Annotated in this window: 63 protein-coding genes, 5 tRNA genes and 1 pseudogene (2 of these 69 running past the window's edge); 25 read left to right on the forward strand and 44 right to left on the reverse strand. The window is 40.7% G+C overall.

What is annotated here, in order from left to right; translation table 11 throughout:
* From E0H89_RS16605 to E0H89_RS00285, 5 genes are all read left to right on the forward strand, one after another.
* Positions 1 to 69, forward strand: the 3' portion of a protein-coding gene (locus E0H89_RS16605) for a helix-turn-helix domain-containing protein (RefSeq protein WP_284702732.1). 57 nt of this gene lie to the left of the window's left edge; the window shows 69 of its 126 coding nt (coding positions 58-126); the start codon falls outside the window, past its left edge; the stop codon is at positions 67 to 69.
* Between the two features lie 161 nt (positions 70 to 230).
* Positions 231 to 392, forward strand: a complete 162-nt coding sequence (locus E0H89_RS16385) for a hypothetical protein (RefSeq protein WP_165493988.1) — start codon at positions 231 to 233, stop codon at positions 390 to 392.
* Positions 389 to 697: a hypothetical protein gene (locus E0H89_RS00275; protein WP_131213520.1), complete on the forward strand. Its 309-nt coding sequence runs from the start codon at positions 389 to 391 to the stop codon at positions 695 to 697. The genes E0H89_RS16385 and E0H89_RS00275 overlap by 4 nt, the downstream gene beginning before the upstream one ends.
* 35 nt (positions 698 to 732) lie before the next feature.
* The gene (locus E0H89_RS00280) at positions 733 to 936 is read left to right on the forward strand and encodes a hypothetical protein (RefSeq protein WP_131213522.1); all 204 of its coding nucleotides are present in this window, start codon (positions 733 to 735) and stop codon (positions 934 to 936) included.
* A 63-nt stretch (positions 937 to 999) separates the two neighbouring features.
* A complete protein-coding gene (locus tag E0H89_RS00285; protein ID WP_131213524.1) occupies positions 1,000 to 1,323 on the forward strand; it encodes a hypothetical protein in 324 nt (107 codons plus the stop codon).
* 336 nt (positions 1,324 to 1,659) lie between these two features.
* Here the strand turns inward: E0H89_RS00285 and E0H89_RS00295 are convergent.
* A tRNA-Arg gene (locus tag E0H89_RS00295) sits at positions 1,660 to 1,735 on the reverse strand.
* Between the two features lie 177 nt (positions 1,736 to 1,912).
* Here E0H89_RS00295 and E0H89_RS00300 point away from each other — a divergent pair.
* The 8 genes from E0H89_RS00300 (at position 1,913) to E0H89_RS00335 (ending at position 10,622) form a co-directional block, all read left to right on the forward strand.
* Positions 1,913 to 2,848 (forward strand): ABC transporter ATP-binding protein, encoded by a 936-nt coding sequence (locus tag E0H89_RS00300; protein WP_131213526.1) that lies wholly within the window; start codon positions 1,913 to 1,915, stop codon positions 2,846 to 2,848.
* The gene (locus tag E0H89_RS00305; RefSeq protein WP_131213528.1) at positions 2,845 to 3,618 is read left to right on the forward strand and encodes an ABC transporter permease; all 774 of its coding nucleotides are present in this window, start codon (positions 2,845 to 2,847) and stop codon (positions 3,616 to 3,618) included. The genes E0H89_RS00300 and E0H89_RS00305 overlap by 4 nt, the downstream gene beginning before the upstream one ends.
* On the forward strand, positions 3,618 to 4,433 hold the full coding sequence (gene queF, locus E0H89_RS00310; RefSeq protein ID WP_131213530.1) for an NADPH-dependent 7-cyano-7-deazaguanine reductase QueF: 816 nt from the start codon (positions 3,618 to 3,620) through the stop codon (positions 4,431 to 4,433). The genes E0H89_RS00305 and queF overlap by 1 nt, the downstream gene beginning before the upstream one ends.
* Positions 4,434 to 4,459: 26 nt before the next feature.
* Positions 4,460 to 5,110, forward strand: a complete 651-nt coding sequence (locus E0H89_RS00315) for a hypothetical protein (RefSeq protein ID WP_131213532.1) — start codon at positions 4,460 to 4,462, stop codon at positions 5,108 to 5,110.
* Between the two features lie 1,053 nt (positions 5,111 to 6,163).
* The gene (gene mltB, locus E0H89_RS00320) at positions 6,164 to 7,165 is read left to right on the forward strand and encodes a lytic murein transglycosylase B (protein ID WP_131213534.1); all 1,002 of its coding nucleotides are present in this window, start codon (positions 6,164 to 6,166) and stop codon (positions 7,163 to 7,165) included.
* Between the two features lie 286 nt (positions 7,166 to 7,451).
* Complete coding sequence (locus E0H89_RS00325) at positions 7,452 to 8,060, forward strand: septal ring lytic transglycosylase RlpA family protein (RefSeq protein ID WP_131213536.1); 609 nt, start codon at positions 7,452 to 7,454, stop codon at positions 8,058 to 8,060.
* A gap of 137 nt (positions 8,061 to 8,197) precedes the next feature.
* Positions 8,198 to 10,009: an amidohydrolase gene (locus tag E0H89_RS00330; protein ID WP_131213539.1), complete on the forward strand. Its 1,812-nt coding sequence runs from the start codon at positions 8,198 to 8,200 to the stop codon at positions 10,007 to 10,009.
* Positions 10,010 to 10,166: 157 nt separating this feature from the next.
* The gene (locus E0H89_RS00335; RefSeq protein WP_131213542.1) at positions 10,167 to 10,622 is read left to right on the forward strand and encodes an Mpo1 family 2-hydroxy fatty acid dioxygenase; all 456 of its coding nucleotides are present in this window, start codon (positions 10,167 to 10,169) and stop codon (positions 10,620 to 10,622) included.
* A gap of 33 nt (positions 10,623 to 10,655) precedes the next feature.
* Here the strand turns inward: E0H89_RS00335 and E0H89_RS00340 are convergent, their stop codons facing one another.
* From E0H89_RS00340 to rpsB, 3 genes are all read right to left on the reverse strand, one after another.
* Positions 10,656 to 11,189, reverse strand: coding sequence for a DUF3465 domain-containing protein (locus E0H89_RS00340; protein ID WP_131213545.1), 534 nt, complete (start codon positions 11,187 to 11,189; stop codon positions 10,656 to 10,658).
* 102 nt (positions 11,190 to 11,291) lie between these two features.
* On the reverse strand, positions 11,292 to 12,167 hold the full coding sequence (tsf, locus tag E0H89_RS00345) for a translation elongation factor Ts (protein WP_131213548.1): 876 nt from the start codon (positions 12,165 to 12,167) through the stop codon (positions 11,292 to 11,294).
* Positions 12,168 to 12,307: 140 nt separating this feature from the next.
* On the reverse strand, positions 12,308 to 13,057 hold the full coding sequence (gene rpsB, locus E0H89_RS00350) for a 30S ribosomal protein S2 (protein WP_131213551.1): 750 nt from the start codon (positions 13,055 to 13,057) through the stop codon (positions 12,308 to 12,310).
* A gap of 206 nt (positions 13,058 to 13,263) precedes the next feature.
* Between rpsB and map the strand changes: the two genes are divergently transcribed.
* Together map and E0H89_RS00360 are read left to right on the forward strand one after the other, a co-directional pair.
* Positions 13,264 to 14,088, forward strand: a complete 825-nt coding sequence (map, locus tag E0H89_RS00355) for a type I methionyl aminopeptidase (RefSeq protein ID WP_131213553.1) — start codon at positions 13,264 to 13,266, stop codon at positions 14,086 to 14,088.
* A 323-nt stretch (positions 14,089 to 14,411) separates the two neighbouring features.
* A complete protein-coding gene (locus tag E0H89_RS00360) occupies positions 14,412 to 15,638 on the forward strand; it encodes a pyridoxal phosphate-dependent aminotransferase (protein WP_131213555.1) in 1,227 nt (408 codons plus the stop codon).
* A gap of 187 nt (positions 15,639 to 15,825) precedes the next feature.
* Here the strand turns inward: E0H89_RS00360 and E0H89_RS00365 are convergent, their stop codons facing one another.
* Positions 15,826 to 16,665, reverse strand: coding sequence for a DMT family transporter (locus E0H89_RS00365; protein ID WP_131213557.1), 840 nt, complete (start codon positions 16,663 to 16,665; stop codon positions 15,826 to 15,828).
* A gap of 127 nt (positions 16,666 to 16,792) precedes the next feature.
* Positions 16,793 to 17,216, reverse strand: a pseudogene (locus E0H89_RS00370) (GFA family protein).
* A gap of 311 nt (positions 17,217 to 17,527) precedes the next feature.
* On the opposite strand from E0H89_RS00370, the gene E0H89_RS00375 reads away from it, so the two are divergent.
* Positions 17,528 to 17,959 (forward strand): PaaI family thioesterase, encoded by a 432-nt coding sequence (locus E0H89_RS00375; protein ID WP_131213560.1) that lies wholly within the window; start codon positions 17,528 to 17,530, stop codon positions 17,957 to 17,959.
* 74 nt (positions 17,960 to 18,033) lie between these two features.
* On the opposite strand, the gene E0H89_RS00380 is transcribed toward E0H89_RS00375, so the two are convergent.
* On the reverse strand, positions 18,034 to 18,492 hold the full coding sequence (locus tag E0H89_RS00380) for a hypothetical protein (RefSeq protein ID WP_131213563.1): 459 nt from the start codon (positions 18,490 to 18,492) through the stop codon (positions 18,034 to 18,036).
* A gap of 238 nt (positions 18,493 to 18,730) precedes the next feature.
* Between E0H89_RS00380 and E0H89_RS00385 the strand changes: the two genes are divergently transcribed.
* Positions 18,731 to 18,806: transfer RNA gene (locus E0H89_RS00385), tRNA-Asn, on the forward strand.
* 595 nt (positions 18,807 to 19,401) lie between these two features.
* Here the strand turns inward: E0H89_RS00385 and E0H89_RS00390 are convergent.
* Positions 19,402 to 20,583: a trypsin-like peptidase domain-containing protein gene (locus E0H89_RS00390; RefSeq protein WP_131213565.1), complete on the reverse strand. Its 1,182-nt coding sequence runs from the start codon at positions 20,581 to 20,583 to the stop codon at positions 19,402 to 19,404.
* A 171-nt stretch (positions 20,584 to 20,754) separates the two neighbouring features.
* Here E0H89_RS00390 and E0H89_RS00395 point away from each other — a divergent pair, with 171 nt between their 5' ends.
* The 7 genes from E0H89_RS00395 to E0H89_RS00425 all read left to right on the forward strand — a co-directional run bounded on the left by E0H89_RS00395 (position 20,755) and on the right by E0H89_RS00425 (position 23,789).
* Positions 20,755 to 21,513 carry a Nif3-like dinuclear metal center hexameric protein gene (locus E0H89_RS00395; protein ID WP_131213567.1) on the forward strand — a complete coding sequence of 253 codons (759 nt, stop codon included), beginning with the start codon at positions 20,755 to 20,757 and terminating at the stop codon, positions 21,511 to 21,513.
* Positions 21,514 to 21,666: 153 nt separating this feature from the next.
* Entirely contained in the window at positions 21,667 to 22,293 is a 627-nt protein-coding gene (sodB, locus tag E0H89_RS00400) for a superoxide dismutase SodB (protein ID WP_131213569.1), read from the forward strand.
* 158 nt (positions 22,294 to 22,451) lie between these two features.
* Positions 22,452 to 22,527, forward strand: a tRNA-Asn gene (locus E0H89_RS00405).
* Between the two features lie 5 nt (positions 22,528 to 22,532).
* Positions 22,533 to 22,608 (forward strand) — tRNA-Asn (locus E0H89_RS00410).
* Positions 22,609 to 22,803: 195 nt separating this feature from the next.
* On the forward strand, positions 22,804 to 23,109 hold the full coding sequence (locus E0H89_RS00415; protein WP_131213571.1) for a hypothetical protein: 306 nt from the start codon (positions 22,804 to 22,806) through the stop codon (positions 23,107 to 23,109).
* Positions 23,110 to 23,212: 103 nt separating this feature from the next.
* Positions 23,213 to 23,288, forward strand: a tRNA-Asn gene (locus E0H89_RS00420).
* 54 nt (positions 23,289 to 23,342) lie between these two features.
* Positions 23,343 to 23,789 (forward strand): DUF2726 domain-containing protein, encoded by a 447-nt coding sequence (locus E0H89_RS00425; RefSeq protein WP_131213573.1) that lies wholly within the window; start codon positions 23,343 to 23,345, stop codon positions 23,787 to 23,789.
* A gap of 54 nt (positions 23,790 to 23,843) precedes the next feature.
* Here E0H89_RS00425 and E0H89_RS00430 read toward each other — a convergent pair whose 3' ends face one another.
* The 5 genes from E0H89_RS00430 to glnA form a co-directional block, all read right to left on the reverse strand.
* Positions 23,844 to 24,086 carry a hypothetical protein gene (locus E0H89_RS00430; protein WP_131213575.1) on the reverse strand — a complete coding sequence of 81 codons (243 nt, stop codon included), beginning with the start codon at positions 24,084 to 24,086 and terminating at the stop codon, positions 23,844 to 23,846.
* 150 nt (positions 24,087 to 24,236) lie between these two features.
* Entirely contained in the window at positions 24,237 to 25,115 is an 879-nt protein-coding gene (gene ubiA / locus E0H89_RS00435; protein WP_131213577.1) for a 4-hydroxybenzoate octaprenyltransferase, read from the reverse strand.
* A gap of 32 nt (positions 25,116 to 25,147) precedes the next feature.
* Positions 25,148 to 25,648, reverse strand: a complete 501-nt coding sequence (locus E0H89_RS00440; protein ID WP_131213579.1) for a chorismate--pyruvate lyase family protein — start codon at positions 25,646 to 25,648, stop codon at positions 25,148 to 25,150.
* Positions 25,649 to 25,758: 110 nt separating this feature from the next.
* Positions 25,759 to 26,034 (reverse strand): hypothetical protein, encoded by a 276-nt coding sequence (locus E0H89_RS00445; RefSeq protein WP_131214002.1) that lies wholly within the window; start codon positions 26,032 to 26,034, stop codon positions 25,759 to 25,761.
* Positions 26,035 to 26,125: 91 nt separating this feature from the next.
* Complete coding sequence (glnA, locus tag E0H89_RS00450; RefSeq protein WP_171459106.1) at positions 26,126 to 27,541, reverse strand: type I glutamate--ammonia ligase; 1,416 nt, start codon at positions 27,539 to 27,541, stop codon at positions 26,126 to 26,128.
* 1,165 nt (positions 27,542 to 28,706) lie between these two features.
* Between glnA and E0H89_RS00455 the strand changes: the two genes are divergently transcribed.
* Positions 28,707 to 29,924, forward strand: a complete 1,218-nt coding sequence (locus E0H89_RS00455) for a tyrosine-type recombinase/integrase (RefSeq protein ID WP_131213583.1) — start codon at positions 28,707 to 28,709, stop codon at positions 29,922 to 29,924.
* A 24-nt stretch (positions 29,925 to 29,948) separates the two neighbouring features.
* Here the strand turns inward: E0H89_RS00455 and E0H89_RS00460 are convergent, their stop codons facing one another.
* From E0H89_RS00460 to E0H89_RS00610, 31 genes are all read right to left on the reverse strand, one after another.
* Positions 29,949 to 30,740 carry an N-acetylmuramoyl-L-alanine amidase gene (locus E0H89_RS00460; protein WP_131213585.1) on the reverse strand — a complete coding sequence of 264 codons (792 nt, stop codon included), beginning with the start codon at positions 30,738 to 30,740 and terminating at the stop codon, positions 29,949 to 29,951.
* Complete coding sequence (locus tag E0H89_RS00465; RefSeq protein WP_131213587.1) at positions 30,737 to 31,018, reverse strand: phage holin family protein; 282 nt, start codon at positions 31,016 to 31,018, stop codon at positions 30,737 to 30,739. Before E0H89_RS00465 ends, E0H89_RS00460 begins: the two co-directional genes overlap by 4 nt.
* 75 nt (positions 31,019 to 31,093) lie before the next feature.
* Positions 31,094 to 33,469 (reverse strand): SGNH/GDSL hydrolase family protein, encoded by a 2,376-nt coding sequence (locus E0H89_RS00470; protein WP_131213589.1) that lies wholly within the window; start codon positions 33,467 to 33,469, stop codon positions 31,094 to 31,096.
* Between the two features lie 10 nt (positions 33,470 to 33,479).
* Complete coding sequence (gene terL, locus E0H89_RS00475) at positions 33,480 to 35,129, reverse strand: phage terminase large subunit (RefSeq protein ID WP_131213591.1); 1,650 nt, start codon at positions 35,127 to 35,129, stop codon at positions 33,480 to 33,482.
* A 3-nt stretch (positions 35,130 to 35,132) separates the two neighbouring features.
* Positions 35,133 to 35,468: a hypothetical protein gene (locus E0H89_RS00480; protein ID WP_131213593.1), complete on the reverse strand. Its 336-nt coding sequence runs from the start codon at positions 35,466 to 35,468 to the stop codon at positions 35,133 to 35,135.
* 59 nt (positions 35,469 to 35,527) lie between these two features.
* A complete protein-coding gene (locus tag E0H89_RS00485; protein WP_131213595.1) occupies positions 35,528 to 35,785 on the reverse strand; it encodes a hypothetical protein in 258 nt (85 codons plus the stop codon).
* On the reverse strand, positions 35,782 to 38,310 hold the full coding sequence (locus tag E0H89_RS00490) for a hypothetical protein (protein WP_131213597.1): 2,529 nt from the start codon (positions 38,308 to 38,310) through the stop codon (positions 35,782 to 35,784). The genes E0H89_RS00485 and E0H89_RS00490 overlap by 4 nt, the downstream gene beginning before the upstream one ends.
* A 3-nt stretch (positions 38,311 to 38,313) precedes the next feature.
* Complete coding sequence (locus E0H89_RS00495; protein ID WP_131213598.1) at positions 38,314 to 41,199, reverse strand: lytic transglycosylase domain-containing protein; 2,886 nt, start codon at positions 41,197 to 41,199, stop codon at positions 38,314 to 38,316.
* Complete coding sequence (locus tag E0H89_RS00500; RefSeq protein WP_131213600.1) at positions 41,199 to 43,256, reverse strand: methyl-coenzyme M reductase; 2,058 nt, start codon at positions 43,254 to 43,256, stop codon at positions 41,199 to 41,201. The genes E0H89_RS00495 and E0H89_RS00500 overlap by 1 nt, the downstream gene beginning before the upstream one ends.
* Positions 43,256 to 43,681 carry a hypothetical protein gene (locus E0H89_RS00505; protein ID WP_131213602.1) on the reverse strand — a complete coding sequence of 142 codons (426 nt, stop codon included), beginning with the start codon at positions 43,679 to 43,681 and terminating at the stop codon, positions 43,256 to 43,258. Before E0H89_RS00505 ends, E0H89_RS00500 begins: the two co-directional genes overlap by 1 nt.
* Complete coding sequence (locus E0H89_RS00510; RefSeq protein WP_131213604.1) at positions 43,681 to 44,166, reverse strand: hypothetical protein; 486 nt, start codon at positions 44,164 to 44,166, stop codon at positions 43,681 to 43,683. The genes E0H89_RS00505 and E0H89_RS00510 overlap by 1 nt, the downstream gene beginning before the upstream one ends.
* The gene (locus E0H89_RS00515; RefSeq protein WP_131213606.1) at positions 44,163 to 44,618 is read right to left on the reverse strand and encodes a GNAT family N-acetyltransferase; all 456 of its coding nucleotides are present in this window, start codon (positions 44,616 to 44,618) and stop codon (positions 44,163 to 44,165) included. Before E0H89_RS00515 ends, E0H89_RS00510 begins: the two co-directional genes overlap by 4 nt.
* Positions 44,619 to 44,620: 2 nt before the next feature.
* On the reverse strand, positions 44,621 to 46,690 hold the full coding sequence (locus E0H89_RS00520; RefSeq protein ID WP_131213608.1) for a phage tail protein: 2,070 nt from the start codon (positions 46,688 to 46,690) through the stop codon (positions 44,621 to 44,623).
* Positions 46,690 to 47,253: a phage connector family protein gene (locus tag E0H89_RS00525; protein ID WP_131213610.1), complete on the reverse strand. Its 564-nt coding sequence runs from the start codon at positions 47,251 to 47,253 to the stop codon at positions 46,690 to 46,692. The genes E0H89_RS00520 and E0H89_RS00525 overlap by 1 nt, the downstream gene beginning before the upstream one ends.
* 65 nt (positions 47,254 to 47,318) lie before the next feature.
* Positions 47,319 to 47,789 carry a crAss001_48 related protein gene (locus E0H89_RS00530; RefSeq protein ID WP_131213612.1) on the reverse strand — a complete coding sequence of 157 codons (471 nt, stop codon included), beginning with the start codon at positions 47,787 to 47,789 and terminating at the stop codon, positions 47,319 to 47,321.
* 179 nt (positions 47,790 to 47,968) lie between these two features.
* Positions 47,969 to 48,868: a phage capsid protein gene (locus tag E0H89_RS00535; RefSeq protein WP_131213614.1), complete on the reverse strand. Its 900-nt coding sequence runs from the start codon at positions 48,866 to 48,868 to the stop codon at positions 47,969 to 47,971.
* An 11-nt stretch (positions 48,869 to 48,879) separates the two neighbouring features.
* Positions 48,880 to 49,554 (reverse strand): hypothetical protein, encoded by a 675-nt coding sequence (locus tag E0H89_RS00540; protein WP_131213616.1) that lies wholly within the window; start codon positions 49,552 to 49,554, stop codon positions 48,880 to 48,882.
* Positions 49,547 to 50,074: a Bbp19 family protein gene (locus E0H89_RS00545; protein WP_131213618.1), complete on the reverse strand. Its 528-nt coding sequence runs from the start codon at positions 50,072 to 50,074 to the stop codon at positions 49,547 to 49,549. Before E0H89_RS00545 ends, E0H89_RS00540 begins: the two co-directional genes overlap by 8 nt.
* Entirely contained in the window at positions 50,071 to 51,702 is a 1,632-nt protein-coding gene (locus E0H89_RS00550) for a portal protein (protein ID WP_131213620.1), read from the reverse strand. The genes E0H89_RS00545 and E0H89_RS00550 overlap by 4 nt, the downstream gene beginning before the upstream one ends.
* Before the next feature lies 1 nt (position 51,703).
* Positions 51,704 to 51,886, reverse strand: coding sequence for a hypothetical protein (locus tag E0H89_RS00555; protein ID WP_131213622.1), 183 nt, complete (start codon positions 51,884 to 51,886; stop codon positions 51,704 to 51,706).
* Positions 51,886 to 52,260, reverse strand: a complete 375-nt coding sequence (locus E0H89_RS00560; RefSeq protein ID WP_131213624.1) for a hypothetical protein — start codon at positions 52,258 to 52,260, stop codon at positions 51,886 to 51,888. Before E0H89_RS00560 ends, E0H89_RS00555 begins: the two co-directional genes overlap by 1 nt.
* A gap of 260 nt (positions 52,261 to 52,520) precedes the next feature.
* A complete protein-coding gene (locus tag E0H89_RS00565; protein WP_131213626.1) occupies positions 52,521 to 52,946 on the reverse strand; it encodes a hypothetical protein in 426 nt (141 codons plus the stop codon).
* A gap of 3 nt (positions 52,947 to 52,949) precedes the next feature.
* On the reverse strand, positions 52,950 to 53,459 hold the full coding sequence (locus E0H89_RS00570; protein ID WP_131214004.1) for a RusA family crossover junction endodeoxyribonuclease: 510 nt from the start codon (positions 53,457 to 53,459) through the stop codon (positions 52,950 to 52,952).
* A gap of 74 nt (positions 53,460 to 53,533) precedes the next feature.
* Positions 53,534 to 53,959 carry a hypothetical protein gene (locus E0H89_RS16610; RefSeq protein ID WP_250697800.1) on the reverse strand — a complete coding sequence of 142 codons (426 nt, stop codon included), beginning with the start codon at positions 53,957 to 53,959 and terminating at the stop codon, positions 53,534 to 53,536.
* Positions 53,960 to 54,196: 237 nt separating this feature from the next.
* Entirely contained in the window at positions 54,197 to 54,676 is a 480-nt protein-coding gene (locus E0H89_RS00580) for a hypothetical protein (protein ID WP_131213628.1), read from the reverse strand.
* On the reverse strand, positions 54,673 to 55,110 hold the full coding sequence (locus E0H89_RS00585) for a hypothetical protein (RefSeq protein ID WP_131213630.1): 438 nt from the start codon (positions 55,108 to 55,110) through the stop codon (positions 54,673 to 54,675). Before E0H89_RS00585 ends, E0H89_RS00580 begins: the two co-directional genes overlap by 4 nt.
* Entirely contained in the window at positions 55,097 to 55,381 is a 285-nt protein-coding gene (locus E0H89_RS00590; protein WP_131213632.1) for a hypothetical protein, read from the reverse strand. Before E0H89_RS00590 ends, E0H89_RS00585 begins: the two co-directional genes overlap by 14 nt.
* Entirely contained in the window at positions 55,378 to 55,602 is a 225-nt protein-coding gene (locus tag E0H89_RS00595) for a hypothetical protein (RefSeq protein ID WP_131213634.1), read from the reverse strand. The genes E0H89_RS00590 and E0H89_RS00595 overlap by 4 nt, the downstream gene beginning before the upstream one ends.
* Positions 55,599 to 55,799 (reverse strand): hypothetical protein, encoded by a 201-nt coding sequence (locus E0H89_RS00600; RefSeq protein ID WP_131213636.1) that lies wholly within the window; start codon positions 55,797 to 55,799, stop codon positions 55,599 to 55,601. Before E0H89_RS00600 ends, E0H89_RS00595 begins: the two co-directional genes overlap by 4 nt.
* Complete coding sequence (locus E0H89_RS00605; protein ID WP_131213639.1) at positions 55,796 to 56,440, reverse strand: hypothetical protein; 645 nt, start codon at positions 56,438 to 56,440, stop codon at positions 55,796 to 55,798. The genes E0H89_RS00600 and E0H89_RS00605 overlap by 4 nt, the downstream gene beginning before the upstream one ends.
* A protein-coding gene (locus E0H89_RS00610; protein WP_131213641.1) for a hypothetical protein crosses the window boundary here: on the reverse strand, positions 56,433 to 56,922 show its 3' portion. The gene runs 386 nt beyond the window's last position; only the last 490 of its 876 coding nucleotides appear in the window; its start codon lies off the right edge, out of view; its stop codon occupies positions 56,433 to 56,435. Before E0H89_RS00610 ends, E0H89_RS00605 begins: the two co-directional genes overlap by 8 nt.

The following is a 56,922-nucleotide window of genomic DNA, read 5'->3' on the forward strand; positions in this document are numbered from 1 at the left end:
GTGGGTCTTAACCGGGGAAACTTCCGAGAAACGATTATTCAACACAAACTTCATAAAGAAGTTAATTAAACCGGTGGTTGGTAATGGATCTACAAATTAAATACCTGTTAACCGAGCCAGAAGGCACCAAACATATTCACTTCCAACTTGTTGGGCCATTTGAAACTTGAATTTTAAACGGCGGTTACCAGGCTAAATTTATTAAACATTCAGCATGCGTTCGTTACAGCATGGCAAATAAAGAAACGCTTGAAATTGATGGCACTGGAAAGATAAATGCTGCAGCACAGAAACGCTATGCGATTTTTCTTCAGCGGTATTTGAAAGTGGGTAAATTGTTAATTACTTCTTTACGGGCTCAAACGCCAAAAACTTTAAGGGTGGCAGCGTGATGGATATTCAAAGAGAAATGTTTGAAGCATTGGACCATATCAAGCGACTACTGGACTATTCTAAATTTAATGAAAAAATGAATAGCTATGAATTAGTCAGGGATGAAAATTACGCTATTCGAGATACGTGTGAACTAAATACAGCATCCAAAGCCCAAGCGGTTCCAGAAGGATTTATGGCACTTGCGGTCGATGATGTAGAAAGATTTCTTAGATGTCTCGATGACCACGCCATCTATATCACACACAAAGCTAGTGATGCTTTAGAAAATATTAGAAAAGCCATGATCGAAGCACAGGAGTAAAAGGGATGATATTGATGAAAAACAGGAGCCAACCAATGACTGAAAAACTAGAACAAGCACAAGACCTCATTGAATCGTTAGCAGCTCGAAAAATTGGTGGTACTGGCTATTTGATGAATAGTGAAGAAGCTGAATTGGCGTATGAAGTTTTTAACGATTATGTGGAAAGGAATGAGTTGAAAGGCGTTGATGTGAAGTTGCCTTTTGATGTGAGTTTTGGGAGCAGAGTTATGATTTAAAAAACTAAACAATTAATACCAGCTGAAATAGTTCGTGATGATTATGGCTTCTGGGTTCATCCTGTGCTTAGCCAGTATTTAGATGACTTGTTAGACGATCATGAAGGAATGACGGAATCCGAACATCAAAAAATGATGCGCGATTTAGGTGTAACCTTTTACCAGGTAGAAATGGAATGGGATTGCTCTGAAGAAATACAGGAAAAATATTGGGGTATCGGTGACATTGAAGCCACCAGGGATTGGAATCCAAGTAAGCCAAAATTAACAGGTGATTGGTTTTTAGTTTCAATTAATGACACAGAGGATGGTCCAGTATCTTGGTGGACTAAACCTAAAAATGATTTACCTGAATCTGTGAAACAAAGTTTGCGGGAGGTTAGTTGATGACAGCATGGCGAACATGGGCAACTTTATTGTTGCCCCTGCCACCTTCAGACATTTAGTTGACAGATGATCAGGCGGCAGAATTTTTAAGTGATGAGAAGGGATACATCAAAGCATCTATTATTTGCTTAAAGGGATTTCCAAAACCAAAGCACATTACCGAGACTGTAAAAGGTCGAAGATGGAACTTGAAAAAAGTATCTGACTGGTTAAATGAAAGCCCATAAGATTTGAAAAAAGCAGTAGGCAGACCCCGCAAAATATAGCGGGTTTTTTCTTGATTAAAATATGGATTACGCCAAAGTTATTATAAGCTATTGATTTTATAGGTATTATTGGTGCGCTCAGCGGGACTCGAACCCACGCCACAGGCTTCGGAGACCTGTACTCTATCCAGTTGAGCTATGAGCGCGCGTGCACATCATAACAAAAAAAACCATAAGGTAAAGCAACTATATATAAGTCTTTATTTTAGTGCTCAGACTTTAAACAATGTTCCATAATTGCAACAGAGAATTCCTCCTTATTTACTTGGTTTATTAGCAAAGATCACTCACAATACTCACACTATTCACCATGTGAGAAATTCATGACTGATGCATTGACCTTGCGAGACGTATCTAAAACTTACCGAAATGGTTTTCAAGCATTGAAAGGTATCAATTTAACTGTACCTGAAGGTGAGTTTTATGCACTCCTCGGACCCAATGGCGCAGGTAAATCGACCACCATCAGCATCATTAGTTCACTTACCAAAAAAACCTCCGGTACTGTTGAAATTTTTGGCCATAATCTAGACACGCATCCATCTGAAGCTAAACAATGCTTAGGCGTTGTACCGCAAGAATTCAACTTTGGTCAGTTTGAAAAAACCTTTGACATTTTAGTGACTCAAGCCGGTTATTACGGCATTCCAAAAAAAATTGCGGAACAACGGGCTGAGCAATACTTAGAAAAGCTTGGTCTTTGGGATAAACGTGCCATTCAAGGACGTATGCTTTCTGGCGGGATGAAACGCCGTCTAATGATTGCCCGTGCCATGATGCATCAACCTAAATTGCTTATTCTGGATGAACCGACTGCGGGTGTAGACATTGAATTACGCCGTTCAATGTGGGACTTCCTTACCGAAATGAATGAAAATGGCACCTCTATTATTCTGACTACGCATTATTTAGAAGAAGCAGAAATGTTGTGTCGTCGAATCGCCATTATTGATCGTGGTGTAATTAAAGAAGATACCAGCATGAAATCTTTCTTGAATCAGCTGAGTGAAGAATCCTTCATATTCGACTTAGTTGAACCGATTCAACCCATTCATATTGAAATTATTGGTGTGCGTTTCAATTTAATCGATCCTGTCACTTTAGAAGTCACCATGGACAAGGCACATACCGTGAATGAATTATTCCAGCTTATGGAAGCTCAAGGCATTCAAGTCCGCAGTATGCGTAATAAATCGAATCGCTTAGAAGAACTGTTTGTGAAAATGGTCGAAAAAAATCTTGATGGAGCAGCGCAATGAACATTAATCAACTCAGTGTTGCGCTGTATACCCTCGTGCATAAAGAAGTGCGTCGCTTTATGCGTATCTGGCCACAGACCCTGTTACCCCCTGCCATTACCATGAGTTTGTACTTCGTGATTTTTGGTAATCTGGTCGGATCTCGTATTGGCCAAATGGGCGGCTTTAGCTATATGCAGTTTATTGTGCCCGGCCTGATTATGATGGCAGTAATCACCAATAGCTATGCCAATGTATCTTCCAGTTTCTTTAGTGCAAAATTTCAAAAAAGTATTGAAGAGCTGATCATGAGTCCTGTGCCACTGCATATGATTCTTTGGGGCTATGTGATTGGTGGTGTGTGTCGTGGCATCTTGGTCGGCATTCTTGTGACTGCCATGAGCATGTTCTTTACTGACTTATATATTACCAACTGGTTTGTGACGATATATACCGTTTTGATTACCTCGTTGTTGTTTTCACTCGGTGGACTGATTAATGCGGTTTATGCGAAATCTTTTGATGATATTTCGATTATCCCCACTTTCGTATTGACTCCACTCACCTATTTAGGTGGTGTATTCTATGCCATTAGTGCTTTAAGCCCATTTTGGCAAAATCTCTCTTTAATTAACCCGATCGTATATATGGTCAATGCTTTCCGTTTCGGCATTTTAGGTCATAGTGATGTCAATGTTTCAGTTTCATTAAGCATCATCACCTTATGTTGTGTGGCACTTTACGGGGTAGCTTACTATTTACTTTCTCGTGGTTCAGGAATGCGTGAATAATGAGTGTAGAACATTCTCTTTTAGGTAAAGACACCAATTATCCAACAGAATATCAACCCGATATTCTGTTTCCAATTGCACGCGCTCAAGCCCGTGAAAAATATGCCCATGTTGAAGGTATTCAACAAGGCCAAGACTGGTGGCATGTTTTTGAAATTTCTTGGTTAAATACAGCTGGCATTCCTCAGGTAGCGATTGGCCGTATTACCTTGCCGGCCTCTTCACCAAACCTGATTGAATCGAAATCATTAAAGCTCTACTTTAACAGTCTGAACTTTACCAAATTCGATTCAAAAGATAGTTTCATTACGACCGTTGAAAAAGATTTATCTGCGGCGGCAGGCGCGACGATCACCCTGACTTTATTCCAGCCCGATGATCTAGAGATTACCCAACCGGATGGGATCTGTATTGATGATTTAAGCCCAGAACGTTTAGAGAACCATCCAGATGCAAGTTTATTAAAATTAGATGCAGAAAATAGCGAACAAGTTGAAGTGCAACTGTATTCACATTTACTGCGCAGTAACTGTCCAGTCACAGGACAGCCGGACTGGGGCACGGTTTTTATTCGATATCAGGGTAAAAAACCTTGTTATCGCAGTATTTTAGCTTATATTATTTCTTACCGTCAGCATAATGGCTTTCATGAACAGTGTGTGGAACAAATGTTTGCCGATGTCTGGCAAAACCTGGGGCCAGGAAAACTGATGGTATATGCAACTTATACACGTCGTGGTGGATTAGACATCAATCCTTGCCGTGTATCCGATGCGACATGGATGCCTCGCCCCATTCGTTTGGCGCGACAATAAAATGAAGAACATTGAGGTTTTTTAACATGCCATTTTTTGGGTTTATTCCTTCTGCAGAATTATTAAGCAGTATTCAAACCGCTCAAGGAAAGAAAAATTCCAGCGAACCGCTTTATCCTTTACGCGACAAAACAGCATTGTTGATTAATGAAGAAATTATTGATGCTATTTTGACCGAGCTTGTGCGTCGTTTTCCGGCCAGTGATAAGCGCGACACTGCTGAAAAACTAGCAGGTTATATCAAATCAACTGTTGCTGTTTTATTGAAACAGTTGATGAGTAAATCTTCAAATGATGTGGTCAAGCAATCGATTGAGTTTTCTGAAAAAAGCTTATTTAAAGATGCGGAAGGCAATTTCCGCGTAGGCGAACATTTAGATGCCAGTTTGGTGACCAATCTTAAGCAAAGTTATGCCGAAATTAAAGCGGGAAATGACATTAACAAGGCCGCGCTCACTGAATCGTATAAACAGTTTGCTGAAGCCACTGTGCGTCATTTTATGAGTGACTTTAACAAGACACTCGATTTAGGCATGATCAAGCGTAAAGCGGCTGATCTTGGCGCTGCAGCAGTGACTAAAGCAGTCCATATTGCAGTGGATAAAATCATTCCAAATCTCAATAAAGCCGAGCTTCGGGCACTTGCGGAATACCACGACACCTTATTTCATGCTTAAGCATTTTTAAACTATAGAAAACCTGGCGATTGCTGGGTTTTTTTATGCAAAATCTTGATATAAATTATCCAAATACAGATAGATGTGATCATTGTGTTCAGATTGATCTAGCGCAAAAATATTTCATTCTGCTGCTCATAATATAGTTTCCTAGCTCATTGGGACCTTTTAAGCATCAACCTGTTGTTGTCTAAGTGTTCATTTTTATAGTTGCAGCTTATTCTTCTCTTTATTGCTAAAAGTCTTTCCGAAGTTTATCTCGCCTTTTTCGCCCTTCTTTTTATCTTCTCATTTTTTAGTTTAATTCGCCTTTCCTCATTACTGAATTAAGTATATACCTCGGACATCCGCTTCATATTTGATACAAGTAGCGTTGAACTGAAAAAGTTAGAAAATTTGCATATAGCTGACTAATGGGCACTCAGATTTAAGATCCTTAAATTGAGTTTTTTTCAGCAATATTTTTATGCTGTTTTAATCAAATTAATTCAGTACCTTATTGGTGGGAATTACACTAATTTTTGTCTTATTTTTCTTCTTGGCCAAGGAACAATATCGAGTGAATCAAAATAAAAATATGCCATGACTTTATTTTCGCCATAAAGCTGATGTCCTAGATTCAAGCCGAAGTATTATTTACTCAATACTCCTCGAATTAGCAGGATTTCAGTTAAAGATTTTGCATGCTTTTTATCAACCTACTTTTGCCTGATGGTCATCTCAATTTCATTATTGCCATTTATTCTAAAAGATGGAGTTTTAGTGGCTGACTTATTTTAGTTCTTTTATATTTCGCTATTATTACTCAGACTTTACAAACCTCGTTAAGTTGCTGGCACAATTATGAGTGATTTTACCTGTGAACAACCTAGGTTTGTCTTTTTTTGTATATGTAATTGTTGTAGTAGCCTCAGTCAATGTTATCTTAACCATTTGAAAAATTCCGTTATCTTTCACGAGATGGATGTTCAATCCTTATATTTGTAATAGCGGCTTTTAGCGTCGTGATGTCAATTCACACACACTGATTATGTTTTTGGAACTTTGAGTAATATGTTAAATATCAACTTTTATAACAAAATTAAACGTCTTCCTTTACTTATCGGTGCATTTTGCATCACCAGTTTCTGTCAAGCCAACGATTTTTCTAATCACCCTTCTTATAACAGCTTTAAACAAAAAACTATGCAGACCTATGGCTTAAGTGCAGAGCAAGTTGATTGGGCCATGAATGGCTCAAAAAACCTTCCCAATATTATCAATATTATGAATCGCCCGGGTGAAAGCAAGCCCTGGTACCAATATAAAACCAACTTTATGGCTGAAAGCGCCATTCAGCGTGGTGTACGTTTCAAAAATCAATATGCCGACACTTTAAACCGTGCTGAACAACAGTTCGGAGTACCTCAGTCGGTGATTCTAGGTATTTTAGGGGTAGAAACAGGTTTCGGTGCCAATAAAGGCAATTTCGTCACCCGTGATGCATTGGCAACTTTAGGGTTTGGTTATGAGCGCCGTGCACAATATTTTCAGGATGAACTCTCTGCGCTAATTGCATGGTCATATAAAGACGGTGTTCCAACCAATTCAGTAACAGGTTCTTATGCAGGTGCAATCGGCTACCCTCAATTTATGCCAAGTAACATTCCCAAGCTAGGTGTTGACTATGATGCTAACGGACATATTGATCTTAGAAATTCAGCGGTAGATGCGATTGGTTCGATTGCCAATTATTTGGCTCAACATGGCTGGCAACGCAATCAACCCATCGGCTTTGCGGCACGCTATACAGGAAATAATCCAGAATCGATTATCGCTAAAGATTTAGAACAACCCACCCCTTATGGAGTATTAAAGAATCAAGGGGTTACACCAATAAATCCTATTGTAAAAATAGATGACCTGGATATGGTGAATATTATTCAGCTTCAAGATAGTTATGCACCAATTTATTATATAACTTATCCTAATTTTCAAGTAATTACGACCTATAACAAGAGTCGCATGTATGCCACGGCAGTGTGGCAATTAGGCACAGAAATCGCCAGTCGTTGAGACTGGCTTTTACCAAAAACAACCAAAGTCAAGATTTTATTTTGCAAAATAGCGCATAAAACAGGCATTTTAAATAACATGTTACAATATTGATTATTTTTTAACCAGAAAACGTTATATTTCTGTCCTTTTTGTAATATTTTCAGGTAAAGAGTAGACAGCTTTAGCATGGCATGAATATTATCCATCTCGTCAAATGTAGTTGCAAAAGAGAATTAACAGACCGGTTTGCGAATATTTCAAGTTTTTAAATGAAATTAAGTCAATGGTCTTTAGGGGTTTAAGAATGCATTCATCAGTTAAATATATTTTAGCTTTAACGACCACTTTTGCTCTGAGTCAGTCTCAAGCAGAATTGGTTCAGTCATCATTTAGTACAGATAATGACAACTCTCGCTTGGCCACACGTGTGCTAAATAAAGACGCTCAAAATTTCAATTCGCACTTCTCAAATTTAAATAGTCTTTCAATCACTGAGCGTTCTGGCGATAAAATCCGTCGTCAAACCATTGCAGCAAAAATTGAAATTCCTGAAGACGAGCCTTCAGTGATTGAAAAGCTAAACACTGTTGCATCGAATACAGTTCGTAAATTTAGCCAAACAGGTGCAGCATCTTGGTACGGTCGCCAGTTTCATGGTCGTAAAACAGCAAGTGGTGAAACATTCGATATGAATGCCATGACTGCAGCTCATCGTAGCCTGCCATTGAACTGCTATATTCGCGTAACCAATAAAACTAACGGCAAGAGTGTTGTCGTAAAAGTAAATGATCGCGGCCCATTCCATGGCAACCGAGTTCTAGACTTGTCCTATGGTGCTGCGAAACAGTTAGGTATTACTAACGCAGGTACTGCGAAAGTAAATATTGAACGTGTTGATGGGCCAAATTCATAAGATGATGCTCAACTCCTGATACATTTGACTTAAAGGGCCACGTAATGTGGCTTTTTTTATTGCCTGAAAAAACTTTGTTTTAAGCCTCTTCTTAGTGTTTAATAAATACAGCGTATTAATAATGATAAGAGTTGAGGATGAATATATTACCGAAAACCCAAAGACGCCATATCCCTCACTTGATAACCCAATGTATCATTTCAGCAGTCCCACTCACTTTGCTTGTTGCATGCTCAAGCTTACCTACAGCACAACATAAACCTGTTCAAGAAAAAGCGCCTCATACTCTCTTGGTTTATGGTGGTCCCATTTTGACCATGGAGGGAATGCAACCGACCTATGTCGAAGCCTTACTGATTCAAGCAGGTCATATCCAGTTTAGTGGACAACTTCAACAAGCACGTAAAATTGCCCCTCAAGCGCAGCAACTTAATTTAGAACAGCGCACAGTCATCCCCGGTATCATCGATGCACATAGCCATGTCAACAGTGTCGGCTTACAACAAACGGTTGCGAATCTTTATTCTCCCCCAGATGGAGTGGTAACCGATATCAACTCGCTCATTGTTGCCATGAAAAGCTGGCAGCAGCAAAATCCCGAATTTATTCAGGCAACATTAGGCTGGATTATGGGCAACGGTTATGATGATGCTCAACTCAAAGAGAAACGCCACCCAACGGCAACAGAACTGGATCAGATCTCTAAAGATCAACCCGTCTTAATCTTGCATCAGTCTGGACATCTAGCATCGGTCAATCATAAAGCTTTAGAAATACTTAACATCAATGCAAAAACACCCAATCCATCCGGTGGCATAATTCGTCGGATGAATAATTCCATGGAGCCAAATGGGGTGCTTGAAGAAAGTGTTGTTTTCAGTGCCATGATGCAGGCTTTTAAAAATGTCCCACCCGATGTGATGGAAAAGATGGCACTCACGGCTATTCAGACGTATGTCCAAAATGGTTACACAACCGTTCAGGAAGGTCGTGCGGATGCAGGAACCAGTGAATTATGGCGAAATTTAGCCAAACAAGAAAAACTACCGATTGATCTGGTGTCCTACCCCGACATCATTAATGAAAAAGCATACATGCTTAAGCATGGCACGAGTCGCAGCTATGATCATCATTTTCGTATAGGCGGCGTTAAAATAAGTTTGGATGGCTCACCTCAAGGCAAAACGGCTTGGCTAACGCAACCCTATTTAATTCCACCAGAGGGAAAACCAAAAAGCTATTCAGGCTATCCAGCTTTTCCTGAAAACAAAACGGTACAAGATGCCATTAATTTAGCCTTTGAACACAAATGGCAAATACTGGCCCATGCCAATGGAGATGCTGCAATTGACCAATATTTAAATGATATTGATACTGCAACCAAACACTATCCAAAATTAGACCGACGCAATGTCATTATCCATGCACAAACGATGCGTGAAGATCAGTTAGACAAAGCCAAATCTCTCGAGCTCATTCCATCCTTCTTTTCGTTGCATACCTACTATTGGGGCGACTGGCACAGAGAAGAAACCCTAGGCGTAGAACGGGCGAATCGTATTTCACCGACAGGCTCTGCTTTACGCAAAGGCATTTTGTTTACCGAACATCATGATGCGCCGGTTATTCCACCTCGTAGCATGATGACGCTGGATAGCACTGTAAACCGCGTTACACGCAGTGGCAAAATACTGGGTACCGAACAACGCGTCAGCCCTTATATTGCCTTAAAGTCACTCACCGACTGGGCGGCTTATCAATATTTTGAAGAAAATAGCAAGGGAACTCTAACGGAAGGAAAGCTGGCTGACTTTGTAATTCTGAGCGACAACCCTCTGGCTGTTCCGAGCAATAAAATTAAAGATATAAAAATACTCGCAACTTATAAGGAAGGTCAGCAGATTTATCAAAATCCCAGATTTAAAAATATAGAGCTTAAATCGCCGTGACACACCTGGTATACGGTTTCAGATTTAACCGCATATTCTGTTTATTTAAAGTGAACGAGGCTGAGCTACCAACTCCTTTGACCCTTCCCTCGTTCTGGTTTATATTTAATTTGAATAAAAATAAGTCTGTGAAACTTAAATCCCGCCGGAGTGGAGAATGAAAACAATAACCGAATGGCTAGATGAATACAGTGACAGCCATCAAGACAAAACCAATAAAGCCATTCATTGGGTCTGTGTGCCTGCAATCCTTTTTTCAATCATTGGAATTCTTGCTCATTTCAGTGCGTTACTTACCGCCCTGATATTAGTATTAACTTTTATTTTTTATGCGCGCCTTGATCTGGTACTTGCTGTTGCAATGGCAGCTTTGCTTTTTGTCATGGCGTGGCTTATTTTTATCTTACCTGTGGGTGCCGGTTTTTATATCGCAGTTTTTGTTTTGGCCTGGATTGGACAGTTTTACGGGCATAAAATCGAAGGTAAAAAGCCTTCTTTCTTTAAAGACCTCCAATTCCTCCTCATTGGCCCAGTATGGTGTATGGATGCCTATTTAGGTAAATTGATACCTAAATGGAGAAAACGCCAAAAATCGCAACTGATAGCGATTTAAACACCCTTATCACTTTAGCCTTTCGAAGAACCTTTATTGATAGGTTCTTCCTTTATACTTTAACCAACCATCGGCATGAGTTTTCTGGGGATCATGATGAGTCCAGTGAATTACCCCACCTTGCTGACTGTATTCATATTCACCATAAAATTGCACAATTTCGCCCTTTTCCAAGTCATCTAGGCGTGGGCTTAAGTCAATATTGTGCGCAACTAAAACCGTTTGCCCATTACCAAGCTCCAAAATGAATTTTTGATGACGTGAACCATCATTATCATCACGCAAAATAGCTTTCACTCGCCCACTGGATTGGACTTGAATATCACTTTTTTGTTCTCGAAATGCCTGTTGAATTTTTTCATCATCATTTTGAGTGGGCAAATTGAAGGATTGCGATTCTACAGATGCTTTTTGATATTCGGTTTTCGAGAAAATTTCAGTTTGTGGTTTTGAATTGCTGAGCGGTTGATTAGAAGAGCTCTGCTGCTCTTGTAAATCAATTCCAAAGTATGCGGCTATTAAGACGATAATAACTGCGCCAATCCCCAGATTGGTTTTATTCGCCATTTTGTCGTTCCTCAAAGTTTAAGGATCTTCACACACCCCCTCTTCATAAAAAAAGCCCCAAATGGGGCTTTTTTCACAAAACATCTTTACCTAAGGGCAAAATTATTTTGCAGCAGCTTGAGCAGCAGCAACTTCTTCAGCGAAGCTCATTTCTGCTTTCTTCTCAATACCTTCACCTACTTCAAAGCGAACGAATTGAGCAACTGTAGTAGCAGTTGATTTAAGAACGTCAGCAACTTTCTTGTCGTTGTCGATTACGTACATTTGACGCTCAAGTACAACTTCGTTCAAGTATTTCTCAACTGAACCAGTCACCATTTTTTCAACGATATTCGCTGGTTTACCAGATTCTACTGCTTTCGCTTCAGCAATTTCTTTTTCTTTAGCGATAAGATCAGCAGATACGCCTTCAGCATTTACAGCAACCGGATTGAACGCAGCAACGTGCATTGCAATACCTTTACCAGTCGCAGCATCACCTGTGTAAGACACAACAACACCGATTTTTAAACCGTGTTTGTAAACTGCAAGGTTTTCGCCTTCAACAATTTTTGCACGACGTACTTGGATGTTTTCACCGATTTTTTGAACAAGAGCAATACGCGCTTCTTCAACAGTTTGGCCATCTTCAAGTTTCAATTCAGCAATTTTAGCAGCATCAGTCTCGCCAGCAGCAAGCGCAGCAGCAGCAACTTTAGCAGAGAAACCAGCAAAGTTTTCGTCTTTAGCAACGAAGTCAGTTTGGCAGTTTACTTCTAAAAGAAGTGCTTTATTACCTTCTTGAGCAATCGTGATCGCGCCATCAGCAGCAATATTACCCGCTTTTTTAGCTGCTTTTGCCTGACCAGATTTGCGAAGGTTATCAATCGCTAATTCAACATCACCATTCGATTCTGTTAATGCTTTTTTACATTCCATCATTGCCAAACCAGTACGGTCGCGCAATTCTTTAACCATGCTTGCTGTAACTGCAGTCATGTCAATCTCCTAGATTCGGTAGAAAATGAATTCTTTTTTAACAGAAACGGCCCATAGGTCTCCCATGGGCCGTCTGCATACATGACGCTTACATTGCCACCATCACATGTCGCAAAAATGACAAGCTTGCGTCAAACGCATTAAGCCTCAGGAGCTTCTTTAGCTTCTTCGCCTTTTGCTTGAGCATTTGCTTGTGATTGAGCATATTCTTTACCAGCAAGAATCGCATCAGCCATAGCAGAAGCATACAAAGTAACTGCACGGATCGCATCGTCGTTACCAGGAATAACGTAATCTACGTTATCTGGGTTAGAGTTTGTATCAACGATACCAATTACAGGAATACCAAGGTTTTTAGCTTCTTTAATCGCGATTGATTCGTGGTCAACGTCAATTACGAATAATGCGTCAGGTAAACCACCCATGTTTTTAACGCCGCCTAAAGCACGTTCAAGTTTTTCCATCTCACGAGTACGCTCTAAAGCTTCACGTTTAGTAAGCTTAAGGAAAGTACCGTCTTGAGATTGAGTTTGAAGGTCTTTTAAACGGTTGATTGATTGACGAAGAGTTTTCCAGTTCGTCAACATACCACCTAACCAGCGGTGATCAACATATGGTTGACCAGCGCGTTGCGCTTGTTCACGGATGATGTTAGATGCAGCACGTTTAGTACCAACGAACAATACTTTGTTCTTTTTGCTAGCAAGATTGTTAACAAAGTTCAAAGCATCATTTAACGCAGGAACAGTGTGTTCAAGGTTAATGATGTGAATTTTGTTACGCGCACCAAAGATGTATTCACGCATCTTTGGATTCCAGAAACGAGTTTGGTGACCAAAGTGCGCGCCAGCTTGAAGAAGGTCGCGCATGCTTACGTTGTAATCTGCCATTTTCTTTACCTTAAGTTTGGGTTAGGCCTCCATATATCCGCATTCTCCACCTCGAAAGGCACCCAGAGAAATGTGTCGATATATGTGCGGATTTTGTTGCCCCATCCAGCAAAGCCCGTGAAATTTATTCACGAAAAAGCATTTGATAAAATGGGCGGCTATTTATACCATAGTCCCATACAAATTTCCAAAAGTTTTTAGAGATCATGAACAGTACTTACGAAGCTCCACGTCGACTCATTAAAACCCCTGACGAAATTGAAAAAATGCGTGTGGCGGGACGACTGGCGGCAGAAGTCTTGGATATGATCAAACCGCATGTTGTTCCAGGGGTGACGACCCTTGAGCTTGATACGATTTGCCATGACTATATTGTCAATAAACAAGATGCCATTCCAGCATGTTTAGGTTACGGTGCAGCGCCTGGTCGTCCTGCATTCCAGCATGTGATCTGTACATCTGTGAACCATGTGGTGTGCCACGGCATTCCATCTGACGCTAAGATGCTAAAGAAAGGTGATATTTTAAATATCGACGTGACTGTCATTAAAGACGGCTACCACGGCGACACTAACATGATGTATATCGTGGGCGGTGAAACCTCAATTTTGGCTGGCCGCCTGTGTAAAGTTGCTCAAGAAGCCATGTATCGCGGTATGGAAACGGTTAAACCGGGTTCAACCATTGGTGATATTGGTCATGCTATTCAAAAGTACGTTGAATCCGAACGCTTCAGTGTCGTACGTGAATATTGTGGTCATGGTATTGGCACCGTGTTCCATGACGAACCTCAAGTGCTTCATTACGGTCAACCGAATACTGGTATGGTTCTGGAGGAAGGCATGACCTTTACCATCGAACCTATGGTGAACGCTGGTGTTTGGCAAACCAAATTATTAGGTGATAAATGGACCGTGGTAACGAAAGATCATAAGTTGTCTGCACAATACGAACACACGCTTTTAGTTACCAAAACTGGTGTTGAAGTATTGACTGCCCGTCCTGAAGAAGACTTGTCGCGTTTTATGTAATTATTTTTCATATAATTATTATATTTAAATCACATCTTAAAAATGGCTACTTCTATGTAGCCATTTTTATGGTTAAGCTTTTTTCTGCTTCAGCGTAGTGCATCCTAAATTTTAAAATCCTTCTTAAATTTAAATTCTTTAGTTATTTTATATTCTTATAAAAACATAAAATCGGATTAATCAAGGCCGTAACCATCAACACCATCTATTTCAAAAAACTATTTTTTTTCATATCGTATATTTCTTGCACCCCTTTCTGCGGTTTTTTAGGCTAAGATAGTGTGCTTTTTTATTTTTTAATCCCTATAAGAAGGAATACTGCCGTGGACGTACGTCTCTCTGATCGTGTCAATGCCATCAAACCGTCCCCTACACTTGCTGTGACCAATAAAGCTGCTGAACTTAAAGCGGCTGGTAAAAACGTAATTGGTTTGGGTGCAGGTGAACCAGATTTTGATACCCCGCAACACATCAAAGATGCAGCAATTACTGCGATTAACAACGGTTTTACCAAATATACTGCTGTTGACGGTACTCCTAGTCTTAAAAAAGCGATTATCGCGAAATTTAAACGCGACAATAATCTTGACTATGCAGCAAACCAGATCCTGGTTTCTTGCGGTGGTAAACAATCCTTCTTTAACTTGGCACTTGCTTTGTTAAACAAAGGTGATGAAGTCATCATCCCTGCGCCATACTGGGTAAGCTATCCAGACATGGTGATTATCGCTGAAGGTGTTCCAGTTGTTGTTAAATGTGGTGAAGAACAACGTTTCAAAATCACACCAGCTCAATTAGAAGCAGCAATCACTGACAAAACCCGTTTAGTGGTGCTTAACAGCCCATCCAACCCTACGGGCATGATTTACACTAAAGCTGAATTAGAAGCTTTGGCTGATGTTCTTCGCAAATATCCAGAAGTATTTGTTGCTTCAGATGACATGTACGAGCCAATCCGTTGGGATGACGAGTTCTACAATATCGCAACTGTTGCTCCAGACCTGTATGACCGCGTAATCGTACTGAATGGTGTATCTAAAGCTTATGCAATGACTGGCTGGCGTATTGGCTATGCAGCGGGTCCTGCTAAATTGATTGGTGCAATGAAAAAAATTCAGTCTCAATCAACTTCAAATCCAACTTCGATTTCACAAGTTGCTGCTGAAGCTGCATTGAATGGTCCTCAAGACGTACTTGAGCCAATGATTGAAGCATTCAAACGTCGCCATGACTTGGTTGTGAAAGGCTTAAACGACATTAACGGTATCACTTGCTTACCTGCTGATGGTGCGTTCTATGCTTACGCTAATATCAAACCGTTAATTCGTGCTAAAGGTTTAAAATCTTGCACAGAATTCTCTGAATGGTTATTGGAAGAAACAGGTGTTGCTGTAGTTCCTGGTGATGCATTCGGTTTAGGCGGTTTCATGCGTATTTCTTATGCAACTGCTGATGAAGTACTTGTAGATGCACTTGCTCGTATTAAGAAAGCTGCTGATTCAATCGAAGGCGTAGATGCTGCGATTGCTTCAATTGCTGCTGAAAAATAATCTGCTTTTTATAAAGCTAGATTAAAAAACCCGCTCTTGAAGCGGGTTTTTTAATAGCTCAAATTTCATATAGCACCCAATACTGGGTATATAGGAAAAGCCTTCAAATGGATGAATCTTTAAAATCTAATCAATAGTTCCTTTTGCAACAGCATAAAAAAGTACAGTAATCTTCTCATCACTCAGATTATTTTAAAACTTTCTTCTCTGGTGTGGCCCAAATCACTAACCCAATTCCAGCCAAAACAATCACTGCGGAAATAATAATTCGCCAGCTAAGTTCCTCACCTATAAACAACGCACCGCCTAAAATGGCTAAACATGGCACAGATAGCTGCACACTGCTCGCCGTCACGCGATCAATACGCTTCACTATGACATACCACAGTACATAAGCACCGCTAGATGCTAAGCCGCCTGAAAGTACTGCTAAAAGCACCCCTTGAGGCTGAGCAAAGCTTTGTGCATAAAACGCAGCATAAGCCAGCAATACAAAAGGACTAGCCATTACAAAATTTGCCAGCGTACTTGCCAACGAGTTTTGCATGTTCTTACCCGCAATACTGTACATTGCCCAGCCTATGCCTGAAAGCACCATAATGGCCGCATAAACCAAGTTGGGTGCTGCTGCGCCCGGCAGCAACAAAATCAAAATACCGAGAATTGCGATGCCCAACCCTACGCCACGCTGAATATTGATTTTTTCACCATGACACAAACCATAGCCGACCATACTCAACTGTACTGTACCAAACAAAAGCAATGCTCCTACACCTGCATCTATATGCACATAGGCCAGTGAAAAAGCCACCATATAGAGCGCAAGGCAAAAACCATTCTTAATATTCCATTCGATTTTGGCTTTTTGTACAGAAAATATATAGAGCAGCAATAAAACGGCTGCACCGCTAAATACACGTATTAGGCTAAAACTGATTGGGTCAATTTGATGACCCGCCAACGCCAAACGGCATAAAACCGAATTGGCTGCAAAAGCCAGCATGGCAATCGAGATCTTAAACAGCATAGTTGAGCATCCCTCTTCAACCGCATCTCGTAGATATAGCGAATATATCTTATTAAATCTATACAGATTTTCTGATTCAATTTATAAGAAAGACAGATGAACCAACATCTTTCATATTTATCAACCATTAGTTTTCTTCTTGATCTTTAGAAAACAATGCAATCACATTAGCCTCAGTGAGTTGCTCTGTAGAATATTTAAACTGGTAAAAATCGGGCTTATTATCAATATAAATTTCTGTAGTCAGTTTTAAATCTTTCGGCTGGTCTTGCATGGCAAAGACATTAATGTTGCAATAACTACCATCCTGGGTACGCCAGAAAAGCAAGGTGCCGCAGCGACTACAAAAACCACGCTCTCCCCATTCAGAAGATTGAAAATAGCGCTAAATGTTCTTGATCTTCAAACTTTAAACTGTCTGGCTCTACATCCACACTCATCAGTACACCACTTGACTGCTGACGGCACATGGAACAGTGACAGGCGTGTACATCATGATTTTTTAATTCTGCTTGGAACTTAGTTTTACCGCATAAACAGGATACATTCATTGTTATTTCCTTGATTACGTTAATACTGATCAAAAATATCTAAAATATTGTTTCTTCTATGTATAAATGACAAATTCATCTCTGTATAAGTTTTATTAAAGAATTTTAAAACAATTATCTTATCAATTTGTTTTATTCACTATTTTAGATATATGAACATATGCTTCAAATCAAATGGAAAAATGATTTTTACAGCCATGCATTTTGCACGAATTAACTCAAAGCTGAGTGTTGACGACATGGTTAAATTTTGCTTAATTGAAATCTAGGTTCCTTTTTGGAACTGATCAATCAATAAGGAAATAATGACAATGAATCCAAAAAAAATGACCGGACTACAATTTCTACAAGCTATGTGTGCAGGAAAAATTCCAGCTGCAAGTATTAGTGAAACTATTCCAATGCAACCTTATGATGTTTCAGAAGGAACAATTCATTTCAGAGTAAAAGCAGATCATCGTCATTTAAATCCGTTAGGGGGCGTACACGGTGGTTTTTCAGCCACAGTTTTGGATTCCGTTACAGGTTGCGCAGTACACAGTATGCTAGAAGCTGGTGTAGGGTACGGCACTATCGACTTAAATATAAAAATGTGCCGTCCTATCCCTAAAAATAAAGAGCTTCATGCTATGGGTACGGTCATTAATATGAGTAAGAACCTGGGCATATCTGAAGGTAGAATTATCGATGAAGAAGGTAAACTTTATGCCCATGCTACTGCGACTTGCATGATTATCCGTTAAGGTTAAATCCGGTCTTTAAAAGATAACAAAACAGAGCTTAAGCTAACCACTTAAGCTCTGTAGTTTAATCAGGGTTAGATCGCTGATTTAAATGATTTTGTTAGCGCTGGAAAATCGACTTCTGGACGTGAAGTGCCTTTATAAATACATAAATATTTAAATACGCTATCGAGCGATACAGAGAGCTTCTTCTGTTCTGATACTGACCAGACTTTAGAGTTATTTCGTCCAGTTAAGGCGCTGCCATTCAACTGGTATAAATATAAATCATGATCACGTTGCAAAGGTTGCTTACGACCATTGGAATAACTATCTAGAAGCAATTGGCAAGGTGAGTCAATCAACCATTTATCGCTAAACCAAAGTTGTAACAAATCACCCAAATATAAGGCTTGAGTTCCAACAGGCCACACTTGGATATAAGCATCTTCAACAGCAGTTTGATAACGATCTGGATTTTGAATAATGGAAAGATAATTGTCTTGATAAAAAGATAAATTTAAAAAAATTTCGGCAATCGTCAGCGTACGCATTCGCTTTCTCCTGTTTAGCCATTTTAGTGCTGGCAAGTTGGTTTAAATCCACACTGTTTGAACTTTCATTCAAACGCTCTGTTATGCATTTAATCTAACAAGCCGATTTTGGCTGTGCAAGTTTTTTTAACATTTTTGATTTATTTGTCTAAATAAAAAGCATACAGCACAAAAATTAAGGAATCATGACACTTTTAGCTTGACCCCCTAAAAAATCTCCTTATAATCGCATGCAGATTCTCCAATAGCTCAGTCGGTAGAGCGACGGACTGTTAATCCGCAGGTCCCTGGTTCGAGCCCAGGTTGGAGAGCCAAATACGAAAAAGCCCGCAGCATTAAAGCGGGCTTTTTTTTGCCTGAATAATATAGAACGGTTTAAATCATCATAAAAACAATTATTCTTATTGCCTGTTTTTTTAAATTCAACCTCCGAATATCTAGCTGATATCAAGTTACCCTATTCATAGCCATAAATTTTTAGAGATATAGAAAAATCATTGTTGAATAATAGACTTCTTTCATAAGTCATTTTTCAATTATGACAAGTCGTTTATAAAGCCAAAATTAAAAATAAATTTTAGTAGGTAGTGGAATTATGAGAGTGGCATGGATGCCACATGTTTCCAATCACGACAAGGATATTGTGTATGGGAAATAAAAGGTTTTTCTTGCGAACTCAAAATATATTTTGATGTTCTCATTTTGATCTTTCAAAAGTAGAGATATCGCCTACGCAAAAGCATAAAAATCGAATCAATTAAATAAAACAATACTGATTTAAAAAAATCTAATAGTAAATATTTTTTGATTTATGTAAGTTATCTAATGAGTAAGCAATAAAAGAAAAGCGCATCGAAATGCGCTTTTTTATATTCACCCATCTGAATATAGATAAATCTAAAGATTGTTTTATTGCTGAGGTAAAGGAATATATTGTGAATTGCTATTCTGCGCTTTACGTTCAGCCACCACTACATTCAGGCTTAAAGGTTTCTCATCTCGCACTACTTCAACTTTGATGGTGCTATTTGGAGCTTGCAAGGCTACATAATTAATCAAGTGTGAAGCAGAATTAATCGGCTCTCCATTGACTTGAATAATCTTGTCGCCTTTTTGAATTCCCGCTTTGGCTGCTGGGCCTTGAGGAAGCACATCTGCAACCACAACACCTGCTTGCTTAGGTTCAAGAATGTTTTCCTGTTGGACTGGCATTAGGCTAATACCCAACCAGCCACGGACTACACGCCCATCTTTCAAAATTAAATTCAGAATTTGCTGGCACACTTTCGCTGGAATGGCAAAACCAATACCCAATGAACCACCAGATTGAGAAAAAATAGCCGTATTGACACCAATCAAATTACCTGCAACATCAATCAGCGCACCACCCGAGTTCCCTGGATTAATGGCGGCATCGGTTTGAATGAAGTCTTCATAAGTGTTAATGCCCAAATCCGAGCGATTGGTAGCCGAGATAATCCCTTGAGTGACTGTTTGCCCAACACCAAAAGGATTACCAATGGCAAGAACGACATCGCCTACTTCATTACCACTCAGTTTAAACGGTAAAACAGGAAGCTTGTCCAGTTCAATCTTAATTACGGCAAGATCTGTATCGGGGTCTGTACCAATAATTTTTGCTACAGCGCGACGTCCATCATTCAATCCGACCACAATTTTATCAGCTTGTGCGATCACATGATTATTAGTCAAGATATAACCATCTGAACGAACAATAACACCAGAACCCAAGCTGTTTTCATTTTGCTCCTGACCGAATTGATCTGGTACTTGATCACCAAAAAATTCACGGAAGGCAGGATCATTTAACAATGGATGTTCAGTCTGCTTTACTTTTTGAGTGGTAAAAATATTCACCACTGCTGGAGCAGCAACTTTAACCGCAGCGTTATAAGAATCAATACCGCCTGTCCTCGTAGTACTGACCAAAGGCTCCACTTTTTCTACCGGCATTTTTACGCCATCAGCCGCAACAGGTGCTTTTGGCTGTTGGTATTGTTGCCATGCAAGAAAACCCAGCGTGACCAAAATGAGTAAAACCCAAGGTAACCATGTAAAGGTGCGACGCACGTTAATTTCCTCTAACAATATTTTAATTCGTTGATGACTAAGTAATTTATGCGCCATTGTAAAATGAAATACAGCAGGAAACATAAAAATAGTGAAAGAGTTTTGTGATGCTTTAGTTACAATTCAAAATATGTTTTGATGATGTTAAATATTTAGGCTTTTGAGAAATTTATGGCAAAGCTCAATGAGATTATTCAGTGGTGCGACCACACCCTGAAATCACCCGAATTTAAAGACTATGCACCAAATGGTCTGCAAATTGAAGGTAAACCCGATGTAAATAAAATTTTGTGTGCAGTGACTGCATCACAAGGTGCAATTGAAGCCGCAATTGAACAAGGTGCGGATATGCTGTTGGTCCATCATGGCTATTTCTGGAAAGGTGAACCCTATCCGATTACTGGCATGCGCGGCAAACGCATAAAAAGTTTAATTCAACATGATATTTCACTGGCAGGCTATCATCTACCTTTAGATAGCCACCCAACTTTAGGTAATAATGCAGCTATTGCAGATATTTTAGCATTAGAAAATATTGAAGCCCTAGATCCAAGTGAACGTCATCCGATTGGTAATATTGGTTATTTAAAACAACCCGTATCTGCTGAAGAATTTAAACTGTATGTATCTCAGCGTTTAGATTTTAATGCCATTCATCTTGCTGCTGATAAAAAATCAATCCAAAAAATCGGTTTCTGTACCGGTGGCGCACAAGATTTTATTGGCAAAGCGGCTGAACGAAATTGTGATGCTTATATTTCCGGTGAAGTCAGTGAACGGACTTTTTATGAAGCCAAAGAACTGAATGTGCATTATTACGCGTGTGGACATCATGCAACCGAGCGTTATGGGGTACAACGTCTGGCAAAAGCTATTTCAGAACAGTTCGATATTGAGTATAGTTACTTCGAATTAAACAATCCGATTTAATTCAAATTTGACGGTTTGACATTTCCTTTATACGTATAAATTTAGGCTTTATTCTGTATTGTTATTTATAAGCAATGCGCAATTTAGGCAAAGAATCCATTACAATAAAGCCACTTAATGTCAAAACCCAGCAAAATGCAAGGAATTGAAAACATGACAACGATTACTTTACCAGCACTTCCATACGGTTATGAAGATCTTGCTCCACATATCAGCAAAGAAACTTTAGAATACCATCACGACAAACATCACAACACATACGTTGTAAACTTGAATAACCTAATCAAGGGTACTGAGCTTGAAGGTAAAACTTTAGAAGAAATCATTAAAGCGTCTGCTGGTGATGCTGCTAAAGTTGGCGTATTCAACAATGCTGCTCAAGTTTGGAACCATACATTCTACTGGAACTGTATGACTAAAAACGGTGGTGGTAAAGCGACTGGTACTTTAGCTGCTAAAATTGATGAAGCTTTCGGTTCGTATGAAAAATTTGCTGAAGAATTTGCTGCTGCTGCAACCACTCAATTCGGTTCAGGTTGGGCTTGGTTGGTTGCTGACGAAGTAAATGGCAACTTATCTATTCTTAAAACTTCAAATGCTGATACTCCACTTGCTCACGGTAAAGTTGCAGTGTTGACGATTGATGTTTGGGAACATGCTTACTACATCGACTACCGTAATGCACGTCCTGCTTACATCAAAACTTTCATGGAAAGCTTGGTAAACTGGGATTACGCAAATGCTAAATATGCTGGCCAAGAAGCGGGCGTTGAAAAATAAGATTTGAAATAAATTTTATTTTTTGCATAAAAAACCACCTCCTGTAGGTGGTTTTTTTATTTTTCGGGCATATCTGCATAATTATAAGGCAAATGATTCATTTCTTTATATTTACGTGTTGACGACTTAGGTTTTGATCCCTAAAATGCGCATCAGATTCTCCAATAGCTCAGTCGGTAGAGCGACGGACTGTTAATCCGCAGGTCCCTGGTTCGAGCCCAGGTTGGAGAGCCATCTATTCTTCCATAGCTCAGTCGGTAGAGCGACGGACTGTTAATCCGCAGGTCCCTGGTTCGAACCCAGGTGGAAGAGCCAGATTCTAAAAAGCCCACTCATCATGCAGTGGGCTTTTTTTATCAATCAAATGTCTATTTCATATGCAACACATGTGTTGAATGTGTTCTCTTTAATCCACATTTTTTACTTAAATCATAGATTATTCCCCAATCTATTGTTCACTGATCAAAATTTAGTTATGTTCATCCTAATAAAAATATTTTAATAAATCTTATGAATACAACTTGGATGAAGTCTCTGGTTTTCTGGATTATTTTACTTATTGTCATGTTCGCAGTGTTTCAATGCAGTCAAAATTCTGAAAATAAAAAACAGGCTTCCGCACTCATGTATGAACGCTTATTTCATTGTACCCGTAATTTACCCCAAAAGAATCTGGATGTTTTAAAACATATTCAACAACAACTCAAACCTGAACTCACTCAAGCCGAGCTGATGGAATTGATCAAGGAGTGCCGTAAAGCACACCCCTTACAAAGCAAAGAAAATTATATCAACTTAATAAAATCGCTTAAATAACAAGCAATAAGTTTATTTTTAAAACATTCAATTCATTTTCACGGTTTTTTTAAGCATAAGCCCTTGACCCTTTAAGCTTAGATACATAGAATGCGTATCAGATTCTCCAATAGCTCAGTCGGTAGAGCGACGGACTGTTAATCCGCAGGTCCCTGGTTCGAGCCCAGGTTGGAGAGCCAAATTCTAAAAACCCACTCTGATGAGTGGGTTTTTTCTTATATCAAGATTTTATTGTGTTCGATTCAAGTCAATTCACTTTTTTTCTTATTGGTTGTATTGCCAGTCTTGCTTTACTGACTATTGTTTTTCAGCAATTGTTCAAACCACGGCAAAAATTCTTTCCCAAACGTGTAATCACGCATTTCGAAAGCAAGATGTTTATTCGTCTCAAAGAAACCTTCCCTCAACATCATCTTCTGGCCCAAGTCGCTTTTAGTGCTTTAATTACCAACAATAACTTGAAGATCCGCAATAAGTTCAATCGTAAAGTAACCGACTTCGTTTTATTGAATCAAAAGCTTGAGGTGGTTGCCATTATCGAGCTGGATGATCCCAGCCATATAGGCAAAGAACAGGAAGATGCTGAACGAGATGCCATGCTAAATGAAGCTGGCTATCAGGTTTATCGCTATACCGATATTCCGAGTGCCGATCGCTTAAGAAGAGACATTTTAAATTAGTTCAATCTGTCAATGAAAGCCACCTTATCGGTGGCTAGATTTCACCGATCCAGATCATCTATTTTCTTGCTGTTCAGCTGATTCAGTAACCGCTTCTGAAGCAGATTGTTCAGCTGCTTCACGTGCTTTAATCCGTTCCAGTATTTGCGCTTGCTGCTGTTTATATTTTTCTTGATTTTTCTCATCACTACTGACTGCAAGATAAGCCATAGTCACCAGAAAAATAGGAATGCATAACCCCAATGTCATCCAAATAATCATCTTCTTCGTATTTGGCTTCGAGCTGGACTGTGACATCATCAACACCTACAGGATTCATCAATAAAAATATAGTCCAATATACTTGAAGTACTGAAGTACAACCATTTTTAATCCTATTCATCAGGTCATAAAAAAAAGCACCGCCAATCGATGCTTTTAATTTATTTAGACCTTATCGCTTTAAGATTACAGCAATGCAATAAAAATTCCGGCAAAAATAATCAGTCCTACCCAACGGTTATGACGGAATGCCCAAAAGCAGAGTTGCGGATTTCTGTCTTTAGTTTTTGCCCATTGATAGATAAAGTCAGCCACCACCACCAGCAATGCAGTTAATCCAAAAGGAATAAGTAAATTCTCTCGGTACAATGCTCCACCAATCAGCAGTACACTTGCTGCCTGTAATAGCGAGATGATTTCAATGTCGTATTTTCCAAATAAAATCGCAGTTGATTTTACGCCTATTTTTAAATCATATTCACGGTCAGTAATGGCATATTGCGTATCATAAGCCACCGTCCAGGCCAGATTACCAAAGTATAAAAGCCAACAGGTCAAGTCAGGTGTCTGCCCGACTGCAGTATATGCCATCGGAATAGACCACGAAAATGCCGCACCTAAAAATACTTGCGGCAAGTTGGTATAGCGTTTCATAAATGGATAGATAAACGCTAATAACAATGCACCAAATGACCAGTAAAAGGTTTCGATGGGCAAAAAGAATAATAGCGCCGCACTTGCCGCAACAAGAATTAAAAATACCCAAATGGCTTCTATCGGCTTAATCACGCCTGTCGCTAAAGGTCGATCCTTGGTTCTGGCTACAGCACCATCTACTTTACGGTCAGCAAAATCATTGATGGCACAGCCTGCTGCACGCATAAAAACAATACCCAAGATCATCAGAAGCAGTACTTTTAAATCTGGCCTGCCTTGGTTTGCAATCCACAATGCCCACATGGTCGGCCAAAACACCAACTCTGTACCAATCGGCTTATCAAAGCGACATAAATAGTAATACGCTGCTAAACGCTCACGCCATGCAATTTGTTGTGCAGTATCCATGACTGTCCTTAACCCATATTCTGTTAAATGTTTTACTGTGAAGTATTTTGCTGAATAAACTGTTCAAACGCAGGCAAAAAAGTCTCTTGAACAATAAATTTACAACCATGCCAAGTATAGCAACTTTGCCGTGTCCAGCCATCTTCAAGCAAAACCACGCGGCGCTCACAATCTGGATTGGTACGTTGAAATAAGAACCAGCCAATCGGTTTTTTACCAATATGCTGAAAGATACGTGCACGGGACTGCAGACTTAAAATCGGAAAGATACTTTTCGCTTTAACCCAAGGCTGGTCTTCACAACCATATAAATAGCTTTCACGCACCCATGAGCTATGCTGATGTGACATTTTCATCCATTTTGCATCACTAAAATTCAAACGCTGAAAATGTTCTTGAATCGGTTCTACCTTAAAAATTCCAGCGGCCACATCAGTAAGTTGCTGAGTCAAAGAACCGTATGCATACAACCACGGGCGTAATTCAGCAGGAATTCGCATATCCTCTATTTTATATCCTCGCTTGTTCTGCATAAACCCACTGCTCGTTTAAGTTAATTGCTCTTAATCTCATATATACATCAGGTTAGCAATAGCCGAGCTCACTTAACCCTCACTTCCTCACCCTATTCAATCAAATATGATTAACAATTATCCGTCTTGGCAATCACTTCAAATTTGCCTTGCGGAGTCTTGATTAAAATCATCCCTTCAGCACTCAAATAAAAACTTTGCGGATAAGCATAATCCAGCGCCAGCTCGGGATTTTTTAAAGCTACAAATTCTGCCTGCTTATAACCTTCCACAGTACGGCCTACTTCTAGGTACGTCACAGCAGAAAAATTCATTTTAAAACCTTGATCATGATCTTTTGGATTAACCCAAGGATAGAAACTGGTGTGTTTTTTACGCTGTGCCATATAGGTCATCTAATATTCATTAATATAAACAGATGATACAAAAAAACCCGCGACATGCGCGGGTTTTTTCAAGCTTAAATTCAGATCAGAATTAAAGGCTGTAGTACATGTCGAATTCAACTGGGTGAGTCGTCGTATTCAAGCGACGTACTTCTTCAGTTTTAACTTCGATATATGCATCAAGCATATCTTTAGTGAATACGCCACCTTTTAACAGGTAGTCATGATCCGCCTGAAGTGCTTCAAGCGCCATATCTAGGCTATGCGCAACTGTAGGGATTTTCGCTTCTTCTTCAGGAGGAAGATCATACAAGTTTTTGTCAGCAGCTTCACCTGGGTGAATCTTGTTTTGGATACCGTCAAGACCAGCCATCAACAATGCTGCGAAACCTAAGTACGGGTTCATCATTGGATCTGGGAAACGTGCTTCAATACGCTTGCCTTTCGGGCTAGAAACGTAAGGAATACGGATTGACGCTGAACGGTTACGTGCTGAGTAAGCAAGCATAATCGGAGCTTCATAATGTGGCACTAAACGCTTGTACGAGTTAGTAGAAGGGTTAGTAATCGCATTCAATGAACGTGCGTGTTTGATCACACCGCCAATGAAGTAAAGCGCCATTTCTGACAAACCTGCGTATTCATCCCCTGCAAACAAGTTCTTGCCATCTTTAGAGATTGACATGTGAACGTGCATACCAGAACCATTATCGCCAACCATAGGCTTAGGCATAAAGGTCGCTGTTTTAGCATATTGGTGCGCAACGTTCCAAACTGCATATTTGAACTGTTGTACTTCGTCCGCCTTACGAACCATAGTATTGAAGCTCACACCAATTTCTAACTGGCAAGATGCAACTTCGTGGTGATGTACTTCCACACGACCAGGGCCCATGATATCTTCGATTTTTGCACACATTTCTGCACGCATATCATGTGAAGAATCCACAGGAGGAACCGGGAAGTAACCGCCTTTAACACGTGGACGATGACCTGAGTTACCACCTTCATAATCTTTGTTGGTTGACCAGGCAGCTTCTTCAGCGATTAATGTATGGCGCGCGCCAGACATATCGATTTCCCATTTCACTTCGTCAAAAACAAAGAATTCTGGTTCCGGACCAAAGAATGCAGTATCCCCAATACCTGTAGATTTTAAATATTCTTCTGCACGGCGAGCAATTGAACGTGGGTCACGGTCGTAACCTTGGCCAGTTGAAGGCTCAATCACGTCACAAGTGACAACAACTGTTGCTTCAGCAAAGAATGGGTCAAGGAAGCATGTTTCAGCATCTGGACGTAAAATCATGTCCGACGCTTCAATGCCTTTCCAACCTGCAATTGAAGAACCATCAAACATTTTACCGTCTTCAAATGTATCTTCGTCAATCGTATCTGCTGGGTAAGTTACGTGTTGCTCTTTACCCTTAGTATCAGTAAAGCGAAAATCGACCCATTTTGCGCCACTTTCTTGGATGAGTTGAAGGACCTTGTTCGCCATGCTCATTTTGCTCCGATGATTTTTTGTTGCACCTGCTAAGTGCGTGTTAGTAGTTGGCAGTTATTAAGCAATTCCCATACCAACTTTAAAAAACAAAGATAAAATATTGAATTCTTTATCAGAATAGAAGATTTAGATACTTTAGTTTGAGGCTATTATACTGTGTGCAAATGCAAATGCACCATATTCAAACACTCTAGATTATATTTGTTTAAAAAGCCGCTCCCAGTGTATCAAAATGGTGCAGATTTATTTTTAAAAGTTGTAAATACGCTTGATCTTTAGCTACTTTGTTTAATTTTGTTAATATTAGATTTAAATAAGGAATTAAAAATTAATTTTTATCCATGCTAATGATTTGATTAGATAATATATCGACTCTTTCATTTTATCCTCACTTCTAAATTTAAAATTAGAACAATCCTATCTCATTATTTTTACAATATTTTATATTTCTTACACTTTAATCCGCCGTTTTTTTCAACACTTAAATAAAGAGGGACAGTGCGCCATTTTGGGGATCAGGGCTAGATAGCCTTCGCTTTTATTGATGCTCTTTTATTAAGCACAGCTTCAACTAATCAAATCTTAATACAAATCTAAATTACTTATGATTAATCTAATAGTTCACTTGAATTTTAGATTTTATTGATTTTATTAATTTTATTGATTTTATTGATTTTAAATTTGAATACAGTCGCCATATTTAGATTTGCTTTTAATGATTGAAATAACGAATGATGAATTTCACTTAAGATAAAATGCAAATAAACCCGCCTATTCTCATCATGTGATCCCTCTAAAATCATTATCATAGAAATAGTTCAGCCGAAAATGCTTATTTTTTGCTATGATTATTCACACTCCGTTTTTTATCCGTTTTAATAAGCTTTATTGACATAAGGTTGCGCTCTGAAACTGGACATAACGTGAGTATTCCTGGACTATTCTAGCACATATAAGTGCATAAATTTCAATAGGTTAGCTCATGCTTTTAATGATCGAAAATAACCACTACAATTAAATGCTGTTAAATACCATTAAAACAAAATCAGCAAGTCCTTATTTTTATACAATCCGTGTTAAATGCCATTAAATATAATTAAATTGAATTAAACACTTTTGTGAGTAATATAGTGAGTAACAATACTCAAGTCATCGCGTTACTCACATGCTCAACGATACCAAGATAAAAAAACTAAAACCAATGGACAAACCTTATCGTATTGCAGACCAAGGTGGACTTTGTATTGAAGTCCGCTCAACTGGTGCAAAGCTCTGGCGTGTACGTTATCGCTTCGCAGGTAAGGCATCCATGATTAGTTTGGGTGAGTATCCTATTATCGGTTTAGCTGAAGCAAGACAAAAACAAGAAGAAATAAAAACCTTACTCGCAAACAATATAGATCCAGCTGCACACCGTCAGCAGCAAAAATTGGATTTAAATAACATAGATAAAAATAGCTTTGCGATTATTGCGAATGAATATGCAGCTGAGCGACTAAGTGAAAAATCACAAACTTATATAGATGCTTTTCGCCGTTCCATGGAAAAAGATGTATTTGGTGTGATTGGTCATAAGAACATTAAAGACGTTACATCGGCTGACGTGCTTAAGATTATGCAAAATACGGTCAAACGTGTGCAGGATCAGAACAACCGAGGCACTGGCGAAGTTACAGCAATTGAAAATAGAAAGAAGATTGGCTCTGTGATGAGGTATGCCATTGCGACATTAAGAGCTGAGAATGATCCGACCTATGCGGTACGTGAAGTGATTGAGCGCCCAGAGGTTGAGCATGCAAGGCCATTAACTTTAGCTGAACGAAAGTATTTTCGATCAAGAATTAAAAGTTATGGTGGTGCCGAGTCTACAGTGAATTCCATTCTATGCTTATTTTACACAATGCTTAGAACAGTTGAGATTAGACGCATGCAGTGGTCTTTTATTGACTTTGAAAACAAGACTATTACTTTTGAAAAGCAGACACGTGAACAGCTTAAAAAAGGCATGCGACTCACCAAGAAAAATAAGACGCATATTGTGCCGATGTCAGAACAGGTTTATCAAATTTTGCTGCGCCAAAAGAAATTAACAGGTCGTAAAAAGTATGTGTTTGAAGCTGTTTATAATGGCGGCATGATGCCAGCGACTACAATTAATAGAGCATTGCAGTACATCATGCAGAATGTCACAGCGCATGATTTTAGAGCTACTGCATCAACTTTGTTAAATGAGCTTGGATATGATGAGAAATGGATTGAAAAGCAATTAGCTCACCAAGAAGCCAATAAAACCAAAGCGACTTACGACCATTCAAAGCACCTGACTGAACGCAGACAGATGCTTCAAGACTGGGCGGATATTATTGATAGCTGGGAAGAATAAATCCCTTACTTGAGGGCCCTCAAATCACTTTGAATACTTAATCAAAATCATTGCCACAGCTTTAGCAGCAGTCCAGTACTTCGCATTAAATTGTGCCAATTCAGCTTCATTTGAAATAAAACCAAGCTCTACAATTAAACCACCATTACTGATAAATCCAAGTTTTCCACGTGCTGATTGTGATTGATCAATCCAGCCATTATCGCCACGCAATCGACTGCCAAAAACGTCTGCTACAGCTTTAGATAGCTCTTGAGCCAGTTTCTTATCTTTGGGTAATGCAATGGTTTCAATGCCATTCGCTTGCTTTGATGCCGCAGCATTCATGTGGAATTCAACTGCTACGGATGATCCTTTAATCAGTTTAATTGCTGAGTTTAAGTCTTGGTTGAGTGTGCCAGCACCATCCGTTTTGTATTGAATACCTGCCTCACGTAAATAATATGCGACTGCATTGCGAAATTGAGAAACCAGTTCGGCTTCTTTAAATTTGCCATTTACTGCACCAGGATCTTTATTAGAGTGCCCCGCTGTGACTGTGACGAATTGATTTACTTCATGTAATTCAGGTTGTGCACGTAACCGGGCAAAAATACCTAAGACGCTGCTTAAGAAACCTAACCAAGCAACCCATGAGTGCGGTAATAACTGTTTAATTTCTTCAGGAACCACAGCCCATAATTGAGGGAAATAAGTTCCAAATTGCCAAAGCAACTCAAAAGCAGCATACATGAAGATGTAGAAAAAGGCGCTAATTGCGCCCACTTGTACCGACTTGAGTTTCCAGGCCTGCTTCCAGTTATCGATTAGTTTCATTTAACACCCCATTTTGTAGATTGCGACTTAAGCCAGTTTTCAATAAATGTACTTCCCAAAATCCCCAGAGCTGATGCAATCGCAATCAAGGCTAGTGGGCTAATATCAGGAATTTGCAGAATGATGGCGCCTGCAATCGTTGATGTTGCTGCGCCTAAGATGGTTCTGCCAATTGTTAATCGCCAAGTCAGTTTTTCATCTGAAACAAGCAGCTTGGCAAAACCAATACATGCCCCGATTACGATAAGTAAAAGTAAATTTTTTTCATGCTCTTGCATGAATCCCCCCCAATTTTTGACATTAAAAAACCCCGATTTAACTTTAGATCAGGGTTGATATGGTTTTGCTGTGTGTTAAAGCGATTCCATGAATTTAAGTATTTTTTGTCCGATGATTGCATGACCGAGATCATTCGGATGCACACCATCAGTCATGCAAGCATTTTGAAAAGGTATGCTCCACGCTTTAAAATTCGAATGATGATACAAATCTAAAATCGGTAAACTATAGTGTTTTGCGTATCTAATCAGCTCATTTGCAATGTCTTCTAAGCTAACTCCATCCACATTTTTGGGTGGGTTTTCACCCCAATTGGGTGACGGAAACTCAATGCCACCCGCCCTGGTGCCGCGCGGTAAAGGTGTAATAATTCCAATTTTTGCAAGTGGATATGCTGCAAAAATATTTGTCAGTGTGAGATTAATAGCCCCTGATACTGTCAAGTGCGTTGAGCTTAAAAAATCACCCATTTCATAAGCTAGTCCACTTGCATTTCGCTCACGATTCAAAACACCAAAGTCGTTTGTACCCATAAAAGGAATAATATAATCGGGGTTTTCTAAGGTGATATATGAAGCTGCAGTAGTGCGATTACCGAAGCCTGATGAGCTAACACCTAAGTTTTGAGTTGTCATGCCACCTACAGTTTCGACAATGATGTCGTGATAACGTTTAGTCGCCCAACCGTTAGCATCGTCAGTAATTGAGTCCCCAATCCACACCACACTTTTATTTTTTAAAATCGACACATACCCAGAACCTGCGCCACCATCCTCTAAAGCTTTAATTTTTTGCTGTGCCGCTTTATCCGTGACTGGAACACCGAGAATTTTAGTTACCTCAAGTGCTTCTAATTCCTCAATTACCAAGGTTGTTCGAATATCTAAAGTGAAGTTTGACCAAAGCGTATTGATACAAGCTGACTTCATATTAGGTGGTGCAGTAAATATTTTTGTCGTTGCATCAATTTCAGTAAGAGTGACGAGCGTTTGTGGTTTACCACCGAAAACATCGGTTGTTGGACTTACAGAAACTGCAACATAAGCAGCACGTAAATCTGGTGCTTTGATTAAATATCGCTTACCTTCAGTGATATTAAATTGCGCTATATCAGTACCAGTTGCAGTACGTAGTAAACCATTTGCAGGGGTTACATTTAATCCAGTATGTGCAACTTTGGCTACAGCAGGACCAGTATAAGAGGGAAGTACATCAGATCGAACAACCACACCTGCAGCATCTAGGTCGTCCAGTCTTTTTTGTGCACTTGAATCAAAGACACCCACCCCATTTGCTTGCTTTACAACATACTCAATTGTTGAGCCTTCCTGCACAACTAATGAACCACGAATATCAAAACTAAAGTTTGGCCACAATACATTTATGAAAGCAAACTTCATATTTGCAGGGACAGTGAATGTCTTGATATTCGGATCTGCTGTGCTGTTTAGTGTTGCAAGTGTATTTTGCTTACCACCTGAGACGCTATTTGTTGTGCTATAGCTGACAATTAAATAAGCAGAACGAACATCTGCTGCATAAAGTGCGTAAGTTTTACCTGCTTCTACTGCTACTGATGTAATTGCATTCCCTGCTTGGCCGATAATAAAACCATCCGCAGGTCTTAAATAAAACCCAGAAGTATTATTAGCCGAGTTATACATATTTTCTCTCAAAACTGTAGGCAGTAGGCTTTTTGTGAAGTTATTTGACTGTGTGATTGGGTCATAAACTGACTTGGTGAATACAACCCCATCCCACTGCCAATCCCCATTATTTGAAGACGTTGCGTCATTGGTTACAGTGACTTTGAAGTTTGCAGGAATATTGGCTTTATCTGCATCCATAAGTGCGTAGGTTTTGTATCCCTTGTTTCCTACACCAATTACATTCACTTGTGTCTGTAAATTCTGTTCAGCTTCAATAGCACGATCTTTTTCAACTTGAACTGAGTATTCTAAATTTTGTTCGACAGAATAAGCACGTAAAGCTTCTTGATTTATTAGAATTGAATTTGCTGCATCACCGGCTATGCGAGCTAATATTTCAGCAGGTAAGCCATTAATATTGCCATTAATTAATTGATCGATAAGTTCTTGAAACTTTATTTGAGTTAAAGAATTTTGAAGAGCAAATTCTTGTAGTACTCGCCATATTTGATCAAAATCAACATTTATTGATTGAGGGCGCAATGAATTATCATAAGTTTGATAGTCACTAGTTCTTGATAAAGTACTATTACGCTTAATTGCAATTAATGAATTAACAGGTGGTGCAATTAAAAATTTAATATAACCATCTATTAATTCCCACTCACCCACCAATGGCTCTATTTCATTTATTGTGACAATAAGCTCACTATCATTTATGCAATAAAATCCTAGAGCAAACTCAGTTGTACTGCCGTTCGCTACATACTCAATGTATGGCGTTTCTTCAGGTACTGCCATGATTTATCCCCTAATCGAAATCTAAGGCGGCTTCAACTTCACCACCGTTTGTCCTCCAATTAGGCGATTCATGGGCTTCGTTTTGTCTGTGTATTTTACCGATGCGTTCTGGTGAATCAGTGACGGCACCCGCCAAAGAATCCAGATCATCATCTGGTTGTTCAGTAACTGCAGGGTTGAACATGCGCATATTTTTGTACTGCCTTGAGCTATTTTCACCTTCTTCCGGCGTATCAATGACTGAGGTATGCACCCATAACAAACCTGACATTAATGGGCCTTCTAGTGCTTCCAAAATGCGTTTATTTTTATTACCGGTATTGTGCTGTTCTTTCACCCCGCAACGAATACGTCGTGCTTTCAGTGCGCCTTTTAAAGCTGCAGGTGCGAAGTTACCAATGCCATTGGTTTCAATTGTTAAGCTCGGAACATTGAATTGCTCAATCAGGTCGCATAATTGCCATACTTGACCACCAGTGATATTTCCATGTGCATCATGTGTGACAACTTCACCAGTCAGTGCAATAGATCTGTGCCAGTACTTCACGCCAAAGTCATCATGTAGAACTAAAGCCACGGATGAAATATCCGATTTAAGCTTGCCGGATGATGGGTCCCATCGCATGGTAAGACCAACAATCTGACGATCACCCAGCATCATGATGTATTTACCATTGGCACGTCTTAAAACTGGCTCACAGTCATAAGGAATCATCTTGTCAGGATCAAGACGCACATCACCAATAGGCTTGGCATGCATCTGATACTGTGAATCCCATTCATTCAGGGTTCGACACTCTTTGCGACGCTTATCCATTTCTGTATCAGTAAAACGTTCAGGCCATAGCGATTCACTGTATAGGTCAATCAGATAATGGGTTTCCTTGAACATGATCTTGAAAGCAGCACCAATCTTATGAATAAAGTAATCCTGGTCTCTTTTGAGTAGTCGTGCTGTATTGCTAATACCGCTAAAAATATAAACCGGATCAAAATCACTTAAACATTCAGTGATATTTTCAAATCGTTTTTCTTTTTCAAACATACGCAAAATCATACATTTCGCTCCTAGTTTTTGAATCTGCGTGTATAGGGAATCGTGCGTATGCGGTGTGCCGACAAATAGCTTTTGTCCACCTGGTATTAGAATGTGAGTTTGTTCAGATAGGCGATAACGTAGTTTTTCACGTGCTTCTGGTGTGCCGATGTTGGAAGGCATTTCCACGTCATCGTTTTGGATCTCGTTAGCGCGTGCACCAGTAACGTTGGAAAGAACACCGCGTGCATGAATAGAGCCGTGACGTACATCACTCGAGCCACTGATCCACCATTTTTGCAGTTCACCACGTGCTTTATGCACACCAAATAATTGGCACAGTGGATGCTTCTCAACAACCTGTTCAGTGCCTCGACTGGCTTTTGCTGCATCCTTGTCCGTTGCCGCCTGGTGCAGAATTAAATGCTCATTACTGCAGTACAGCTTCCATGCGTTATAGATATCCAGAATCGTAGATTTACCGTGACCACGTGGCATCATCAATAAGCCAAGCGGCCCGTAATCCTCCAAGAAATCACAGACATCTAAATGGAAATCCGGCACTTCCCAATTCATGGCTTCCGCATAAATCAGAAAGAACGCAGCAAAGCTGACCTTAATCATGAATTAGCTCGGACGCTGTTTGCGTTCTTCTAACTTTTTAGCCACGCTTTCAAGCAGTTTAGCTGCCTGTGCCTCTGCCGAAATATTGCGACCATCTGTACTACCAGTGGTTTGCTCATCATCAAACAATACGCGCTTTAATTTCTCCAAGCATGTCAGGGCTTCTTTTGCGCCTTTGTACAGCCAAACTTTGTCACCTCGCCCTTCTTTGTCAAAAATGTCTTTACCGTATGCTTCTGTGAGTAAATCCACCGCATCGATTGAGGCCATCTCTAAACAAAGCTCCAATTTCTCTTTGGTTTCAGGCTTTAACTTTCCAGTTTTCTTTTCGTCACGCATATAAAAATCCCCCGTATAAATTACTTATACGAGGGATCAGGTGGAGGTTTGTTGGGTGTTTAGTCTTTCGGCTCTTCACCAATAATCTTTTTACCCGATTTGTCAAAATAGTATGGCTTATATGAATTAATGCAGTTTAAGTAAATCAAATAGATTGCCAGTGCAACCGGAATGATATTCCAAGGCGATAAATAATTGATGTAGTGATTTTCAGACCATGCAACCAACATTGGAGCACCAAACAAAAAAGCAATAATCCCAAGCGCAGGCACGTGATCAAAATAATAATGCTTGCCTTTATATTTCCATTTAATCATTGAACCACCCTCTCAAAATCCGGAGCCTGAATATCGCCAATATCATCACCTAACCAGCGAGTTCGGCCATGCTCACGCTCAGCCTTACGCAATAATTTTTCTCTATAGCCTGGTGCAATCATATCTTGAAATTCATCGAAAACCATACGATTTGTTGCAGCCTTGGTGTACCACAAATTTTGAGCAGGAACTTTACCTTTAAGGTACTTAAACGCCTCATTGCCTGCATTGGTTTCTGTGCCATTAGACATTTGAGTTGCATTGCCTACTGTTAAATTTAATAGGGTTTTAAAGTCTGAACCGAATGGACCACCTAAGAAATCGGTTGCATCACGTCCACTGGCGTCCATACCTGCAACTAAAATATCACCAAGTACTGGCAGACCACCACCGGCTACAAATGAACGCTTAAAGAACTCTAAAGACTTTTCCGGATCTTCACTATCCCACATTGTTAATGGATCATTACCGTTTACCAGTTCTTTTAGTTGAACAACCAAACCGCCTAAAACAGTGGTCATAGCAATCAATGAAGCAGCATAAGCAGCTTTGCCGCCCAAGGTTGGTTGAGCCATTGCACGTGAACCGTGACGCATTAAGAATGATGCAGAGAATGATTTAAATTGCAGCATGGATTTTACAATCTCGCCCATAGCTGTTCCCTTTCTCAGACCAGGTGTCATAAAGGTACGTTCACGCAGTCCGGCTTCAACAACTGCCATGCCTTGCTCATCTAGTAAATGGGCCTGAAACTGGGATGCAATTTCATCTTTTACTTTTTGCGGATTACCAAACTTAGTTAATTGCTCATCTGGAATTTCATAGATAGAACGAGCCGACATAAGCTGATTGCCTTTACGGTCCACAACTGGATCAGCCAGGCGCATTACTTCCCATGCACGTTCACTCAATCCGGTTTTTTCCATGAGCTCACGATCATCTGCATGTAGGTCTGACCATGCTTTGTCACGGCTTAAACGTCCGTATTTCTCCATCAGCATTTTACTAAAGCCAACTTTTGAAGCTGCTGTTAATGCATTAAGTCCAGAAACACGCATGACCTGTGAAGCAATACCACTTGATACACGTGCTAACTTTTGAGATTTACCATGTACCGAAGTCAGACCATCATCCGACCATCGTGCAATAGATCCAAGCATTTCTTCAGTAGCTAAACCTAAGCTGTGTGCCAGTTCACGATCTTCTGAATTTTTAGGATTCAATTGTGTAAGTAATTCACCAAAGGTTTTACGGAATGCAATGTTGTGAATAGAAGCAGTTTTGGCAATCATTGCCTGATCGGTGATAGATGAAAGTGTGGTACCACCCAACATCGATGCAACATTCATAGAGCGATACGCCAAGCCTAAATTAGCCAGTACTTCTGACTGTGGTGTGTTCTGCCCTGAAAACTCATCAAACATGGTTTGTGCGCGTTTACGTGATTTACCTGTGACATTGGCATCAACACCTTTTGCCCAATCTTTTTTCTCTGCTGCATCCATCAAAATACGCATGGCATTACGTGGATTACTTCCCAAGTTTTCAACCAGTGCAATATCTTTAGATAATCCATTTATGTGCGCCTCCACCAGATCTACAAAAGGCATACCACCAAAATCAGATTGGTAATCTAACCAGGCATCGGCATCTTTAAAATGCAGTACACGACTTTCAGAATGACGACTGGTTACTTTGGATGATGAACCACCTGCAGCTTGACGACCTATTTCAGTCTTGTTTGCACCATTACTGGTGAGCGTATCAAACGAGTATTCAAGCAATTCACGAATCTGTTGTTGAGAATAAAATGAACCATCCTCATGCACGTATTTGGATGTATCAATCAGGCTTTCAGCTTTGTTTACCCATGCATCTTTCCCGGCAATAGCGATTTTTTGTAAGTCATGTGTTTGTGGCAATCCCCAATCATCAAGCTTACCAATGTCACCACCCGATCTATTGAACCGCTGACGCATACCTTCAAATACATCGCCCATCTTGTCGCTGATCTTCTTGGCCAAAGCATCGCCAGTGTCTTGTCCAAAACGTTCACGTACAATTTTTTGAACTAAATCTGCATCAGTAAATATACCTAAACCGCCTTTGATATTGGTGTAGAAGTCCACCAGATCACCACGGTAAATTGAAGCAATGGCACGTGATTTAGAATCAATCGATTGAACCCCCGACATATCGCCATGCGGTGCCACTATTCGGTCTACAACTTCACTGGCGGTTAAGTTGGTATGATCTAAAGCAGCAAGGTTTTTAGATTGCGTTAAAATGTCTTGAGCCGCTATTTTATGCTTTCGTTTTAACTGTTCCTGAATATCGGTAGCAACAAATTCACCGGCTTTCACCAACTTGTCTGCATCGGATAAATTGCGCCAATTCTGAATATCTTTTTTGGCTAAAGACTTCATAGCATCCTTGATCCGGTTTTCAATGTCCGTGGCTTCTTGTTGGTTTAATGATTGTTTGCCGAGAGCTTTGGCTACAGCTGCTTTGCATTGGTCTTTCATTATTTATTCTCCAAACTGTAGCGCACAGCTAATTGCTGCTTGTGTTGCAAGTGTGTCTTGTTCTGCTTGTTTTGCTTCGGCTTCCAACTCATCCAGACGTTCACGTAAGGTCATTGTGATTTCTTCAACATTACCGTCAGGATCATAACGAGTCACACTGATATGTTGATCAGGGTTTTGCATGATGATATCTAATGCGGCTGATTCTTCTGGACCATCGCCAAACAGTGAACCTTGTCGCGGATCTCCCATAGATTCAATTTCATCTATTCGGCTTTGGATGTTTTCACCAATTGCTTTTGCACTACGATTGTTTTGATCAAATACATTTAAGAAATCACGCGCACCAGGTGCAAGTCCATCATCAATCAACTGGCCTTGATTTAAATAATCATCAACACGCATACCACTGGCTTTTAAATCACTCAGTTTTTGTGCTGCTTGTGCCAAGTCTTTGGCAATACTGTTTTGATGACGACCACCTTGTTTCACCAAAGCGTCTAACTGAGACAATTGTGGAGCTGCACGAAGCAAAGCATTAAGTACGGTCTTACTATCATCATCCAAGTTTTCAGCCAGTCTCGTTACAAGACTAGAATCACCGTATGCATGCTGAGCAACGGCTGATTCAATACGACGTTTACCCTCTTGAGACAATCGACCATCACCAGTGATAACGCTGCCCTGTTCTGCTTTTGGTAACGATGCAATGAAGTTGCGAACATAGTCCATTGACTGATCTAAATTAATCGTACCGTCGCCATTAATTTGAAGAAGTGAAGCATCGGGCAAACGATCTACGTCACTGGCTGCACGCTCAGACGCGCTGAATTGCGACACATCGGACTCATTCGCTAACTTGGTGAATTGCACACGGTCTGTATCAGTAAGCCGTGTACGCACTAAAACAGGCTTATTAATGCCTGATATATCCCAACCTCGATCCGCTGCATATTGTTCAATGTAGGCACGGTATTCTTCAGCGCGTCCATTTTCATAAGCTTTACCAATGGCCAGTGTTCGACCATTGCCTGATTCAACAACACCATCCATGCCGATGATTGGGGCACCGTTTGACAGCATGTTTGATTCACCTAGTAGTTCAGGACGTAAATCATTCGCCATATCCTCAATCTGCTGACGTGATGCTTCGCGTGTCCGATCACGTGGCTGCAATTCAGATGGGTAATTAGGATTTACGCCATATGCTGCATCATTTGATGCAATTAGTTCATCTAGTGATTTAACTTCATAGGCCATGTCATAGCTTGATCCATCCATGCCAATAGCGGTACTGGTGCCATTGCCGCCATAACGAGAACTAAGCCGATTCCACTTGGTTTGCCACTTGCCAATAGCCTGACCAACCGATAAGCCAGACATACCGTTATTGTTCACGATGGCATCGGCATTCTTAGAATCATATTTACGGACAATATCAATCAGCTTTGCATTTGGGTCTGCTTTTAAAACTGCAGCTGCTCCACCCGGTCCAAGTAAGTGACCTAGATATTGCTCATGGGCAACCGGATCACGTCCTAAACTTTTACGCATTGATGCATTAGCATTCTTAATGTGTTTTAAGCCTTGTTTGATTTGCTCATCAACGTTGTTCCGATCACCACCGCCTTGACCCTTCCAAGTTTTATCAAGTACCTGAAACAAGCCGTGTGCGGTAGATTTTTTATTTTTGGCTGTATGGCTGAATGAGCCACCTGTTTCAAGATGGGAAATGGTTAATGCTACCGACGGATCTACGCCCTCTTGCTGTGCTCTACGTGCAATTGTTTTTGCATTGGTTGGTAAAGCCATAGAATCATAATTAACAGGCTTTTGTTTTTCTTCACCTTTAACAGGATGAACCACATTCACCGGACGACCTGCTTTTAAGCTTTCAACTGCACCACTCATGTTTTTAAGATGGTTATTGTGCTGAATTGGGTCAGATGGTTTAACCGGTGCGGCTGCATCCTCAAGCTGCATTTCATTCAAAACCAATGCGGATTGAATTTGTGTATTTCTAGTCTCTAATGCATCTACATCAATATTATGTAGTTCTGCATCAATATCTTTATTTAAGCCTTGAGCATAACGACCTGCACCGAATAACAAGCCATTCAAGACAAGTTCAGTGCCGACACTTTCAGCGGTAATTTCATATTTTTTGGCTTGTTTATTGTAGTCCTCTGATTTGAGAATTTCCCCACTTAAAGCCTGACCACCAGTAGATAACGCTGTTGCACCGCCAATAGACAATGCTGCATCTTTTACTAAACCGCCTGCGCCTTTAAAACCATAGTTAATAGGCAAAGCAGCCGATGCACCTGCTACCACACCATCAATTACAGCAACCTTTGCAGCCGTACCAGAATCAACACCTTTATGCGTTAAATCTTCATAACTGTAATTGGTTTCAGATAATCCGGTTGTAGCAACCGCACCCACGGGACCACCTGCCAAGCTACCAAGTACTGCACGTGTGGCAAAGTCAGAAACACCAAAACCGATATTGCCGATCAGCCCTGTATTTTCTTTATCTTCAAGCTGCTCAATTTCCATGACCAACTTGTTTTGACGTTCTTTATTTTTATCAGCATGAATTTCGGAAAATGATGGCTCACGTACATCAAGCGCCCCATCTAAACCACCGTTTAATGTGTCGTTGACAGAATATCCAATGTGGTCAGCAACACGTTCAAAAGGCTTGGCAACCGTATCAACAACTTTTACCGCACCCGCTAAAGCACCCCGCGGGATAGCTGAGCCAGCACCATCAAATAAGCCAGGCTCTTTTTTTTGTTGGGTTGCTTTATGTGCAATCCCTTTGGCGTTGAGCTGATCGACCTGCAGCTGATCTTCACCTGAATATTCTGACAGCCAGTTACTCATTACTTGGTTGCTCCTTTGATATTGATACGCCAGTAATTACCGCCCGATTGCAACGGATTACCACGTTCATTGATCAAATCATATTGAATTTCACCCTTTGCAGAACGCTTATCCGAACGACGTAAACGAAAACCTTCAAGATCAGATACTGGAATACCTGTATTTTTTGAAATTGTCGCATAGCCGCTTTCTAGGTGATTGTTAAATACATCATCTCTCATGCCGTATGGTTTGGATACTTTCCAATTCTTTTGATTACCATATTTCACTGGTTGCTCGTACACACCACCAGTCGCCATGCTTAATGCTGTTTTTGCTAAAGAATCGCTAATATCATCCTTATCTTTATGCTGATAGTTATCACGTTCAGTAAGGTGAGCATAAATAGATTTAAAGCCTGAAAACGTCATGTTGGCGGTATTACCGGAAGCGGAATTACCCACATATTCATTAAATTTTTGCTTCAGTAGTTCATCTTTCGGCATAAGCATTTGCTTGTTTTTAAGTGCCTGTGTACCACTCACAATTGCAGTTGCTACATCTTCACCTTTATCTGATTTAAAGCCATTCATACGTGCAATGCCTGCCAAGATATATGACTGGTCGCCACCGCCTAACTGACCCAAAGTAGCCCCCCAGATTGCATGACCTTTTGTGCCGTATTTTTTTGCATTGGAAACCAAGCCGCCAATGAAATTGATTTTGTCATTTACCCCCATGCCTTCGAAAGCCTTTTTAGCTTCAGGTAAATCCTCGGCAGAAATTGGTGCAAGTTTTATATTTGCATCTTTAAGGGCTAACTGGCTTGTACCATTATCAATCGCTTTTTGTGTCCAGGAAGAAGGATTGGTTTTTAATTCAGTAGCACTGAGCTCATTAACTTTCAGCCCTATTTCACGTACCGCTTGATTTGGATTATCTTTGAGTAAACTTAGCTTCTCCTGGTATAAACTTTCATACACACCCAAAACCTTTTCTTCAGTCACAGCATCACTGGTTGTACTGTTCTTCATTTTGGCTTTTTGCTGATTAATCAGCTCTAACATTTGACTGGTAGACTTACGGCCAAAGCTTTGAAAGTTGGTAGACTGTTGCTTATAAAATTGATATTCCGCTTCATGCTCAGTACCTTTTACCGCAGTACCTACATTCACCAGATAATCATCATCCAAGGCACGACCAGTCAAAACCTGAGATTTAAACTCATTAAATACCTTGCCTGATTCTGTTTTTCGTTTATTTTCCTCAACTTCAACTTGTTTGGTAATGGCATCAATTCGGCTTAAAGCCTGTGCTTTCTTTTGCTGCGCCGTTGCACCGTCAAGATATGCATACTTGCCACCATCTAAATCAGTAATTAAGCCTTGTAGTCTTGCCGTATCTTTAGCTGATACAGCATCACTAATGACCCCATCGACTGACATCAAGTTACGAGTGGATTTGTATTTTTGGCGCATCTCACCCTTAGCGGCTTCAGATATATCAGCGGTGCTTAGATAGGTATCTAAATATTCCTCACCCTGTTTTTCTTCATAACGAGTTGCAATATCAAAAGCACGATCCACCAATTGAACAGACTTTTGAGCATCAGCACGAAGTTGTAACGGTAAAAAGCCGGGTGCCTGCTTAATCACGTTTTCATCCCAGTATTGCTTTAACTGTTTTTGAGCATGACCAGGCATTTCATTTTCAAGCTGCTTATAACGATCTTGTGACCATTTCTGCAAAGTCGCATTTGCATCTTGGGCTTTTAGTGCTCCATTGGATACATCGTTTTTAAGCAATGTCACCTGCTCGTTCATTTCAGTAGTAAGCGTATCATCAAGCTTGATTTTGGCTTCTTGTTCGTCAATCTTGTTGTTGTGCAACTCCAAAACCTTAGCTGATACTTCTGCTTTTTCCTGTTCTTGCTGTAGGTTTTGCGCTCGCTTACCAGTAACTTGAGAAATATTCTGCAATGCACCTACAATCATCTGACCCGTTTGATTTTGTGGCATTTGGATACGATCAATACTGGGCATCGCATTACCAAAATTACCCATCGGAATTTTAGCCATTATTTCCACCCATTTTTAGTATTTAAACCAGCCGAAACGCTATTTAAGACACCTGTAGCTGCTGCTGTATTGGCATTACTTCTATGCTGACTAGCCGCGGCTTTTAATTGTTGTGATGAGTTATAGCCTGTAATTTCAGCCATATTCGCATCATAGTTACCTGCTCTTTCAATCTCATCATTGATGACAATTGATGTACCTTCATTCACATCAAGCCCATTTCCTGCAAGTGCTGCACGTGCTGTTGACTGAGCCTTTTCCTTTTCCTTGCGGATACGTTCAGCTTCTAATCGCCCACGTGCTGATTGTGCTCTACCATCGGCTTCAGCTTGTTCTTCCATGCCTTTGTTAGAGTTGTATGCTGAAATACCTGCAATAGCCGTACTTGCTACTGCTGCCACTGCTGCTACTGCCATCCACGACATTATTCAATCTCCTTACATTTGCTTGGAAGTGATGCAAGGAATTGATCAATCTCATCATCCGGTACAATTACTTGCTGCTCAATGATTTCTAAATCTGTTTCATTGGTCGGATGCACCGTGATCCATGAACTATCTTCATGAAAATAACCAATGCGTTTTGTTCCTGGCATGGATTTTAAAACAACCGGTGCCTTCAATAATTCAATGCCGTTTTCAGTAGCGACGGTTAGAGATCCAGTGAGCAAGATATTCATATGCTCCGTACGGTGCATTTTGCTAACGACAAGAGTTCCTGCTTTAGCATCCATCTGGCGCATATAAACACCAGGTGCAAAGTGGTGAACTACAGGCACATCAATCAATTCAGCATTATCGGTAATTTGCTGCTGAACATTACGGACTACGTCGATATAAGCCTTGTTTTGAATATCGCCTAAGATATGAGCCAAAAGCCCAGTATTATCCGGTGAAATAATATCGCTCATGCTTTTAGCTCCAAATCCAATACTGTGCCGTATTCGGTGAATCCAAAGTGTTTGTACAAACGAATGCATGCCGCCGATTCAACGCCTGTTGTGGTACCACACTGGATACGATCAGCACCCATCAATTGTGCCCATCGGATAAACGCTTGAATCAGCATGTAAGCTGCTCTGGATTTTCTAAACTCAGGTGCTACATACAGCACATCATCAAATGCAATTTTTATATCGTTGAACCAGTCACCACCTATACGACCCACAAAACCACCAATGATTTGCTCCTGATGCTCAACTAGAAAGATCACACCGCCACCCTTAATTAAACTGGTGAAGTGCTTTTCTGCATGCTCAGTAACGTAAGGACGGCTTTGATAATTTGGCGCTTCTTTAATAAATTCCTGCCCCAATGCGACCATTGCAGGCACATCGGGAAGCGTTGCTACACGTAATCGCATGGTTATTTCTCATTGATAGACATTTGCATAGCTATAGCTTGCAAGTGAAACGGTAGCGGTTTGTTGTGTGAAATTACTAAAGGCACTTCATGCAGACTTTCCCATGATCCACCTTCATGCAAGTGATAGCCTGTGTGGGGTTTTCGAGGCTCTAAAGGGTTATCACCATAGGTAAATAATTCGATTAATTCACCGTTGATTTCAGGTGCAATGGTTTTGTTAAAGAAGAAGCTTATACGGTCTACTTTTGCCTTATGCATGAGTGATGACATGGGTGCTTGGCTAAGCTCTGGCGGAAATAGCTCAACAATGCATTCGATAGCCTGACCAAAATTAATAGATTGCCCTGCCATTCCATCAAATGTCATGGTTGCACCATTGTCAGTAAATCCAACCTGGTAAACTGCATCACCATCACGCTGATAAGCTGAAATGTTGTTTAGGTAGGTCACGCCTTTGTCTACGGTATCAGCGACAAGATTTACGCTACGTTGAGAATCAACCAAGGCATCAAAAGACAATTCTTCTAAACAAACAGTTCCACCACGATTGATGAGCATGAATGCACGATCTGAGCCTAGTTGAGTCGGAATAGAACTAATGCTAAGTACAGATCCACCGAAATCATGCTGCGCCCATGCAATGACTTCTTGATCTCGGTTAAATGTAATCGATGCTACTTTGCCATCACCCAATACACACCAGACAATATTTTCGGGTTCTTGTTGGTATGAAATTTCATTGATACCTTTGTGGATCTCACCAATGTGAGAAGATAAAGAGCTGATCTCCGGAGAAACCAATCCGTCCACTTCAAAACGATAGGTCAAGGCACGTACACGCTCACCGCCACGTTGTACAAATAGCAATTCATTACCCACTCGTTCAGGCCGTGTGATTGGATAAGCACCATATGCACTGTGTTCGTTAATATTTACGGTTGTAGGTGTCAAGGCGCCGTCTGAGTCGACCATGTATTCACCGCCCGATGTGAGACATACCACACCGCGCTGTGCTTCTAAGAACAAAATACTGTTGGCTAAACCTGATGCTGAAACAATACTGAATGCATCGCCATCCTCTGTGGTTTCAAGGAAATTACCATTGGCACCCACACCACTAAACCAAATTTTATTCGGTGCTTTTTTTGTATTGGCCAGAACTAAACGCTGTTTATAGTAAGTGCAGCAACGAGGGTAGCCATTCACCCCATTGAATGCAGGAGGGGTAATGCCCCATGAACGCTCAATTGCTAGAATATTGGCATCAAGCTTTTTAAGAATTTCGCCGTTGACCCAATCTGCATTGATGTACTGCGTAATTTTAATAATCCCGCCGTTTACTTCGATGTACTTACCTACATCTGCTGCAGTAAATACCGCCCCGAGTTCAGCTGTAGTGGGTGCCCAATCTGCGAAATTTAAATCAGGCTGCTTATTTGTGTTGTCTCGAAGTGCTTGAAAATAAATACCAGTGTAAGCAACAACGTCACCAGCTAAATAAGGCTGTGTTTCAACCCAATTGTTGATTGCTTGAAGTGTGAATGATACGAATACGCCCAGATCCTTTCCTGATGATTGACCCTTTCGAAATGGGTAGCGTGCACTTTCAGAATCAGTTGGAACATGCGAATAAACAAACTCATTGATTTGCCAATTCCAATAATCTGAATTGCATGACAACCGATGAACCGGCACTTCACTATGCGTCATAAACATTTCATAGCGATACTGAACAAACTGTATGTTAGGTATTTGTTCTTTGGTGTATGGGCTTGCAAAATTAGCAATCCGAATCATTGTTTTAGGATTAATAACCTCAATTAGATTAGGCTTTAAAACAATCAAAAATGAATTGTTCGAATTCACAACAAACGGAATTAAACGGACTGCATTATCCTGAGTACTTAAAAAGAAAGTACCCGGTCTTTTCCGAACACCCCCTTCTACCAATGGAATCACGTTTTTAAGCGTCTTTGCGCCGTTGCTGTACTGCTGAATATCGGTACGTGTATACAGTGTTGGAGCTAATTCACCGGCACTGAAATTATTCTTCATGATGTGCTGCTTCATTAGTAACGCACTCCCATCAATGAAGGGTAATAATCTGCTGCAAAGTCCTGTGCCGGACGTTCCTGACCATTAATCGCACGTGCCTGTTTAAGTATATTTTGTAGTTTTTGCCATGCGCTATCAGCTTCGGTTTGACTGCCTGTGATTGGCTTAGCAAGCTTATGGACCAGATACAACGCCATGCATTCAGAAAATAGTGAATCCCATAGTTCTTCATTGTCCTGATCTGCTACATACACCAGGTTAATTAGATTGGTATCAGCAAGAATATGACGCTCCTCAAACTCGTAATTGTATTCACCTGCACTAATGACGCGAATGAAATCCTTAGGTAATGGGAAAGCATGGCTATAACCAAATGCGGGGTAAGTTGTCACTGGTGCAAGCTGTGCGCGTCTTTTGGCAAATGACCAAGGATGCATACGAAGCAATGCCCGACGTGATGAATCGTAGATAGCTGCACAACGACGTGCATTTTCTGTATTGTCATCAAAGGATTGAATTGTCTTTGCACCAATCATGCTCAGTGCTTCATTGCAGATTGAAACTTTTGTAGTTGTCATAGAAAAAGCCCTCAAGTTTTAATGATCTTGAAGGCTTTTAAGGTTTGGTTTGTTGGGTGTTAGAGTTAGCCGCCTACAGCTTTTAAATATTCTTTGTCGTATTCAATGCGAATACCTAAAACGTCCGAATAGCTTTGCATAGCTTCACATTGTTCTTCTAAATTACCCACCTGATCATCCGTTAGCATCGGTGCCTCATTCGTAGCAACTTTGGCTAAAAATGATTTCAGCGCATTAAGCTTTGTATCAAGAGCTTCTTTTTCTTCAAGCATACGTTCGATGTGGGTTTTTGGTTGTGGTTTGAACTTTCGCTTAAACTCATCTTCAGGCAACCACTGAACAAAACCTTCAAGCTGCTCAGTATTTTTTTTACCTTCACGGTCTTCAATCAAATAACCTTGATCTTCACCGTTTTCGCTTTCAGGCAATTGCCACCCACGGAAATCATTATATTCTTGACGTGTCATAGTTGCGGCATGCACAGCCATTGAACCCAAATAAGCACACATTGATAAAGCTAATAATTTTTTAGACATCTTATTTTCCTTTCTCTTTTAGACAATCGCGACATACTTTGGTTTCTTCATCAGCCGCGTATTCAACTTCAGTCGCACCATGAAAACCAAAAAGACACATTAAGAATTGAATCATTTTGGCTGCTCCTTATAAAAAAGACCTCACACCCTGCTCAGAGGTGTGAAGCCAAAGTTGACTGTTAGACTACAAAATCAATTGCGACTACTTTGGTTTCATTCGCACGACCTGCTGCAAATGAATGAACACCACCAACCTGTTTCATGTTCTTTTTGTCTGGACGAGTCGAGATATCGAAGCTTGTAATATCTGCATCGCCAAAATGTACGGCAGATCCACAGTAAGCAACGGTACGCTTAGTTGTTCCAGCTGTAGCACCATCGTTTAGCTTTTCGTATGGAACCCAGTTGAAGCCTAACCACTTGCCACCAACACCACCTTCTTGCAGCATTTTACCGGCCATGAAGTCGGCAGATGTAAGCGTAGTATCGCCCAAGATTTTCTCAAGCATTGTTGAGCTGTACAGAATGTAAAGCTGCTCGCCGTTATGCTCATCGTTTTCGTTTTTACGGAAAATTGATTTAGCTTTTACAAGCTGCTGCTTCAATGTGCCGAATGCCGACAAGATGATTTGACCTGCTGGCAATGCAACCGCAGTAGTAGAAGTAGCACCTGCATCATCAACCACTTTACGGCTTACAGAACCAACTGCCGCTTGATAAATAATGTCGTCAATTTTTCGACCACGCGCACTCAGCAAAAGCTTCATGTATTTATCTTGTGGATTGGCTTTTAACTTTGGAACATCACGCGGTTCAATCGGAATGAATAGATCAAAGTCATTCATCAAGACTGAGCGCACACCTGCATCCGGAATTGTCCAAGTCGTGTTGCCCATACGAGCACCAGACGCAGACATTTCCACTTGGCCCATGTCGTTAATCGTAAAAGATTCACCCGTAATCTTTCCGCGATTTACAACAGTTTTAAGCAAGCGCGATTCATTCTGTGCTGACGCAATTTCATATGTGTCATGAAACTGCTGAACAAACGCTGCCGTGATTTTGTTTTCGTTAGCCATTGGCTATCCCCTTATTTGTAAGTCTTGCTGTAGTAGCGTTCAACTTGTGCGGACACAGACTTGTGATCTGGGTGCTTATCGTTTAAATACGCTTCCGATGCCATCAATGATTGAACATCTACTGCACCGCTTTGTTGGGTGTTAGAAGGGGGTGTATCTTCATTAAGCTGTTGACCGAAATAAGCCGCCATTTTTAACACTAGTGGATTGTTACCAAATTCAGGGCTGTTCACTTCTTCTGGTGTAAGAATGCCGTTCTGAATAGCATTATTTGCAGCAGCTTTTGCAAAGCCAAAATTAGTATCGGTATCTGCTCCCCACGTTTCTTTCATGGCAGATACGCATGCTTCATTGTCTAAAGCCGCATTACCTTCCATGAGTGAAGGAATTAACTGGTTATATTCACCAAGCAAGAAATTTAAGCTTTTACTGTCCAGACCTGCTTCACGTGCACGCTCTAAGAACTCTTGGTTTTCAGGAATCGCCTTGAATTCGTCATAGTTAAAGCCTTCAACATTGACTTCATAACCATCAATTGATTCAGGCGCACCAGGTGCAGCTGTAGTTTCTTCTGTGGTTTGAGTCTGAGTTTCATCACCCTGAGTTTGATCACCTGCTAACACGCTAGTTTGAGTTTGCTCGGTGTTTTCATCTTGAGTTTGAGTCTCTGTGGTTTGCTCAGTCATTTACTTCTTCCTTATAGTCTGGGTTATTCGCTTGATTGATTTGATTGAAAATAAAACCTATGACGTTCGCCTGTCCTGCTTTAAAACAAGACTCACGTTCAGCATCTTGACCGCCACGGACATAGGTAGATTTATTGGCAAAAGTAAGTTGCAAATGATCAAGTACACGCTGACCATTGATGTCTAGATCAAATACATTTCGATAGGTTTCAGGGGTTGCACGACGTATGGCTTTGCGTTTAACAAAATTGCCTGTTTCTGGTTCTTCTTCTGGTGTGGGTAATGGACGTTCAGATAATTCAGTCTCAAGATCGACAATGGTGTGCTTCAATGCAAAAACTTGTTCCTGTAATACTTCTGCACGCTCCCATTCGTGATGTTTTTCATTGCGTAATTTGCTAGACACAATGGTTTCATCAAACCATTTACCATCAAGCACTCGGTTTTTATTGACTTCATTCCACCACCCAACGGCAAGAATAAGTCCGGCGATAAGCATCAAAGCTATGTAAAAAATCATTGCATCGTCTCCGTACCCACTTGCTTCTCAATGCCTTTAGCAACTGCATTGCCTGCCATTTGCATCATCTGCTGCTGCTGCTCTGCCTGTTTCTGCGCTTCCTGTGCCTTTTGGCGCATATCACGAAGCTCTTTAACTTCATCGGCGGTACGCATAATGTTTTGTGGAACACCACGACCATTCCCGACAAAGACGGCAACCGCATCAAAATCAACATTGTCTAGAATGGTTTGATCTACCTGTGCAAACTGAGAAAGACTCATGATGTACTGTTCTGTTGCTGTCACTTCTTCCATGCGCTGTGAACGTGCCATAGGCGATACAAACTTGAATGAAAGATTACTGCCCCAAAGTTCTTCAGGTGGCTGGCCTAAAGCACCAGAGCGAATAGCCAGACCAAAACAACGATCTAAGATTGATTGCAGGTACTCAGTTTGAAGTCGCCCATACATAGGTCCAAGCATTTGACGAATTAATTCAACACGTGTGTGAATCTCTGTAGCTGTCATTTGAGTGGTGCCGATGTTTGGCAACTGATCAGCCATTAACTTGCGACGGATGCCGCCTTGAATGTTGGTGAGTAAGTAATCTGCAATTTGAAAGTTGGTGCCATCATCCAGGCGCTTCATTGAATCAACTGAATTGGCAATGATGACTTTGCGTGGACCAATACGAACGGTATGAGGATTTAATACGCCGTCATCTTCTGCGATCCACATGCCACCTAACTGCAAATCTGCTGAACGAACTGTATTCTTCATCAACTCATTGGCAGTCTTGGCATCAGGTAGTGCAATCGTCATTTGACCATTGCCATAGACTGAATTGGGCAAGCGTCTTAAACGTGGTACCGAGCATGGAAATTCGTGGTACCCGGATTCCTTCATGGTGTAATTGTTGTCGATATCAACGTGGTATGAGGCAAAAGGCATAGCTTTGTTGATCTGACCTACCCCTACTTGCTTACGTGGTTGAATCACGTGTAGCAGCTTCATCTTCTCATCTGGTGAGTTCTTGGCTTTCTCAACTACACTGTGATGACAGTTCTTTTCACCATAAGTATTGATCATGGTTTCAACTGTCATTTCATGTTCACGGTAAATAGTATCTATTCGACCATCAGCACGTGTTGAGCCAATAAAACAGTTCCCAATGTGCCAAGACTCAAAGACATAACCGCCACCTGCTTCACGATCAATATCCGTATAGAGAACGCCCCAACCTGCAGTAACAATGTCAGTGACCGTTTCAAAGCTTTCACTGTCAAAGTTTGCTGCATGGATATTGCGCCACATGAATTGAGCAGCATCTTCAAGCCATCGTTCACCTTCAGTTAAGACAGAAATATCATCCACACCATCAGGCTGCGCTTTAAACCAAATGGCATTAGCAGGAGTTACGCCGTTCATGATCATTGAAACCAGAACTTGAAGTGCATCAGCTGCTGTTGAATCGTATAAATCGGCACGTTCAGTTTCACGCTGACCTTTCACACTTGAATCAGAACTAAAGTTTTGCTGACGCTCTGGTGCACCGTATTTATAGCAATCTGCCCAGTGCGATTCATACTGTGAACGTGCAGATTTAAGTTGATTTAAACGAGCAACAAACTTACGAGCGTCAGTCATATTAGCCACCGCCTAGAGTTGACTTGGTTTTAGAGATGTCAGGCTGTGCACCCAGAACACTCATGCTTCCTGCTGAAGTACGGCGCATAGCTTTCTTGGTATTTGCCTCAGCCGTTGCCTTTTCAGCTGCACGTTGTGCATCGCCTTCTGGATCTTGCTCGACTGTTTTAGGTTTTCCGCACATTAATCAATCTCCTTAGTTGTCCAACCATCAGGGCCAAGAAATGAATGTGTTTGCTTAGCAACTGGTTCACTAGGTACATGCGGTGCTACTGGTTTGGCTGCTACAGCTTTGTTTTTTCGCCACTCAAGGAATTCTTCATATTCATTTTTAGCCTGTGGATCTTCATCGATAGGTTCACCCATAAGTAAAATTTCAGGTTTATAAGCTGTACCAGTTGGTTCGGTTGAAGCAGTAGTTTCAGCATCCTTAGAATCAGGCGTACCGAGGATTTCATTTAAAACATCATCGGATTGTTGCGCCGTGGTTGGAGTGACTACTTCTGTTGTTTTCGGTGCTTCTGTTGTTGCACCTGGTGTTCTTGGTTGACGTGCCATGAAAAAAGCCCCAATGGGTTGATTGAGGCTTTAGTGTTGGTCGTTAGGTGTTAGGGTTTGTTGTGTGATTCTTCAATGCCTAAGCTCAAGGCCATCAACCTTGGTCTGTTGGTAGATCCATAGCTCCCATAAATTCTGAACCTCCTGGACTTCATAAACATAATCGGAGTGATTAATTCGCTTTAACTGAAGTAATATTTTTGGCGACCTATTGGGGTACTTATTGAGTATGTACTCATTGAACTTTGCTCTTGACTCGCTCACTTCTCAATCTCCTGATCCAGCTGCTCAATCACAGCATCTAATTCATCCCAATCATCAAACATGTCTAATTGCCCTATCTTGTATTTGTACGTTGCCCATTCACCTTCACGTGGGTAGCGATCTAGACCAACCTCAATCTGCCAAAGCAAAATGAATGCATCGCCATTGTCGTAATTGGGAATACCACCTCTTGACCATTCACTGACTGTAGACGCACCAGACACTGGTAGAACGTCCGCAATCTTTTCATGTGTCCAGCCTAAGCGGCCTAAATCTAAGATCATGCGGTTGAAGTCTGGACGCTTGTATCCACGACGTTTTACGAGGAATTCTTTAACCTTTTTCTTGGTTCGCTGGTTAATGAAACGCGCGCGCGCGCGAGGAGAGTCCGCAGAAGCTAATAAATCAACCGTCATGTTCATAAATCACCCCAACTCAAAAACTTTAATTTTTATCAAACCGCCATCCACAACATGGCCACGATTCACTATTAACGTGTCAAATTGCTCATCATCGGCACAGAATCCACATTTCACTAAACTGTCTATTGTTGCTTTGAGATAGTTGTCTATGTCTCTGCGTAATCGGTCAGGAAAATGAAACGTCACATCTAGTTTTAAACGTGAAGTTGAACCTAATGCCGGTACTAAAATTTTAATGACCTCATGGAAAGCGATAGCCCGATCACTCAAATATCTACGCTTCCCTGCTGCTACCCAGTAGTGATTTACAGAAGGTGGAACTGTTGCAATTTCACAGTCTAAAATTGTTCTAATTTCACCTATCTGTATTTCTTCACCATTGCTCGTATTTAGCGTTTTGTTTGCTTTACGTACCTTTGCTTCAATTTTCTTTTTAAGTTGCGCCTGCCCCTTATTTTTTCGCATTTGATGCTTGTTTAGATGTTCCTCTAGCTGTCCGTCGCTCCACCTCATATTTAAGCTACCGTCATTAGTTTGTTTAAAAAGGCTTGATTTGCATTCCCTGCATAGCTCAATTCGTTCATCTCTCACTCACCTCGCAGAGCCTTCTTAACCATCCAATATGCCTCCTCAAATGCATTACTCGCACCCTGTTCCATCATGTCCGCTTTTTCTTTCCATAAGCCCCAGCGGTTAGCACTCTCACCATCTAGATATTCCAAAACCTCATCAACTTTCTTATGCTGATCCTCCAATTTCTTCTTTACCCCGATATAACAAGCCTCCATGTTGTTGAGTTGGGTTTTAAGGTTATTGATGATGGCTTGTTGGTCCTGCAAGCAACGAAAGACCTGCCAATACTTGCTTTCAGGTTTGAAGTGTTTATCTTTTTGATAATAAATTCCCTCAAATATTTCTGAGAGCATTTGAATCTCAAATTCATCCTTGTCGGTGTAATCAAAAAGGAAGTGTTCAATAAACTGTTCTTTTAAGATCTGCTTAGACTCACTCATCTCTCAATCACCTTCGTACTCGGGGAAATATGATTCGGATATCACTGCAATGGTCAGTGCGGTCGTGGTCGGCTAGAGCGGTGCGGATAGCCTCAACTGAAGCTGTTGCGTATTTCTCCGCAAGCACATAATCATTTAAGCTTTCTGACCAGTACTTAAATATTCTTGGCATGTAGCAAGTTGCATGGTTTTCCACAATCGCCTTACACTTCTCTAACCCCAATTTTTCGATTAAGTTCATGCCACCACCATCCCTTGAATTCGACTCAGCAGAGTTGCAGCCGGATTCACTTGCTCAACCATTCCGACACACGTTGCAGTCGCCCATGCACTCACTGCTGTAAGTCCTTTTAAATCCTCATCCACTGTTTTAACCCACTGGTCAGACACACCACTCCAACGAACCTTCAAGCCGTCACGTTCAACTTTGATATGCTTTGCACCGCTAATCACTTCTTTGATGCTCATCAACTTGTTAAATGACCATTCCATTTCATGCTCATGAATCGTGCCGTCATCAGCCTTTGCAGTGGTCTTAATCACCACATTCCAGATTTGCTTACGGTCTACACGATGAGCCAAAAACAACGGAACAAAAGAGCCTTGGTAGATCAGCTTCAAGTCATCATCGTTTACATCACGATCCAAGCCTTCTACATACTCGGCTGTGGATAGAATTTCCCAAGTTGCGGATAGTTTTTGTTTGGTTTTTTTCATGCTGCTTTCCCCGTCAAAACGCTTTCAATGTGCTTCTTCACTTTTGGCCAAGCCACTACAAGCTCAACTTTCCCCTGGTAAGCCCTACGCAACTGAGAGGGACTTACACCGCCTATTGTTTTTGAAAGCTCAATCCAGTCTGATCCGACCTTTTCCGCATATCGAATCATTAATTCCTGCTGCACCTCCATGCGATATTTTTTTGATTCCGTTCTTTTTTGATTTGCATTTGCATCAGTAAAACCACCTGTCTTCACCTCATAAGAAAAACCACAAGGCAGCTCAGTAATCTTTTTGCGCTTCTCAAATTCAGCCACTTCTTTTGCAAGCTTCTCGCTTAAGGCACGCTTGCTGATTTCTTCTTGCGAATTGCGTTTGTACTGACTGCGAGGTAACACAGCATGTTTGATAAATTCTTCTTTAGTGAGTTGCATTACTTTCCCCAAATAATTGTTTTGCCATTTCCGTAGCTTTAAATGTGTAAATCGTTGTCTTGATCAAATACCCGCATTCAATTAAGTCTTTTAGGCACTGGCGAACAGTCATTACCTGACAATCAACTACCCTCTCGTAAATATCCTTAACTGTGAAATCAGCACTGGCATGAACCGCATAAATCAAAATATCCATACGCTTTTCAAATGCAGATTTGGAGCGGTTTTGCGAGTTCACCCAATCCACAGCTTTGTTATCGCTTGCTTTCATGAAGCCACCTCCATCACTGCACCAAATTCACCGATTAGATCAGCTTGCTGTTCACACCACTTTTTACGAAACGCAATATCATCCGCTTTTAAATCACTGTTGTTGTGGTCGAAAATCTCAGCCCATCCCGACCCATGTTTTGGCATCGGAATCACACACGTATTCAACTCAGGACTAAGCACCGCATTGCTGAATTGTGATAAATGTTCGAGTCTAGTCACACCCCACCCCCTAAACCTTGTTCTTCAACCCAGCCCAAAAACGCTTCATACATTTCATCAGGCACATCGAACCCAACCAAAGCCAACTCAACTTCTTGACGGGTAAATCCACACTCATTGGCAAATAAGCACATCAATTCAAAGCTACGAAGCAGCACATCACGGAAGTGATTAACGCGAGGATTTTTACGCTTCATTGTTCAACCCTCTGTTTTGCCATTTCTGAATAAGCCTGGAACATAGATTTCGGTAGGCTCTCACCTGCCTCCTGCAATTCCTTGATGCGGTTTTCAACCCACTCTTTTTGCTCTGGCGTATGCTGTATGACAGGAGTTTTTTCGAGTGGCTCAGCTTTGTACTCAACACGCTTAGGTGCGGGAATCACCTCATCACGAATGCCATTTCGCTTTGCTTCTTCCACTATTCGCAAATAAGAATCACGAAACATGAAGAAATTTTGCTTACTCGCATCCAGATATTGATCTTTATTCATATGAACAAGGTCATAAGCCTGCTTTGCGAGCCGTGTAATCTCGCTAGAGCCACCTTTGCGGTCAAACCTAACCGCTTGTAGCCAAGCTTCGTTTTCGGTCAAATACGGGCTTGCAGCTTCGCACCATGAACGGAACTCTGGAATGCTTGGACAAAAAACACTGGTTTTCATACGTTCAAAGCCAGCTCTTAATTCGTCATCAGATAAACCATTCAAGCAATCAACCATGGCGAAGATGATTTCTTCCGGTTCAATACCTGCCCATTGATCTGTGAATCTTTTTCCATACATCCCGCGCATTCTTGAAATCAAAGCCAAAGCCGATTTATTAGTGAACTCACGCATGACCCACCTCCTCAATCAATAAGAACTTTTTTGGCGTGATATCTATCTCACTGTTGCCAAAAGCTTGTTGTTCAGCCTGTCTCCAGCGGTCATGTTCTGCTGCTGTTTTTTGGGCTGCGGTTTGGAAGGTGTGTTGATTGGGGTTTTGATTTTCTATTTGCTCGTTCACATACCAAGCGGCTTTAAATGCACCCCATGGGTTTTGACGTTTCAAACAGTAATCAATCGCCTGATCCAAACTTAGGTTTGCTTTTTGAGATTCAGCAATAAGCATCTCGAAAGCGTTTTTGGTATTTACCGCCTTCTTGGCTTTTCGTACTTGCATAAACTCAGATGCTTGTTCTTCAGATACACCTAATTTTTTAAGTTCACTTTTGAATACAAATTTCGGTGAAACCGAAACTGGGGTATCAGTAATAGGGGAACAGGAATCAGGAATCAGGTTAAGGGAATCAGCAGGATCACTTCCGTTTTGATCGTGA

Origin of the sequence: Acinetobacter sp. ANC 3781, assembly GCF_004331285.1 — a bacterium.
In the GTDB taxonomy this organism is placed as follows: Bacteria; Pseudomonadota; Gammaproteobacteria; order Pseudomonadales; family Moraxellaceae; genus Acinetobacter.

Coding starts and splice junctions, on each gene's coding strand:
- E0H89_RS00590 (WP_131213632.1), bottom strand. CDS start 55,381: ATGAAAGCAAGCGATAACAAAGCTGTGGATTGGGTGAACTCGCAAAAC.
- E0H89_RS00505 (WP_131213602.1), bottom strand. CDS start 43,681: ATGTCGTGGATGGCAGTAGCAGCAGTGGCAGCAGTAGCAAGTACGGCT.
- E0H89_RS00585 (WP_131213630.1), bottom strand. CDS start 55,110: ATGCAACTCACTAAAGAAGAATTTATCAAACATGCTGTGTTACCTCGC.
- E0H89_RS00555 (WP_131213622.1), bottom strand. CDS start 51,886: ATGTGCGGAAAACCTAAAACAGTCGAGCAAGATCCAGAAGGCGATGCA.
- E0H89_RS00325 (WP_131213536.1), top strand. CDS start 7,452: ATGCATTCATCAGTTAAATATATTTTAGCTTTAACGACCACTTTTGCT.
- E0H89_RS00465 (WP_131213587.1), bottom strand. CDS start 31,018: ATGCAAGAGCATGAAAAAAATTTACTTTTACTTATCGTAATCGGGGCA.
- terL (WP_131213591.1), bottom strand. CDS start 35,129: ATGATTAAGGTCAGCTTTGCTGCGTTCTTTCTGATTTATGCGGAAGCC.
- glnA (WP_171459106.1), bottom strand. CDS start 27,541: ATGAGCATGGCGAACAAGGTCCTTCAACTCATCCAAGAAAGTGGCGCA.
- E0H89_RS00485 (WP_131213595.1), bottom strand. CDS start 35,785: ATGATTAAATGGAAATATAAAGGCAAGCATTATTATTTTGATCACGTG.
- E0H89_RS00315 (WP_131213532.1), top strand. CDS start 4,460: ATGCCATTTTTTGGGTTTATTCCTTCTGCAGAATTATTAAGCAGTATT.
- E0H89_RS00330 (WP_131213539.1), top strand. CDS start 8,198: ATGAATATATTACCGAAAACCCAAAGACGCCATATCCCTCACTTGATA.
- E0H89_RS00560 (WP_131213624.1), bottom strand. CDS start 52,260: ATGGCACGTCAACCAAGAACACCAGGTGCAACAACAGAAGCACCGAAA.
- E0H89_RS00445 (WP_131214002.1), bottom strand. CDS start 26,034: ATGGCACAGCGTAAAAAACACACCAGTTTCTATCCTTGGGTTAATCCA.
- E0H89_RS00375 (WP_131213560.1), top strand. CDS start 17,528: ATGAATCCAAAAAAAATGACCGGACTACAATTTCTACAAGCTATGTGT.
- E0H89_RS00305 (WP_131213528.1), top strand. CDS start 2,845: ATGAACATTAATCAACTCAGTGTTGCGCTGTATACCCTCGTGCATAAA.
- E0H89_RS00510 (WP_131213604.1), bottom strand. CDS start 44,166: ATGAGCGATATTATTTCACCGGATAATACTGGGCTTTTGGCTCATATC.
- E0H89_RS00380 (WP_131213563.1), bottom strand. CDS start 18,492: ATGCGTACGCTGACGATTGCCGAAATTTTTTTAAATTTATCTTTTTAT.
- E0H89_RS00565 (WP_131213626.1), bottom strand. CDS start 52,946: ATGAACATGACGGTTGATTTATTAGCTTCTGCGGACTCTCCTCGCGCG.
- E0H89_RS00550 (WP_131213620.1), bottom strand. CDS start 51,702: ATGACTGACGCTCGTAAGTTTGTTGCTCGTTTAAATCAACTTAAATCT.
- E0H89_RS00600 (WP_131213636.1), bottom strand. CDS start 55,799: ATGAAGCGTAAAAATCCTCGCGTTAATCACTTCCGTGATGTGCTGCTT.
- E0H89_RS00365 (WP_131213557.1), bottom strand. CDS start 16,665: ATGCTGTTTAAGATCTCGATTGCCATGCTGGCTTTTGCAGCCAATTCG.
- E0H89_RS00480 (WP_131213593.1), bottom strand. CDS start 35,468: ATGCGTGACGAAAAGAAAACTGGAAAGTTAAAGCCTGAAACCAAAGAG.
- E0H89_RS00460 (WP_131213585.1), bottom strand. CDS start 30,740: ATGAAACTAATCGATAACTGGAAGCAGGCCTGGAAACTCAAGTCGGTA.
- E0H89_RS00570 (WP_131214004.1), bottom strand. CDS start 53,459: ATGAGGTGGAGCGACGGACAGCTAGAGGAACATCTAAACAAGCATCAA.
- E0H89_RS00470 (WP_131213589.1), bottom strand. CDS start 33,469: ATGGCAGTACCTGAAGAAACGCCATACATTGAGTATGTAGCGAACGGC.
- E0H89_RS16610 (WP_250697800.1), bottom strand. CDS start 53,959: ATGAGTGAGTCTAAGCAGATCTTAAAAGAACAGTTTATTGAACACTTC.
- mltB (WP_131213534.1), top strand. CDS start 6,164: ATGTTAAATATCAACTTTTATAACAAAATTAAACGTCTTCCTTTACTT.
- E0H89_RS00430 (WP_131213575.1), bottom strand. CDS start 24,086: ATGTCACAGTCCAGCTCGAAGCCAAATACGAAGAAGATGATTATTTGG.
- E0H89_RS00440 (WP_131213579.1), bottom strand. CDS start 25,648: ATGCAGAACAAGCGAGGATATAAAATAGAGGATATGCGAATTCCTGCT.
- E0H89_RS00300 (WP_131213526.1), top strand. CDS start 1,913: ATGACTGATGCATTGACCTTGCGAGACGTATCTAAAACTTACCGAAAT.
- rpsB (WP_131213551.1), bottom strand. CDS start 13,057: ATGGCAGATTACAACGTAAGCATGCGCGACCTTCTTCAAGCTGGCGCG.
- E0H89_RS00530 (WP_131213612.1), bottom strand. CDS start 47,789: ATGTCTAAAAAATTATTAGCTTTATCAATGTGTGCTTATTTGGGTTCA.
- E0H89_RS00335 (WP_131213542.1), top strand. CDS start 10,167: ATGAAAACAATAACCGAATGGCTAGATGAATACAGTGACAGCCATCAA.
- E0H89_RS00540 (WP_131213616.1), bottom strand. CDS start 49,554: ATGACTGAGCAAACCACAGAGACTCAAACTCAAGATGAAAACACCGAG.
- E0H89_RS00605 (WP_131213639.1), bottom strand. CDS start 56,440: ATGCGTGAGTTCACTAATAAATCGGCTTTGGCTTTGATTTCAAGAATG.
- tsf (WP_131213548.1), bottom strand. CDS start 12,167: ATGACTGCAGTTACAGCAAGCATGGTTAAAGAATTGCGCGACCGTACT.
- E0H89_RS00525 (WP_131213610.1), bottom strand. CDS start 47,253: ATGACAACTACAAAAGTTTCAATCTGCAATGAAGCACTGAGCATGATT.
- E0H89_RS00500 (WP_131213600.1), bottom strand. CDS start 43,256: ATGGCTAAAATTCCGATGGGTAATTTTGGTAATGCGATGCCCAGTATT.
- E0H89_RS00490 (WP_131213597.1), bottom strand. CDS start 38,310: ATGAAAGACCAATGCAAAGCAGCTGTAGCCAAAGCTCTCGGCAAACAA.
- E0H89_RS00545 (WP_131213618.1), bottom strand. CDS start 50,074: ATGATTTTTTACATAGCTTTGATGCTTATCGCCGGACTTATTCTTGCC.
- E0H89_RS00495 (WP_131213598.1), bottom strand. CDS start 41,199: ATGAGTAACTGGCTGTCAGAATATTCAGGTGAAGATCAGCTGCAGGTC.
- sodB (WP_131213569.1), top strand. CDS start 21,667: ATGACAACGATTACTTTACCAGCACTTCCATACGGTTATGAAGATCTT.
- E0H89_RS00395 (WP_131213567.1), top strand. CDS start 20,755: ATGGCAAAGCTCAATGAGATTATTCAGTGGTGCGACCACACCCTGAAA.
- E0H89_RS00340 (WP_131213545.1), bottom strand. CDS start 11,189: ATGGCGAATAAAACCAATCTGGGGATTGGCGCAGTTATTATCGTCTTA.
- E0H89_RS00280 (WP_131213522.1), top strand. CDS start 733: ATGACTGAAAAACTAGAACAAGCACAAGACCTCATTGAATCGTTAGCA.
- map (WP_131213553.1), top strand. CDS start 13,264: ATGAACAGTACTTACGAAGCTCCACGTCGACTCATTAAAACCCCTGAC.
- E0H89_RS00580 (WP_131213628.1), bottom strand. CDS start 54,676: ATGAAAAAAACCAAACAAAAACTATCCGCAACTTGGGAAATTCTATCC.
- E0H89_RS00415 (WP_131213571.1), top strand. CDS start 22,804: ATGAATACAACTTGGATGAAGTCTCTGGTTTTCTGGATTATTTTACTT.
- E0H89_RS00455 (WP_131213583.1), top strand. CDS start 28,707: ATGCTCAACGATACCAAGATAAAAAAACTAAAACCAATGGACAAACCT.
- E0H89_RS00520 (WP_131213608.1), bottom strand. CDS start 46,690: ATGAAGCAGCACATCATGAAGAATAATTTCAGTGCCGGTGAATTAGCT.
- queF (WP_131213530.1), top strand. CDS start 3,618: ATGAGTGTAGAACATTCTCTTTTAGGTAAAGACACCAATTATCCAACA.
- E0H89_RS00515 (WP_131213606.1), bottom strand. CDS start 44,618: ATGCGATTACGTGTAGCAACGCTTCCCGATGTGCCTGCAATGGTCGCA.
- E0H89_RS00535 (WP_131213614.1), bottom strand. CDS start 48,868: ATGGCTAACGAAAACAAAATCACGGCAGCGTTTGTTCAGCAGTTTCAT.
- ubiA (WP_131213577.1), bottom strand. CDS start 25,115: ATGGATACTGCACAACAAATTGCATGGCGTGAGCGTTTAGCAGCGTAT.
- E0H89_RS16385 (WP_165493988.1), top strand. CDS start 231: ATGGCAAATAAAGAAACGCTTGAAATTGATGGCACTGGAAAGATAAAT.